Below are 56,874 nucleotides of genomic sequence, written 5' to 3' on the forward strand. Positions count from 1 at the left end.
GCACGGTGTAGGTCCGAACGGTCGGACGATGCGCGGTGGGCAACTCGGCGAAGCTGTCGAGGGTCAGCGGCTGCGGCAGTGCACCGACGTCCACACCGTTGGGCACGATGACGAGTTTGACGTAGGCGTCGGTGTATTCGTTCGGCGAAAAAGTATCGAACCCGGTGCCCGGGCCCGCATCACCGAGTATCACCCTGACCATGTGCGGCGTCACCTGCTCACGACGCACCACCGCAAACGTGTGGACCGGACGTCCCGCCATACCGCCTCCAAAAACTCGATCGTCGGCCGTTGATTAGCCGACCTCATCGACTATACGGAGCCCTGAGCATCCGTTGGGGTGTACGGGTCGGGGCCAGATCCGTCGACATATGACCAGATGCCTGGTTCTCCGGATCGTAGACAGTGCCCAATCCCGGCGTCCGCGAAGGACTTCCGGACGTTCTCCGGGCCTTCGCTGTACAGCGACCAGCCCTGGCAATGTGCCGGTATCACCGCTGACAAGCCGAGCATGACAGCGACGTCGGAGGCCCGGTCCGAGGTGAGGGTCAACGGACGCCCGGAAAACTTGGCGGGGACGCGCGCCGCACCGATGTGCAGTACCCCGACGCTGATGTCCGGGAACCGGGTGGCGATTTCCATCACCGGGGCGAGCGACGCGTTGTCCCCGCTGATGTAGACGGTCGGCAATTCAGGGCTGCGCAGGACGAAACCGGTGACCTCGGTATTGATGTTGCCGTATTCGTCATGCTCGCCGTCGCTGGGACCGTGCTGCGCCGGCACCGCGAACACCGTCACCGCGCGATCTGTTGATTCGATGGCGGTCGACTCATACGGGTCGAGGCCGCGAGCGTTGCCCCCGAGCCGGCCGGCGGCTTGGCCACCGGTCAGCAAGAGCGGAGCCGCGGCGGCGAAATCCCTACCGGCGTAATCGAAGTTGTCCATGTGCAGGTCATGACTGAGCAACACCACATCGACGGGACCGAGCTGTTCGGGTTGCACCGCGGGACCCTCGACCTTGGAATACGGGCCGAACGGACCCGGCGGGTCGAACGTCGGATCGGACACGAACCGCAACCCGCCGTAGTCGATCACCGTCGTCGCCCCGCCGATGACACCGATCGCGAACGCGTGCCGGTCTGCAGTGATGGCAGCCACCATGGCAGCGACGATATCCGCGATTGCCCGAGCGTGGGAACTCATCATTCACCGCCTCACTTCCGCCGTTTGCGCCGCCGCCAACACCCGGCCTCGACCGACGCCAACCCGGCGATCTCGAGGACCGCCAGCGGGCCCAGCACCGCGTGGGCCGGAACGCCCGCGGCGACCGCGATCTCGTCGACGGTGTGGCCACCGCGCGAGGGCAGTGCGTCGTAGACCCGCTTCTCGTCCGGGCCGAATGCGTCAAGCGGGCCGATCGGGTGCGGCTCATCGGCGGCGAGTTCACCGATCCGGCCTGCCAATTCGGCAACCTCGGTTGCCCGGGTCACCAGTTTGGCCCCGCCCCGCAGCAGCGCATGACAACCCGCGGAGGCCGCGGACGTCACCGGGCCAGGCACCGCACACACCGGCCTGCCGAGTCTTGCGGCCCACGACGCGGTACTGGCAGCGCCGCTGCGCAGTCCCGCCTCCACGACGACCGTCGCAGCCGACAGCGCAGCCACCAGCCGGTTGCGGGTGAGGAACCGCAGCCGGCCCGGCGCTGTACCCGGCGGGTACTCGCTGACGAGTAAGCAATCGTCGCGGATTCGGCGGAACAAGGCACTGTGGCCCGACGGGTACGGGTTGTCGATGCCGCCCGCCACCACGGCCACGGTGATGCCTTCACAGGCCAGCGCGGCGCGATGTGCTGCGCCGTCGATGCCATAGGCACCGCCCGACACCACGGTGAAGTCCCGGCGGGCCAGACCCGCTGCGAACTCAGCCGATACGTGTTCGCCGTACGCGGTGGCCGCGCGGGTGCCGACGATGGCCACAGCCCGCGCGGCCGCGTCGGCCAGGCGTACGGGCCCGGCCGCCCACAACACCAACGGCGGATGCCCGTTAGACCGATTGTTGATCCCGTTGAATGCCATGAACGACAGCAGCGGCCATTCTTCGTCATCAGGGGTGATCAAACGGCCACCCATCCGGTCGAGGATATCGAGATCTGCCTGGGCACAATCCATCTCGCGGCGCGCCTCGACCCGATGGGCCCACTTCTGATCGATCTTGCCGGTCTTCACGTGCTCGGCCGCCTCGACCGCGCCGCACCGTGCCACCAGGGCAGCCAGCTCTGGGCATGGCGGTTCGGCGACACGCGACAGGTACGCCCACGCCCGTCGCTCATCATCGGTCATGACATCACCCCGGCCTGACGAAAGCTCAACGCGGTGGCCACATCTGCTACCGCCGGTGACGTTCGCCCAGCCAAATCCGCCAAGGTCCACGCGACCCGCAAACAGCGGTCCGCTCCCCGCATGCTGATGAGGCCACGGTCCAGAGCATCCTGCAGCGGCGCCATGGTGGCCCGGGACAACCTGAACTCGCGACGCAGGAGTGGTCCGCTCACCTCGGCGTTGGTGCGGATCCCGTGAGGCCGCCATCGTTCCTCCGCGGCGAACCTGGCGACCGCCACCCGTTCACGGACCGCGGCGCTCGACTCCCCCGTGTCCGGCACAAACACGCCCGCGCTGACCGGGTTGAGCTCGACGCGCAGATCCACCCGATCCACCAGGGGCCCTGACAGCTTGCCGCGGTACCGCAGCTTGGCCTGCGCCGAGCACATGCAGTCGGCAGGGTTCGGTGGCGCACATGGGCAGGGATTGGCCGCAAGAACCAGTTGGAAACGGGCTGGATAACAGGCCACGCCGTCGCGGCGGGCCAGCCGGATCTCACCGTCCTCCAGAGGTGTTCGCAACGCCTCCAGCGCACTGGTGCCCATCTCGGCGAACTCGTCGAGGAACAGCACTCCGCGATGTGCGCGGCTGACCGCCCCGGGCCGTGCCATACCGCTGCCTCCCCCGACCAGCGACGCGACGCTCGACGTATGGTGCGGCGCGACGAACGGCGGCCGCGTGATCAGCGGAGTGTCACTCGCCAGCAGGCCCACGACCGAATGAACCGCCGTCACCTCCAGCGACTCACTGTGCGACAACGGCGGCAGCAGCCCCGGAAGACGCTGCGCGAGCATGGTTTTGCCGGTGCCAGGCGGTCCCGTGAGCATCAGATGGTGCGCTCCGGCCGCGGCGACCTCGACCGCGTAGCGAGCTTGCGTCTGGCCGACCACGTCGGCGAGGTCAGCGGTCGGTTCGGCAACGCGTTCTCCCGCCGTGATCCGCGCCGCCAGCTCAGCCTTGTTGTCGAACCATGCCATCAGCTGCCCCAGGCTGTGCACGCCCCACACCTCGATGCCATCGATCAAGCTCGCCTCGGCGAGGTTGTCGACCGGCACCACCGCTGTCGGCCACCCCTCCTGCTTGGCCGCCAGCACCGCGGGCAACACCCCGTGCACCGGCCGCACCCGACCGTCCAACGACAGTTCGCCCAACAACACCGTCTTCTCCAGCCGTGCCCACGCGGTCTTGGTGTGCGCCGACAACACTGCGCTGGCCAGGGCCAGGTCGTACGCCGAGCCGACCTTGCGCAACGTCGCAGGCGACAACGCCAACGTGAGGCGTGACATAGGCCAGCTGGCACCGCAATTGGTGATCGCCGCCCGCACCCGATCCCGGGATTCCTGCAACGCGGCATCGGGCAGCCCTACCAGATGCACGCCGGGAAGGCCGGAGGTGATGTCGGCCTCGATCTCCACGATCACGCCGTCGAGGCCCCGTACGGCCACCGAATACGCTCTGCCCAAACTCATTTCAACCCACCCCCTGCAGGTGAACGATCTCGGGCTCACGTCGCCGGCCGATACGCACGCCGATCACATCGATGCGGACGTCGGACCATCTGCGGTCCTGCTCGGCCAGCCACAACGCTGCCAACCGGCGCAGCCGGCGCACTTTCTGCGCGGGCACCGCCTCAGCCAGCCCGCCGTAACCATCGCCTGTGCGGGTCTTCACCTCGACGAACACCACCGTGGCGCTGGCCGCATCCTCGGCGATCACGTCCAGTTCGCCGTAGCGACACCGCCAGTTGCGAGCCAACGCCCGCAGCCCGACGGCCGCCAGATGCTCCACCGCCAGTTGCTCGCCCAGCGCGCCGATCTCGGCCCGAGTCATTGAAGTCATGTCGACAGCGTGCGACCACGGTCCGACAGATTCCGTCTAGAGCCGGTCAGTTATCCCCAAGTTGTACTTCATCCACAGGCGGATTGCGTCAACCGTGCAGATGGTCGCCGATCAAGTCGGCCACCGAGCCGGGAGCGTCGGTAACCAGACCGTGTCCCACGCCCGGCACCACCGCGGTTCGCGCCCCGGCCTCCTGCGCTGCCTGTGCCGCGGCTTCCGGATCGTGCACGGCGCTGCCTCCCGCCAGCACGACCAGGGTAGGAACCGGCAGAGCCGGCAGCGCATCGGGCAATTCGGGCGTCGGGACGGGCGAGGCCGGGAAGTGCGCCGCCCCGTGCGCGAGCAGGTCCAGATATGCCTCGCGCGCCGGCCCGCTACCCGAAACGCCCGGTGCAAACATCGCCCGCGCATTCTCGAAAGTCGGATGGACGTCGCGGTTTTGGGCGAACTCGGCGAACTCGGCAGGCAACGGAGCGAACGCGAGAACCGGATCGAGAAGGACCAGCCGCCGCACCCGGGTTGGATGCGCGAGAGTGAATCTCAGCGCGAGGTGCCCGCCGAACGAGTGGCCGCACAGGTCGGCTGGTGGAAGGTCCAGCAGGTCGAAAGTCTCTGCGAGCCAAGCCACCATCTCGTCGACGGTGTCGATCGGAGCGCCGGTGTGCCGACTGCGGCCCGGTTCACCCATGATGTCCACAGCTCGCACCCGGGAATCGCCTGCCAATGCCCCCACGATCGAATACCACATCGCAGATGTGGCGCCGAGGCCGTGCAGCAGCACCAGCGGGGGTGCCGATGCCGGTCCGGCCGATGTGATCCGAGTGGTGCCGTACCGTCCGGACACATCGACGGTCTCGACCGGAACCCGCCATTGCGCCATGACCGCGTCGTAGTTCTGAAAGTAGGCGTTCTCCAGATCCAGGTCGGCGAAGGCAGGCATCGGTGCCGACTCTACGCCGGATCCGCTTCAGGAGCCCTACGCCGTTTAGGCGTGGTCGATCGCCAGTATCAGCAGGCCGGTGATCCCGACGAGAAGCACCGCTGACACCGCGAAACCGCGCCACCACAGTCGTTTTGGCAGCGCTAGGGGCAGCAACACCGCGCAGACAACGCTCAGTGGCAGGTACGCGAGGAACCCGAAGATCATGCCGTAACCGTGTGGGTCCCGCGCCGGGTTCGTGGCGAATGCCGACGAGAGGACCATCCACACCATCAGTAGCCATGGCACTGCGGCAATCCCACCGAACACCGCCGCGACGATCCGCACCGCGAGCACACCTTGGCTCTGCCCGGGCACGGGCTTCGGCGGGTGTTGCCGCCAGTGGTATGGATGCTGTTCCTGCCAGTCGTAGGGGTATGGGACAGCGGGCGGTTCGACGGGCCCGGCCATGCCGGCCCGAGGGTCATCGGGTCCGGTCACAGCACACGCCCTGCAGAATCCACCCGTCAAGCATCGCACCGGACGGGCGGTGCCCGACACGGCAATGTGTGCACCGGCTCATCCCAGCGGCATGTTCATGAAGATGTCCAGTGCTGACTGGTCAATACCCGACACGTGCGGTCCTATTCGTCAGATCCGAACGGCGCCAACAAGAACTCGTCGACGAAGCGCACGAACGTGTCATCGACGTATGCGGTGTCGTCGGCCGTGAAGTACTCGATGATCAACCCCTGAAAAGCGGCCAACGCGATGCGTGACCGGGTTTCGGCGATGTGTGTGGGCATACCGAGCGCCTCCAGCCGGGCCTGAGAGTTCCGCGTGAGCAGTGACAGTGTCTCCCAGGTGTATTCGCGGTACGGGCTGTCCCGTCCGCACGCGGCGCCGAAAACCTGGAGGACGACCCGCAAGGTGTCGCTGCGCTCGCCGCGCGTGCACGCGTGCCAGTCCTTCATGCACCACTGCCGGTGTGCCGCGACCGAGACGGGTAGATCCACATCGTGGGTCTCGGGTATCGCAGCCCGTTGCTGGCGATTGAGCACTTCGAGAGTCAATTGCTCTTTGCTGCCGAAGTAGTACACCAGCATGCGGGCACTGGTGCCCATCTCCGTGGCGAGCGATCGGAGCGAGGTCTCGGTCAACCCCGTGCGGGCGAGCACGGCGCCGGCAGAGGCGAGCAATTCCTCCCGCTTCGCATGGTCGATCGATCGAGCCATGCCTCACTGTAATGGTTGCTTCAAGTATTGATGATGACCGGAGCGAGTACGGCAATATCGCACCGTGAAAGAAATCGTCATTGCCTTCGATTGCGATGGAACGCTTCTCAAGAGCACCGACCAGCGGACCATCGCGCCGGCCGACCACATCAGGACGCTGTTGATCACGCTGTCGCAGTTCAAGAACACCAAGATCGTCGTGTGGAGCGGCGGAGGCCCCGCCTACGCCCAGCGGGTGGCACAGGCACTCGGTGTCGCCGAATACGTCGACGACTACGCCGGCAAAAACCCTCAGCGGCCGGTCGGCATCACCGAGACGGCCAGAAGAGGCGTATTCCTTCCCGACATCGAGCCCGACATCGCCATCGACGACCTCGAGGATTGCGACCTCGGTGTACTGAACCTGATCGTCGGCTGATCCGCGAGCCCATCACTGCGCCGGGCGGTCGGCGGCCAGCCCCTCCTGCACGAGTGTGGCGGCCACTGAACCGTCCGACCCGATGAGGCTTGCGGTGGCGATACCGCGACCACGCGCGGCGGCCGGTGAGCGTGCCTCGAGCAGGTTCCACCGATCGGCACGCACCGGGCGATGAAACCAGATCGAGGAATCCGTGGTGCCGCTGCGGAACGCGCGCGACCGCATGCTGTGTCCGTGGACGGCCAACACCGGGTCGATGCCGTACAGGTCGGTGATGTAGACCGCGACGAGCGCGTGCAGTCGGGGATCCGCGGGCAGCTCGGTGGTGACGCGCCACCAGAACCTGCGCACGAACGCGTCGCCCGCACCGGTGTCGTCGACACGGATATCGAACTCCCCCAACGGCAGTGACGGAGCGGGCCCGGGCGGTCCGGTGTGTTCCAACGCCTCCGGATCGCCCGGCAGCGACGTGTGACCGTGTTCCGGCCCCGCGAGCTCGGTCGCGAAGGACACCGTCGCCGCCGTCAGGAGCCGGTCGTTCTGATAGGACTCGACCCGACGAGCGGCCGCCGTCCGGCCGTCGTACAGCCGCTGCACCCGGTAGTGCACGGGTGCTCCCGCATCGCCTGCCCGCAGGAACTGCACGTGCATGTTGGTCGGCGACCGGTCGGCCTCGACGCTCCAGCAGGCCGCGGCCAGACTCTGGGCGGCCAGTTGCCCGCCATACGCGCGTTTGCCGTCCGGCCCGATGCTCTCGCCGAGGTATCCGTCGCCGTCGGCGCGCACGTCGAGCAACTTCAGCAGTGTGCTCACTTGATCGAACCCGTTGCGACAGTTCCTGATTCAGCCAGCGCCGCGATCTCGCCAGCATCGAGACCGAGGTGTTCGGCCAGCACTGCTGCGGTGTCGTCGCCGACGGCGGGCGCGGGCGCCGCGGGCGAGTACGCTCCGTCGATCGCCATCGGCAGCCCCGGCGCCAGGTATTGCCCGACCCGCGGTTGGTCCAGCGGTGTGAACAGCGGGTTGGCCGTCACGCGGGGATCGGTGGCGACCTCGGCGAAGCTACGGTAGCGCTCCCACAGCACCGAGGTCGACGACAAAGCCGCGGCGATCTCCTCGGCCGTGCGCTGGCTGAACCACAGGGTGAACAGCCCTGTCAACGCGTTGCGGTGGGTGTAGCGCTGGCCCTCGTCGGAGAAGTCGGCGCCCAACGCTTCAGCCAGTGCCGCAACGGCTTTCGTGGTGCCCGTGACCTCGGTGAGGTCGCGGAAGTGCCGGCCGGTGAGTGCGACGAGCATGAATGCCACCCCGTCGCTGCTGGTGAAGTTCTGCCCATAGGTGCCGTAAAGGCTGTTGCCGAGCCGCGCGCGTTCGGTCCCGTTGATCATCACCTCGGTGAGAAACCCCAGGTTGCCCGCCGTTGCCAGCGCGACATTCTCCAACGGGATGCTGATCCGGGCGCCCTCGCCGGTGGCGTCGCGGTGACGCAGCGCAACACTGACGGCCAGCGCGACGTAGAGCCCGCAGCTGATGTCCCACGCGGGCAGGACGTGATTGACCGGTTCCGCGAGTTGCGCCGGCCCGGTCACCAACGGGAACCCGACCCCCGCGTTGACGGTGTAATCCACGGCGGTGCCACCGTCGGTCTGCCCTGACACCTCGACGTGGATCAGGTCGGGCCGGGCCGCCACCAGCTCGTTGTACGAATGCCATTGCCGTCCAGTCACATTGGTGATCAGCACACCGGCCTCGATGATCAGTTGCTGCACGAGCCGTTGCCCTTCGGCTGAGCGCATGTCCGCGGCCACCGAACGCTTGCTCTTGTTCAGCCCGGCCCAGTAGATGCTCTCACCGCCTTCGGTGACGGGCCAGCGGTGATAGTCGGCTGCACCGCCGATCGGGTCGACCCGGACCACCTCGGCGCCCAGTTGCGCAAGCGTCATACCGGCCAGCGGCACCGCGACGAAACTCGAGATCTCGATGACCCGAACTCCGGCCAGCATGCCCGGCGCACGCGAGGAGCCAATAAGATCCGGCGTTGCAGGTTCGACCATCCGGTCAAGCTATCAAGCGCGGTGGCCCACGAGCTTCAGCGCTGCCGCCTCGATGGTGTCCTCGGAGAGCAGCACCCGCAGCGCGGCGTCACCCAGCGGGATGAAGCTGTCAATGCTGGCCACCCGCGCCACTTTTCCGGAGTACCCGTGCGCGAGCAGCTCGGCCAGCACGCCTTCGCCGACTCCCCCGGTTTCGCGGGTCTCGTCGACGATGAGCACATGGCCCGTCGCCTCGGCCTCCCGCAGCATGTCGTCGACGGGCAGCGGCGCCAGCCAGCGCAGGTCGACCACGCGCACGGTGATGTCATGATCGGCGAGCCGACGGGCCACCCGCAGGCTCATCCACAGGCCGTTGCCGAAGGTGAGGACCGTGAGGTCGCGGCCGTCGCCGTAGGTGCGGGCGCGCCCGACCGGTACGGCCTCGGTCGGATAGGATGCGAGCCATTCCCCGTCGCCGTCGGCATACAGATCTTTGGTGTGATACAGCGCGATCGGTTCGAGGTAAAGGCACACCGCGCCTGCCGTTTTCGCCGCCGCCACGCACGTGTGCAGCATGGCGGCCGCATCGTCGGGGCGGGCAGGGGTCGCGATGACCACCCCGGGGATGTCCCGGATGGCCGCGATCGAATTGTCGTTGTGGAAGTGCCCGCCGAAGCCCTTCTGGTAGCCGTAGCCCGCGATGCGCACGACCATCGGGTTGCGGTACTGCCGGTCGGAGAAGAACTGCAGGGTGGCACCCTCACCGCGGATCTGGTCGGCCGCGTTGTGCAGGTAGGCCAGGTACTGGATTTCGGGGATGGGCAGCAGACCCGACACCCCGGCGCCGAGCGCCAGGCCCAGGATGGTCTGTTCGTCGAGCAGTGTGTCGAACACCCGCGCGGGGCCCGCGCTGCCCTGCAGGCCGCGGGTCACGCCGTAGACGCCCCCCTTGCGCGCGACGTCCTCGCCGAACACCATCGCTTCCGGGTATCGGGCCAGCACATCCTTGAGGGCGCGGTTGATCGCCAACGCCAGGGTCAGCCCGTCGGCCGCCGGTCCGGGCGCGACGACCGAGACGGCCTTGGCTTCGTCGAGAGTGTCGCGCAGCGGCCGCGCCACCGCCGCGGCACTGTCGAGTTGCGGCGATTCGCTGACCTCGCGGGCCAGGTCGATCACCTCGGCACGCACGGCCTCGTAGCGCTCGATCACCTGCTGCGGACTCAGGACACCGTGTCGGACAAGGAGTTTCGCGGTGGCCAGCACGGGGTCCCGATCGAAATCGGCGGTGATCTCGTCGGGTTTGCGGTAGGCAGGCTCGTAGTCGGAACCGGCGTGACCCATCAGCCGCACGGTGCTCAGGTGCAGGAATGCGGGTTTGCGATGGCTGCGCACCCAGTCCGCCGCGGCCAGCGCGGTGTCGTAGGCATCGGCCAAGTCGCAGCCGTCACCGGCGAAGTACTGCAGACCCTCCCGGCCCGCGTAGCTGCGGGCCACCCAGCCGCGCGGTGTCTTGGTGCTGATACCGATGCCGTTGTCCTCGCATACGAACAGCAGCGGCATGGGCAGACCTTGGTACGAGGCATGCAGCGCGGCGTTGATGGCGCCGACTGCGGTCGAGTGGTTCGCCGACGCGTCGCCGAAACTGCACACGGTCACGGCGTCGTCGGGCCAGGCGCAGGGCACGTCGAGTTTGCGGGCCCGAGCGATCGAAAACGCCACGCCCACCGCGCGCGGCAGATGCGACGCGATGGTGGACGTCTGCGGGATGACGTTGAGGTCGCGGTGGCCGAACACCTTGTGCCGCCCACCCGATATGGGTTCCTCGGTGGCCGCGACCAGGCCCAACAGCACATCACGCACCGGATCGGACCCGTCCACCTGCGCAGCGCGGGCCAGGTAGAAGCCACCGGACCGGTAGTGCAGCAGGGCCGGGTCCGTGGGCCGAAGTGCGGCCGCGACGGCTGCGTTACCTTCGTGCCCCGACGAACCGATGGTGTAGAAGCCCTTGCCCTGCGACCGTAACCACCGCGCAGCCAGGTCGAGGTGACGGCTCGCGAGTTGGGCGTCGAAGAGCGCCAATGCCTTCGGCACGGTCAGCGCCGACGTATCGGGCCACGTCTCGGCGCCGGGCCCGGCCAGCGCCGAGACGGTCGTGGCGAAGTATGAATCGACGGCCTCTTGTTTGGAACTAGCCACCTGGCCTCCTAGCGCTCGCGGCGGGTCTCAGCGGAACGCGCCGACTCCGGTGAGTGCCTGCCCGACGATCAGACTATGCATCTCGCTGGTGCCCTCGTAGGTCAGTACCGATTCGAGGTTGTTGGCGTGCCGCATGACGGGGTACTCGCCAGTGATGCCGCTGGCCCCGAGGATGGTGCGCGACGTTCGGGCGATCTCGATTGCCTCGCGCACGTTGTTGAGCTTGCCGACGCTGACCTGCTCAGGGAGGAGGTCACCGGCGTCCTTGCGGCGGCCCAGGTGCAGCGCCAGCAGGAAGCCCTTGCCGTATTCGAGCGTCATGTCGGCGAGCTTCTGCTGCGTGAGCTGAAAACCGCCGATCGGGCGGCCGAACTGTTCGCGCGAGCGGGCGTACCCGAGTGCGGTCTGCAGGCAGTCCCTCGCGGCGCCGAGCGCGCCGAACACGATCCCGAACCGGGCCTCGCCCAGGCACCGCAACGGCGCGCCGAGACCCGTCGCGCCGGGCAGCCGGGCACTGTCGGGCAGCCGGACACCGTCGAGCACCAGTTCACTGGTCACCGAAGCGCGCAGGGACATCTTGGATTTGATGGTGTTGGCGGTGAATCCCGGTGTGTCGGTGGGCACGACGAAACCGCGGATGCCGTCGTCGGTCCGCGCCCACACGACAGCGACGTCGGCCACCGAGCCGTTGGTGATCCACATCTTGGTCCCGGTGAGGATCCAGTCGTCACCCGAACGCGTCGCCCGCGTCCGCATCCCCGACGGATTCGAGCCATGGTCGGGTTCGGTCAGGCCGAAGCAGCCGATGCGGTGGCCGGTCGCCATGTCGGGCAGCCACTGCTCTTTCTGGTCGTCGCTGCCGAACGCGTAGATCGCGTACATCGCCAAGGATCCCTGCACACTGACCAGTGAGCGGATCCCCGAATCGCCGGCTTCGAGTTCGAGGCAGGCCAGGCCGTAGGCCACGGCCGAGGTGCCCGCGCAGCCGTAGCCCTTGAGATGCATGCCGAGGAGCCCGAGTTCGCCGAGTTCGACGGCCAGCTCACGGGCGGGCAGGTCGCCATCCTCATACCAGGTGGCGATGTGCGGACTGATCCTGCGGTGCACCACGGAACGGACCGTGTCGCGGATCTCACGCTCCTCGGCACTGAGCAGGGCATCGATGCCGATGAGCGCATCGGCGCTCATCCCGGCCGAAAGGCCTTGGGAGACAGCGGTTTGTGCCATAGGTTTGGACTCCTTAACGGTTCAGCAGCATCCGGTGACGCGGGCAGGTGCAGCAGCCGGTGCCGCCGCTTCGCCGCGCCAGCTGACGGAGCGGCTCGGCGGTGGGGTCTGTTGACTACGGGTGGGCACCAGCGGTACGCCGTCGACGAGCACGGTCGCGATACCCGGCAGATCGCCGAGTGCGAAGCACTCCAGTGCGTCTCCCGCAGTCGAGCCGGTGACCGGGCCGAGCACCAGCAGGTCGGCGGGCGCCCCCTCGGCGACGACGCCGGTATCCAGGCCGTGCGCCTTGGCGGTCTGCCCGGTGGCCGCGGCCACGGCCGCCACGGGGTCGACACCGCACACCGACGCGAGGAAACAGATGTTGCGCAACATGCCCCGCGGTATGACGCCGGTGCCGCCGGGGGTGTCGGTGCCCAGCGTCAGCCGCCCAAGCTCGCCGCGGGCCGACAGTTGCTCGGCGACCAGCTTGGTGGCCCGGAAGTTCATCGAGCTGCACACCTCGATGTGGGCGGTGGGCACGTCGGCGATGATGGCCACGATGTCCTCGTCGGGCGGCGGGATGGGGCCGCCCGAGATGTGGCCGACGATGTCGGGGCGCACAGCGGCCACCACGTCGCGGCCTGCGACCCGGCTCGAACCCGACCGCGACACCCCGCCCGAATGCATCTTGACGGTCATACCGCGTTGGTGCGCCCACTCGACGTAGCGCTGGGCTTCACCGTCGCCCAACCGGTTCCAGTCGTAGAAGATGAACTTGAGCTGGTCGATACCTTCGCGGTGGGCCCGGTCGAAGTGTTCTTCGGTCATGCCCGGTACGAGCAGGACGGTTCCCGCGTTGATTTTGACGCCGGACGGCCGGGCCCGACCGGTGGTGTGCTTGGACGTGATCGCGATGCTCAGCACGAGTTCAGGTGTGAGCGCTCCGAAATCGAGTCCGGGGATGTGTAATTCGCCGGCCGACACCATCGAAGTGGTACCGCCGTGCAGGTAGTTGCCGATCCATCCGATCGAATTCTGCGCAGGCGTCCATTCGCCGAATGTCGGGTGCACGTGACCGTCGACCAGGCCGGGCATCACGGTCAGTCCGCCGGCCGAGAGCACGCGGTCGGCGCGGGGATGGTCGACACCGATACAGGCGATGCGTCCGTCCTCGATCAGCAGCGTGGTGTCCCGCAGCGGTTTCGTTGTGGCATCGCCGTGCACCAGGAGACCGATGTCCTCCACGAGCAGCGTGGTCACGCAACCTCCCGAATCAGTTTGGATTTTGTATACACTATCCGATAATCGAAGCTGGGTACAGGCCCGCTACCGTCGCCGGTAGACCCGAACCAGCGTCGGGATCGCGAAGACCACCACCGCGACGATCACCGCACCGGCGAGATTCATCGCGAGTCGGATGCCGCCCTCGTACCAGGGGAACAGTCGGGGGTACTCACTGACGACCAGCAATACGGGCGGTCCGGTGATCGCCCACCACGTGTAGTTGACCGGACGCAGAGCCATCGCCAGCATGAAGAGCACGACCGTCGCGCCGACCGTGACCGGCGCGGGTGCCTGGGCTCCGAGCAACAGCGCAGCGATCACCGCCCCCACCGCGTTGCCCGAAAGCCGTTGCGCCAGCCGCTTTCCGGTCTGCGATCGGGTTGGCTGAATGGTCAGCAGCACGCTGGTGACCAGCCAGTGCCCGCCCACCAGGTCGACGGGAAGAAGCGTGACGGCCGACGCCGCGACCCCGACGGCCACACCGACGCGCAGCGCGTGCTCCATGCTGGGAGCCGCTCGAGGAGCCTCGTGTTCATCAACGCGACGGCGCGCGAAGCCGAACCAGACCGCCCACGCCGCGAACACGACGGCCGCGCCCAGCGCATAGGGCCACAGCGCGCTGAGGCCACGGGCACCGTTCACATCGATCGCGAGCAGCACCACGGCCAATCCGGCGGTGGCGCCCACCCGGGCTACCAATGCGCCGAACATGGCCGCGGCGACGGTCACCGCCAGCAGAACCGCGGGGTACGGCGTGCTCAGCACGACGATCACGCCACAGAGCACCACGGTCGCGGCCCGCACACCCATCGTCTGTGCCGCCGCACGACATGTGGTGGGCAGCTCGGGCACTGCGGTCAGGACGAACCCGAGTGCCACGGCCGAACCCGATTCGGCGTGGCCGGCCATGGCCGGGACGAGGAGTATGGCGCCCAGCGCGAGCGCGAGGACCATCCCCATGCCCCACCGGCTGGAGCCAACCGGACGCAGCAGTTCCGGTGCGCGCAGACGACCGGCCGGCATCATCCCGACTGGTCTGCGGCGTCCAGCACCGCCTGCACGATGCCCTGATATCCGGTGCAGCGACAGATGTTGCCCGACAAGGCTTCCCGGACCGAGTCCTCGGTCACTGGCTTCTCGGTGTTCGGGTCGCGCAGCAGTTCCACCGCGGTGACCAGGAATCCGGGCGTGCAGAAACCGCACTGCAAACCGCCGCGTTCGGAGAACGCCTGCCGTAGCCGCCGGGTCTCCTCGAACTCGTCGAGGCCTTCCACGGTGGTCACCCGCAGCCCGTCGACCTGCACGGCCAACATGAGGCAGGTGCGCGCGCTGCGGCCGTCGACGAACACCGAGCAGGCGCCGCACACACCGTGTTCGCAGCCGAGATGCGTGCCGGTCAACCCCAACTCGTCGCGCAGGAAATCGGCCAGCGTCAACCGCGGCGGCACCGTGCGCTGTACGAGCCGCCCGTTGACCACCACTGAGATGGTCACGCCTGTAGCGGGTTTGACGGTGTCAGTGCTCTGCATCGGGATTGCCCTCCTGGTTGCCGGCCCGCTCGTGCGCGGCGGCAAGCGATTGGCGCACCGCGGCCTCACACAGCCTGCGGGCGTATTCGGGATCCTCAGCTGACGGCTCGGTCGCGCGGGCCCAGCGGGCCGCAAGGGCATCCCACATCCGGTCCGACGGTCGTTCACCGACAACGTCGTCCGCCGTGAACAGCAGTGGCCGGTCGGCGGCGCTGAGCACCGCGCACCGGACCGCCGCGATGCGCCCGTCAGCTCCGACATCGAGCACACAGCCGGCTCCCGCGAGTCCGTAATCGCCGTGCTGGTGGGCGTATTCGACGAAACCCCGGCCCTGACCGGCGCGGGTCGCGGGCACCGAGATCCAGGTGATGATCTCGTCGGGTTCCAGTGCGTTGGTGTAGAACGACACGAACATGTCCTCGGCCGGGATCTGCCGGCGCCCACGGGATGCGGAATCAATGTGAAACGTTGCTCCGAGAACCAATGTCGCGAGCGGCATTTCGGCTGCAGGGTCGGCGTGGGCCACCGATCCGCCGATGGTGCCGCGGTTACGGATGCCGACGTGGCCGATGTAGCGTGCGGCGTCGGCGAGCAGCGGGGCCCGCGCGGCGATCAGCGGGTCCACCTCGACGGTGCGGTGAGTGACCAGGGCACCGAGGATCAGATCGTCGGTGTCGTCGAAGATCCGGGTGAGCTCCGCAAGCCTGCCGATGTCCACGATGACGCTCGGCCGGGCCAGCCGCAGATTCATCAGCGCCATCAGCGACTGTCCACCCGCCATGAGCTTGGCGTCCGGGTGGGTGGCGAGCAGGTCCAGCGCCTCGCCGACCGTGTCGGGGCGAAAGTACTCGAACGCAGCGGGTTTCACGATGCCTCCAGGGCCCGGAACACCTCGTCTGTCGAGATCGGGGTGCAGTTGACGTGCAACCCGCCACCGACGGCGTCGTCGACCGCACAGGCCACCGCCGAGTAGACCGCGATGGTGCCGCTCTCCCCCGCACCCCGCACGCCGATCGGATTGCACGGGGTGTCGACGTGCAGGTGCCGTACCCGCACGCGCGGCATATCGGTGCTGAGCGGCAAATGGTAGGCGGCGAACGTGGTCGACTGCGGCTGGCCTGACGGCGAATACCGCCATTGCTCGAACAGCGCCCCACCCACACCCTGAGCGACCCCACCGATGATCTGTCCCTCGACGATCTTCGGGTTGATCTCGCGGCCGCCTTCGTGCGACACCGCATAGCGCAGCACCTTGACGATGCCGGTGCGCGGGTGCACTCCGACGATCACAGCGTGCGCACCCATAGTCCAGGTCACGGTCGGCACCCGGTACACGGCCGTCACGTCGAGTGCGCCACCACCCGGCGCGCCGCCGAGAGCAGCACGGGCCAGTTCGGACCAGCTCACGGAATGCTCTGCCGCCACATGGAATCGGCCGTCGGCGTATTGGACGTCGGATTCGTCGGCGCCGGCCAGCCGCGCAGCTCGCCCGGTGGCCAAAGCGCCGAGTTCGCCGGCGGCCTTGTGCACGGCCGAACCGGCCAGGATCGCCGAGCGGCTGGCGAACGTGCCGACCCCGTCGGGTAACCGCTCGGTATCGCCGGGGACGTAACAGACCTGCTCCATGGGCACCGCCAACGCTTCGGCGGCCACCTGGGCGAATACCGTTTCGTGGCCCTGGCCCGCGGACGCCGCACCGGCGGTCACCTCGAACCGCCCGTCGGGCAGCAGCCGGATCCGCGCCGTCTCGTGTGGGCCGCGACCCGTCGCCTCCAGGTAACAGGACAGCCCGTAACCGATGCGGTACTGCGGATGTGTTGCCGCACAACGGGTCATCTCATCCCGCGGCAGCGAATCGAGCACCGACTCCAGGCACGCACGGTAGTCGCGGCCGTCGTAGCTGATCGGCACGCCGTCCCGGTACGGGATGGGCCGCGCATAGGGCAGGTCCGCGTCGGTGAGCAGATTGCGCCGCCTGATCTCGTCGGTCGACAAGCCCAGTTGGGCAGCCGCGGCGTCGAGGCTGCGTTCGAGTGCGAACGTCGCCTCGGGGCGGCCCGCACCGCGGTACTGCGCCACCAAGGTCTTGTTGGTCAGCGCGGCTCTCCCGGAGATGTCGGCCGCCGGTATGCGGTACGGGCCGAGCAGGTGAATCGCCGTATTGGCGATGATGCCTGCGACCCAGAGACTTCCGGCGCCGATGTCCACGACGAAATCGTCGGCCCAGGCCAGGATGTGGCCTTCGGAGTCGAATGCCAGCCGGGTGCGGTGAATCTGATCGCGACCCTGCGCGCTGGCGACCAGATGCTCCTGACGGTCCTCGACCCAGATCACCCGGTGCCCCGTGCGTCGGGCCAGCAACGCGAGCAGAATCTCCTCGCCGTACACGTTGGCCTTGGTGCCGAAACCGCCACCGACGTCGGGCACCGACACCTTGATGTCCTGAGGGGACCAGCCGGTCACGGCGCAGATGGCATTGCGCACCATGTGCGGAACCTGGGTCGACGTGGTGAGCTCGACGCGCCGCCGCCGCGGGTCGAAATGCGCGAGCACGCCCCGGCATTCCAGCGGAACGGCCCCGTGCCGATTCATCCGGTAGGTGCCGGTGACCACGTGGGCGGCAGCGGCGAATGCGCGCTCGGGATCACCGAACGAGTACCGCAGCCGGGCCGCTTCGTTGCCGTCGAGGTGGTCGAACAACACCGGGCTTCCGGGCTCGAGCGCTGCCACCGGATCGGTGACCGCCGGCAGGGCCTCGTAGTCGACCTCGACGGCTTCCGATGCATCTTCGGCGCAGTACCGGTCCTCGGCGACCACGACGGCGATCGGCTGGCCGACATAGTGCACGCGATCGGACGCGAGAATCGGCAGCCGCTGTTCGGCCAGGACACACCCGGTGGCGGCAGTGAACTGAGGATCCGGCGTGGTCAGGCTCGGGATGGCCACGCCGCGCAGCCCCAGGTCGGCGGCGGTGAAAACGCCAACCACACCGGGCATCCGCGTCGCGGCGGCCGCGTCGATCCGGGTGATCGCGGCGTGCGGCTCGCTGGAGCGCACGAACACCACGTGGTGCGCGCCCGCGGCGTGATCGGCGACGAACTGCCCGTGTCCGCCCAGCAGCCGCTCGTCCTCGCGGCGCAGCACCGAACTGCCGATGTAGCCCGGCCTCAATGGAGTCGTTTCTCCCACTGCCACAACGCAATCGAGATGCCGAACGAGATCGTGATCAGCAGCATGATCGTGGCGACCATGGACGGGTAGTCACCGTGGCTGTAGGCCTGCAACACCACCCGGCCCAAGCCCCGCCGGGTGGCGAAGAACTCCGAGAGCACCACGCCGACCACCGCCAGGCTCACCGCGAGCCGAATGCCGGTCAGCAGGGGACGCCTGATCGCCGGAATGATGATGTGCACCAGCATCTGCCACGCGTTGGCACGTACCGACCGGCCGAGTTTCCAGTAGACCCGCGGGATCTGCTGAACACCGGTGGACACGTTGATAAGCACCGGGAACAACGCAAACAGCACACCCATGACGACCTTGGACCCGGTCAGGCTGAAGATCGGCAGCAGCACCGGGTACAGCACGATCTTCGGAATGCCGTTGAGCATGATCAGCATTGGTTCGAAGAGCACCCGCAGCCGCTCCGAAAGCCCCAACACCAGCCCCAGGCCCCCGCCGATCGCGGTTCCGATGACGAAAGCCAGGAACACCGATTGCGCGGTGACCCGCAGATCGAACAGGTACGCCGGGTCCGAGAGGTTGCCGATCAGCACGCCCATGGTCTGGACGGGTGACGGGATCACGAACGTGAGGTCGGAGAACACCTCCCACACGATCGCCACCACCACCGCGAGCAATGTGGCACCCAGCGCCTGGTTGCCCAACAGCGCACGCAATCGCCGCGTCGTCGACCCGGTCTTCGTTGGCGCCGTGGTCTTCTCCACGGTCGAGGTCATCGGTTCCTCCCCCGCAGCAGGATGCGTTCCACCAGGGCCAGCAGCACGGTGAGGATGCACGAGAGCACCAGCACCACGGCGATGTAGGCGAACATCTCGTTGTTGTCGAAGATCTCGTACAGGTAGCGGATGCGGTACCCCAGGCCGGCCTGCGCGGTGGTGAACTCCATCGCGATGGTGCCGATCAACGCGTAGACCACCGCGAGCCGCAGTCCTGCGACGATGAACGGCCCTGCCGCGGGAATCGCGATCGCGAACAGGGTCTGTCGTGGGGAAGCCTTGAGGGAACGGGCCAGTTTGAGGTACACCGGCGGCATCGAGTTGAGCCCGACCGCGGTGTTGAGTGCCATCGGAATCGCCGCCATGACGGTCGCCAGGATGATCACCGACGTGGCGTTGATGCCGACCAGGACGATCATCACCGGATAGAACAGCACGAGCGGCACCGCATAGAACGAGACCAGGTACGGCTCGAAGATCCGCCCCACCGCGGGCACTTTCCAGAAGACCAGGCCCGCCGCGAAACCCAACAGGCTGCCGAACACGATCGAGAACGCCACCTCGACACCGGTACGGGCGGCGTCGTCCCAGAACTGCGGTTGCCCCAGCAGCCGGCCCAACTCGGCCAGGATCACCGACGGTGCGGGCAGGACGCGATCGCTCCACCACCCGGCCTTGGCACCGATCTCGGCGAACACCAGGAACGCGACGATCAGCACGACGGTCGAGATGCCGCTCAACGCGAAGTTGCCCAGCCTGCGTCCGCGCCGCGCGGGATGCGGCCGGCCGGGATCGGGTGTCATCGTCTCGGTGGGCAGGTCGTCTTGTGCCACATAGGAAGTCGTCACGCGGTGGCGGCCTCCTGCTGCTTGAACCCGCGCATCGATTCGGCCTGCAGCGAAGTCCAGATCCGGTTCTGCAGCTTGTTGAACTCGGGCGTGGAGACCATGCCTGCGTCGCGTTCGTCGGGCAGGTCGATGTCGACGACGTCGATGATCGACCCCGGCCGGTACGACATCACCCACACCTGCTGGGACAGCAGGATGGCTTCGGAGATGTCGTGGGTCACGAACACGATGGTCTGGTGGGTGCGGGCCCAGATCTGGCGGACCTCGGCGCCGAGGAACAGCCGGGTCTGCTGGTCGAGCGCGGCGAACGGCTCGTCCATGAGCACCACTTCGGGCTGCACGGCGAGTGTGCGGGCCAGCGCGACCCGTTGCCGCATGCCGCCGGAAAGCATCGAAGGATAAGACTTTTCGAAGCCGCCCAGGCCCACGAGTTCGATGGCGTCCTTCGCGCGCTGACGACGGGCGGCCTTGTCGGTGCCGATCATCTCCATCGCGAAGGCCACGTTCTCCTCGACGGTGCGCCATGGCAGTGTCGAATCTTCTTGGAACACCACACCGATCGTGGGATCAGGCCCGGCCACCGGTTTACCGGCGACCCGCACCTGGCCCGTGGAGGCTTTCTGCAACCCCGAGATCACCGCCAGCAGCGTGGATTTACCGCATCCGCTCGGCCCGACGATGGACACGAAGCTGGAGTGCGGTACGTGCTGGGTGATGTCGGTTACCGCCGTGACTTTGCCTGCAGGGGCGTCGAAGACGACGGATACGTCCTCGATCCGGATGCCGTCATGATCCATGGGTGCGCCTCTTCCGCTAGCTGGCTGTCTGGTTCAGAACTTCGCCCGCGCGGCGTCGGGCAGGTACTGCTGGTCGAGCGTGGCGGCCCAGTCGATGGGCTGCGAGATCTGACCGGCACCCACCATCAACTCCGACAGGTTGGTCAGGCCTGCGGTGTCGACCGTCAGGGTGTATCCCTTGGCCAGGTCCGGGTTGCTCTTGAACGCCGACTTCATCACCTCGGGACTGACCCCGACGAGCGGTGCGATGGTCGCCGCGGCGTCGTCCGGGTTGGCGACCAGCCACTCGTTGAGTCGGTTGACGACAGTGAAGAAGTCGCGGATGTTGTCCGGGTTCTTCTCGGCATAATCGGTGTTGACCGCGACCAGGTCGGCGGGCAGGTCGCCGACGACGTCGCGCGAATTCACCAGTACCTCAGCGTGATCCGAGGCCTGCTTGGCCGCGATGAACGGCTGCATGGCCCACCCGGCCGTGATCTGGCCGGCCTTGGCCGCGGTCCAGTTGTCCCCCATCGGGCCGACCGCCTGCGACTTGACGTTGAGCTTGCGTTCCAGACCCTTGACGATCAGTTCGGTCGAGGATCCCGCCGAACTGAAGCCGAGGGTGGCCCCTTCGAGTTTCCGTCCGGGCGGGGAGATCCACGAGAAGTCGTTCATCTGGAACCACGGCGCAACGACCTTGAGCTTCGAATTCGGTTGCCGTGCAGCGAGAATGACCGAGCTGTTGCCCGCGATGGCCATATCCGCATCGCCGCTGGTGACGACCCGCAGGGTGTTCCCGCCGCCGCCGCCCGAGTAGAGATCGACGTTGAGGCCCTGTTCCTTGAACCAGCCCTTGTCGATCCCGACCTGCAGGATCGCCATGAACGGCAGGCTGTCGACGCCGGTGGCCGAGATGCTCAACGCGTCGGTGCCACCGCCTGCGGGACCGGCGGATTCGTCGGCGCAGGCCGTCATCCCGACGATTACGGCGGCAGCCGTACACGCAGCAAAAACCTTGGGAAACCACGCCATCCGACACAACCTCCGGCCGTTGAATATTGGATACACTATACGAATTACTGTGATCTAGGTCAATGTTTTCCGGTGTTCGCGCGCCCCGTGACCCTCGACAGCAACCCCGCCAGTTCGAGCCCTACCGCCACGCCTACGAGCGCCGCGGCCGCCGCGAATCGGCCACCGCCGACTGGCGCCGACGCGTCGGACGCCGTGGCGGGCAGAGCACTCGCCTGTTGCACACCCGTCTGTACGCCGTCGGCGGGAGTGAGTGCCCGCTTCAACGCGGGCGGTGCGCCCGGTACCGCGCTTCCCGGCGCGGGATACGTCCGTGCGGCGCGGGCCACGTCAGGCATGACCGCCGACGATCTCGGCGAAGGTGCGGATGGTCGGAGCCCGGCTCTCCCCCGGCCGCACGAACGGCACGATCGACACCTGGTCGACGCCGAGCACCTCGATCTCCTTGAGTCGCTGGGCACACTCGTCCGGCGTGCCGGCCAGTGCGAACAGATCCACCAACTCGTCGGGTACCAGATCTGCGTGCGACGCTTCGGTGTTCATGTGCTGGTAGTAATCGTAGGAGTCCCGGATCCGGTCGATCGCCTGCTCGAGCGACGGCTCGACCTTGGCGGGCAACGGGCGGATCGCGACGCGAGATACATGCGCGCGCACCAGATCTCGGGCCTTGGTGCGGTCTTCGTCGATCGCGGTCGGCGTCCACAGCACGATGTGGATGTCATCGAGCGTGCGACCGCTCTCGGCGGCACCCGCTTCGATGGTCGCCAGGGCGGCTTCGATGAAGCGCGGCGCGGTACCGACGAGGACGATCACGCCATCGGCAATGCGCCCGGACATCCGCAGGATCTTCGGTGCGGATGCCGCGATGTAGATCGGTATGTTCATCGGCTCGGTCACGTAGTTCAGGTGGTATTCGGCGCCGCTGGTCGGCTCCACCACCTTCTCACCTTTGAAGAGCGCACGGAGGTCGACGATCGACTGCTCCAGCTCAGCGAGCTTGAGCGGCGTGAGGCCCATGGTCCGCAAGGATGAATCGCCGGTCCCGATCCCCAGCGCCACGCGACCACCGGTGAACTCCGCGAGTGTCGCCCAGGTGGACGCGAGCAGCGACGGATGCCGGGTCACCGCGTTGGTCACGCCGGTGCCGAAGACGATGCGCTCGGTGCCGACCGCCGCGGCCCCCATGACGGTCGACGACTCTCGCCAGATGTTCTGCGAGTCACCGAACCACACGTTGTCGTAGCCGAGCGATTCGCTCAGCTTGACGTACTCGCACATGGCGCCCACCGGTTCGGTCGGGAACAGACCGACCCCTTTGCTCAGCACTATCGACCTCCTGGGCCTACGTTGGATATCGTATCCAATCGTAAGGGTGCGGTTCAGGTCACACAACCGCAACCAGATGCGCGGACCGGTCGAGGAGAGGACACAAATCGTCATGCAACTGGTCAACGAGTTCACCGTCGATGCGCCGCTCGATGTCGCGTGGGCAGCACTGACCGACATACCGCGCGTCGTCGGATGCATCCCCGGCGCCGAACTCGAAGGCCACGAGGGTGAGGACTACCGGGCGCGGGTCGCGGTCAAGGTCGGTCCGGTGGGCCTCACGCTGGCGGGCACGGCAACCGTGGTGAGCCGCGACGACACCGCACATCAGATGGTGGTGCGCGGCGCCGCCCGTGATCGCACGGGTAACGGCTCGGCAGAGGCGACCGTCACGATGTCGGTCCGCGACGGTGGCGGCCACGCCCAGGTCACGGTGCGGACCGACCTCGAACTCGGCGGCCGCATCGCCCAATTCGGCAGTGGCGTCATCTCGCAGGTCGCCAACCGCATCATCGGGCAATTCGTCCGTAGGCTCAACTCGCTGATCGCACCGGCGGAGCAACCGTCAGCCGTGCACCAGCCCGCTCAGCGGCGTACCGGTGAAAACGACTGGCTGACAATCGCATTGATGGCCCTGGCCGGCGTTGCCCTGGGGTTGGCCGTCGGGCGCACCGCCGAGCGGCTGGCCTGATCCGGGCCGGCTAGCGCACGCCGGCGACGAGTTCCAATTCCACGCACGCGCCACCGGGCAACGATGCCACCCCGATCGCCGTGCGGGCGTGCGCGCCGCAGTCCTCACCGAACACCTCGATCAAGAACTCGGAGGCACCGTCGATGACCGCCGGATGCGCGTCGAAATCGGGCCTCGCCCGGACGTAACCACGCAGGTGCACCAGCGCCGTCACCGCCTGCAGCCCGACCGCCGCGTCGATCGCGGCAATCAGATTCAGCGCCGCGTAACGGGCTTGGGCCCGAGCCTGTTCGAGCGTGACGTCGTCACCCACGACGCCCACAGCACCCGGATCTGCGGGGCGCCGCGCCGTCGAACCCGAGATCCAGAGTTGGTCACCGCAACGCCGGCTCGGGAAATACGCACCTTTGGGTTTCGGCGGCGACGGCATCTCGAAACCCAACGCCGCGAGGCGATCCCGCGGGCTCACGCGTCCGCTTCGGATTCCTCGCGACCGAACACGGTGTGCAGGTGATCGATCGCATGCAGACGGTGTTCGTGGTTCAGCGTGACCACCCGCTCAGCGTCGCGAGCCGCCATCGCTTCGACCAGGAGCACGTGTTCACTGTTGACCTTCGCCAGGTCCATGAGATGCGCATACAGCGGCCGATACGCGTCGGCAGTGTTCCAGAGCTGGGTCACGATGCGCTTGGTGCGCGCCATCCCACTGCCCTCGAACGTCAGGAAGTGAAACTGCCGGTTGGCCAAGCCAACTCCGATCAGATCGCCTGCCGCCGCGCACCGCTCCATCTCGGTCATCTGCTCGCGCATCTGGTCGACAACGTCGTCGGTCACGGCGGGGATGGCATCGCGGATGAGCTCGGCTTCGAGAATGTCGCGCAGCCGAAACACCTCGACCAGTTCATCGAGGCCCAGCTTGGCCACCCGGTAGCCGCTGTGCGGTACGTAGGTGATGTACTCCTCGGCCTCAAGCGTTTTCAGCGCTTCGCGAATAGGGATGCGCGACATACCGAACTGCTCGGCCAGGCTTTCCTGCACGATCCAGCTGCCGGGCGCGAGCTTGCCGCTGGTGATGTCCCGACGCAACGCCTCCGCGACCGCCTGCTGTGCCGTCTTGGGCCTGACGAAGTCCGAACGCGGCCCCTTGCCGCCGGGGGCGGTGTCACGGGCCGTGCGCGGGGTGGCAGTTCGGGGTGGCATCGGGTCTCGCTTTCGCTAATATTGGATACTCTATGCGATCACCCGATTGTGGGGCCATCCCCCACTCGGCGTTCAGATCAGCTCGATCGCCTGGGCGATCGACGGCAGCACACGGCTGGGACGGAACGGGTAGCGCTGGATGTCGTCGGCCTGGGTGGAACCCGTCAGCACCAGGATCGTGTCGAGCCCGGCCTCGATACCGGCCACCACGTCGGTGTCCATCCGGTCCCCCACCATCACGGTGTTCTCCGAATGGGCCTCGATCCGGTTGAGCGCGCTGCGGAACATCATCGGGTTCGGCTTGCCCACGAAGTAGGGTTCGCGGCCGGTGGCCTTGGTGATCATCGCCGCGACCGACCCGGTCGCAGGCAGCGGCCCCTCCGCCGACGGCCCGGTGACGTCAGGGTTGGTGGCGATGAACCGGGCACCGCCGATGATCAGGCGGATGGCCTTGGTGATGGCCTCGAACGAATAGGTGCGGGTTTCGCCCAGCACGACGAAGTCCGGCGCGGTGTCGGTGAGGGTGTAGCCGACCTCATGCAGCGCGGTGGTGAGGCCTGCCTCGCCGATGACGTAGGCCGAGCCGCCGGGCAACTGGCCGTCGAGAAACGCCGCGGTGGCCAGGGCCGAGGTCCAGATGGCCGACTCCGGCACCGACAGGCCCGACCGCAGCAACCGGGCCGCCAGGTCCCGCGGCGTGAAGATCGAATTGTTTGTCAGGACCAGAAACGGCCGTTCCTTGTCCACCAACGTCTGCAGGAACTCCGCAGCTCCGGGTATCGCGGAGTCCTCGTGCACGAGGACGCCATCCATATCTGTCAGCCAGCACTGGGCATGTGAACGCACGGGGTTCAGTCTGCCAAGTCGGCCACCGATTCACAGCACAGCGATGCCCGGCCGCGCGTCACACGCACGGCCGGGCATCGGTCGGAAAATCAGCGAGCGTGCTCGTCGGCGACGTCGAGCGCCTTGTCCAGGATCGCCAGACCCTCGCGCACCTCGTCGGCCGACACGTTGCAGGGCGGCACGACGTGGATCCGGTTGAAGTTGGCGAACGGAAGCAGGCCGTTGGCCTTGCACGCCGCGATGACCGCGTTCATCGCCGGGCTCGAGCCGCCGTACGGGGCCAGCGGTTCGCGGGTCTGCTGATCCGCGACGAGCTCGACGGCCCAGAACACGCCGGCACCGCGCACCTCGCCGACACTGCGATGCTTGGCGGCCAGCTCGGCCAGGCCGGGAGCGATCACCTCGGCGCCGACGCGAGCCGCGTTGTCGACCATGCCTTCGTCCTCCATCGCGTTGATGGTGGCGACGGCGGCCGCGGTGGCCAGCGGATGACCCGAGTAGGTCAGCCCGCCCGGGTAGGCACGGTGGGCGAAGGTCTCGGCGATGGCCGGGCTGATCGCGACACCGCCGAGCGGGACGTAGCCGGAGTTGACGCCCTTGGCGAAGGTCAGCAGGTCAGGCACCACGTCGAAGTGGTTGACGGAGAACCACTTTCCGCTGCGCCCGAAGCCCGCCATCACCTCGTCGGCGATGTACATGATGCCGTACCGGTCGCAGATCTCGCGCACGCCGGCGATGTATCCCCTCGGCGGGATCATGATGCCCGCGGTGCCCGGGATGGACTCCAGCACGATGGCGGCGATGGTCGACGGACCCTCCATGCGGATGGTCTCCTCGAGGTGCTCCAGCGCGCGCTCGGACTCCTCGGCCTCGGTGGTGGCGTGGAAGCGCGAGCGGTACAGGAACGGCCCGAAGAAGTGCACGATGCCTGCGTTGCCGTGGTCGTTGGGCCACCGGCGCGGGTCACCGGTCATGTTGATCGCGGTCTCGGTGCCACCGTGGTAGGAGCGGTACCGGGTGAGCACCTTGTACCGGCCGGTGTGCAGCCGGGCCATGCGCACCGCGTGCTCGATGGCGTCTGCGCCACCGTTGGTGAAGAAGATCTTGTTGAGCTCGCCCGGGGTGCGCTCGGCGATCAGCCGAGCGGCCTCCGAGCGTGCGTCGTTGGCATACTGCGGAGCCACGGTGCACAACTTGGCGGCCTGATCGGCAATGGCCGCAACCACTTTCGGGTGCTGATGACCGATGTTGGTGTTGACCAGCTGGCAGGAGAAATCCAGCAGGCGGTTACCGTCACCGTCCCAGACATACGATCCCTGCGATGCGGTGATCGTCATCGGGGAAATCTCGGCCTGCGCGGACCACGAATGGAACACGTGCGCACGGTCGAGCTCGTAGGTACGCGCCGCCTCGGCGCGCGCCGCCTCCACGGTCAATCCGTTGGGCAGCAGGGTGGACTCATCGGTCAAAGTCATGGTCAAGTCTCTCACTTGTGCTCGCAGCAGCGGGGGTCGATTACCGGTCCTTCGGAGTTGTGTGGCCCATCCGGCGAGGGGTTTGTCCGGATGGGCCACACAACAGTCCAGGTTTACCCGTTCTGAGGGAAGCCCAGGTTGATGCCACCGTGGCTGGGGTCGAGCCAGCGGGTGGTGATGGCCTTGGTGCGGGTGAAGAAGTGCACACCCTCGGTGCCGTGAGCGTGGCTGTCACCGAACAGCGAGGCTTTCCAGCCGCCGAAGCTGAAGTACGCCATGGGAACCGGGATCGGCACGTTGATGCCGACCATGCCCACCTCGACCTCGTTCTGGAAGCGCCGTGCGGCGCCGCCGTCGTTGGTGAAGATCGCGGTGCCGTTGCCGTAGGGGTTGCTGTTGATGAGTTCGAGTGCCTCGTCGTAGGTTTCGACCCGCACCACCGACAGGACGGGTCCGAAGATCTCGTCGGTGTAGACGCTCATCTCGGGGGTCACGTTGTCCAGCAGGGTCGGGCCCAGCCAGAACCCGTCGGCGCCACCGTTGGCGATCACCGTACGGCCGTCGACCACGACCTTGGCCCCGGCGGCCTCGCCGGCGTCGATGTAGGAGGCCACCTTGTCGCGGTGGGCCTTGGTGACCAGCGGGCCCATGTCCGAATCCTTGGTGCCGTCACCGGTCTTGATGGTGGCGGTGCGCTCGGCGATCTTGGCGACCAGGTCGTCGGCGATCGGGCCGACCGCGACGGCCGCGGAGATGGCCATGCAGCGCTCGCCTGCCGAACCGAAACCGGCGTTGACCATGGCGTCGGCGGCCAGGTCCAGATCGGCGTCGGGCAGGATGACCGCGTGGTTCTTGGCGCCGCCCAGGGCCTGCACGCGCTTGCCGGATGCGGTGGCGGTGGCGTAGACGTACTGCGCGATCGGCGTCGAGCCGACGAACGAGATGGCCTTGATCTTGGGGTTGGTCAGCAGCTCGTCGACCGCGGTCTTGTCACCCTGCAGAACGTTGAACACGCCGTCGGGCAGACCGGCTTCCTTCCACAGCTCGGCCATCCAGATCACGGCCGAGGGATCCTTCTCCGAAGGCTTGATGACCACGGTGTTGCCCGCGGCGATCGCGATGGGGAAGAACCACATCGGCACCATGGCGGGGAAGTTGAACGGCGAGATGACGCCGACCGCGCCCAGCGGCTGCAGAACCGAATGCACGTCGACCTTGGTCGAGGCGTTCTCGGTGTAGCCACCCTTGAGCAGATGCGGGATGCCGCAAGCGAATTCGACGACCTCGATACCGCGGGAGACCTCACCGAGGGCATCGGAGAGCACCTTGCCGTGCTCGGAGGTGATGATGGCCGCCAGCTCTTCCTTGCGGGCGTTGATCAGCTCACGGAACGTGAACAGCACCTGCGTGCGCTTGGCCAGTGAGGTGTCCCGCCATTCCGGGAACGCCGCGGCCGCCGCGTCGATCACCGCCTGCGCGTCCTCCACGCTGGCCAGCCGCAACTCACCGGTCACCTCGCCGGTAGCCGGGTTGGTCACCGGCGACGTGGCCGTCGACGAACCGGCGAACGTCTCGTTGTTGCGCCAGTGCTGGATGACGTTGGTCATATGCGGGGACCTCCTCGGGGGGTGGGGTGAACTGTGACTATTACTTTGCGGCACATGGCACCGCTCCGAGCCGGTCATTGTGTATCCGGACCGAGCCTTCTTATTACAATCTGTAAATGATCCCGACCGTTCGCGACGTCGTCGACCTGCCCGTCGTTCGCGCGGGCCTCCCGGAGGTCGTCAGCGCCGAGAACCTCGACCGCCCGGTGCGCTGGGTGCACGCCAGCGACATGCCCGATCTGTCCGGCCTGCTGCAGGGCGGCGAACTGGTCCTCACCACCGGGTCCGCACTGCGCGACGCCCCACACGATTACCTCGACAGCATGCGGCGCGCCGGGGCCGTCGGCGTGGTGGTCGAACTGGGCACCCGCATCGACGCCCTGCCCGAGGGCACCGCCGGCATCGCCGCGGCACTCGGCATGCCGCTTGTGGTGCTGCACCGCGAAACGAAATTCGTCGAGGTCACCGAGGCGGTGCACCGGCTCATCGTGGCCGACCAGTACGAGGAACTGGCGTTCGCCCACCGCACCCATCAGACCTTCACCGACCTCAGCATGAAGCGCGCCTCACTGGCCGACATCGTGCGAGCGGCTGCCGACATGGTCGACGAATCGGTGGTGCTGGAGGACCTGTCCCACCAGGTGCTGGCGGTATCCCCGCGCCACGAAGCGGCCACCGCGGTGCTCGACAACTGGCAACGCCGGTCGCGCGCGATGACCGAAGATTGGGCCACGACCACCGTCGGGCCGCGGGCCGAGGAGTGGGGACGGCTGATCATCCCGCACCCACCGGCGGCGCCGGCCCAGGCCAAGATGGTGCTCGAGCGCGCCGCGCAGGCGCTGGCCCTGCACCGGATGGCCGAACGCGGCCGCTCAGGGCTCGAGCACCAGGCCCAGAGCGGGTTGATCGACGACGTCCTCGGCGGTCGCATCGCCGAGGACCGCGACGCCGACGCCCGCGCCATCGCACTGGGACTGCGGGCGGGCGGGCCGTATCTGCCGGTCACCGTCCGGGTGGCTGCTCCGACCGACCGCCTCGATCCCGTCGCCGTGCAGCGCCGCAACCTGCGCATCCTCGACGCCGTGACCCACAGCGTGAAGTCCCAGGGCCACACCGCGATCTGTTCGGTCCGCCGGGACGGCGAGATCGGCCTGGTGCTGGCCGTGGCGACCCGACGCGGCAGCACCCCCGATGCCGCCCTCACCCGGCTGGCCGAGGGCCTGCGCGAGACCATCGGCCGCGGCGGGGACACCGACAAGGTCGTCGTCGCCGTGGGCGGCAGCGTCAACGGGTTCGCCGACGCCGTGCATGGGTTGCGTGAATCCGCACACGTCGCCGAGGTGGCGCTGTCGATGTCGAGAATGCAGCGACCGTTCGTGCGGGCCTCCGACGTCCGGCTGCGCGGGCTGCTCGCCTTGTTGCAGGACGATCCGCGAGTGCAAACCTTCGCCGAGACGGAACTCAAGAACCTGCTCATCCGTGATGCCGATCACGGCGAGAACGACCTTGCCGTGTTGCGGGGCTTCCTCGAACTGGCAGGCAACAAATCCGCGTTGGCCAAGCGCCTGCACATGAGCCGACCGGCCCTGTACAGCCGCTTGGCCGCCATCCAAAGGCGACTCGACATGGACCTCGAGGACGGCGAGTCGATGACGTCGCTGCACGTGGCACTGTTAATCCTCGATGCCCAGCGCAGCGCCGAAGCCCGCTGAGTTAGTGTCGTTCGTGGATATTGCTGGGCAACACCGGCACGGCATTGGGAGGCTGGAACACACATGCTGCTCGGCAACGAATCCGCTACTGAATCTGGCAACGTACCGGCAGAGTTGACGCTGCAGAACTGGCAGTCCGCCGAGCAGTTGCACTGGACCTTCCAGCACATCGCCGACTTCTTGCCGACGGCGTCGATCAGCCGGGGCTCCGGGCCTGTGGCCGACCTGCCCGCCGCGCCCGCTGACCTGTCGTCGATCCCGATGTACGACAGCACCAACGCCACCCAGACCACCGTCGGCGACGTGATGACCTCCACGGCCACCGACGGCTGGATCGTCACCCAGCGCGGGAAGGTGCTCGAGGAGCACTACTACAGCGGCATGACGCCCGAGTCCAGCCACATCCTGATGTCGGTCAGCAAGACCTTGGTCGGCATCGTGGCCGGCGCACTGACGGCCGAAGGCGCCCTCGACGTCGACGCCCCGCTCACCAAATACGTTCCCGCGCTGGAACAGTCGGGCTACGCCGGGGCCACCGTGCGCAATCTGCTCGACATGCGTTCGGGCATCGCCTTTTCCGAGGCCTATCTGGACCCGATGGCCGAGGTGCGGCTGCTGGAGCAGGCCATCGGCTGGGCTCCCCGCACCGTGCCCGACCTGCCTTCGACCATGTACGACTTCCTGCTGACCCTGCGGCAGAAGTCGGCCCACGGCGGCCCGTTCGAATACCGCTCGTGCGAAACCGATGTGCTGGGCTGGATCTGCGAGGCGGCTGGCGGGGCCAGGATGCCCGACCTCATGTCACAGCTGCTGTGGAGCAAGCTCGGCGCACAGCAGGACGCCACCATCGGCGTCGACTCCGTCGGAACCGGGATGTTCGACGGCGGCATCAATGCCTGCCTGCGGGATCTGGTGCGGTTCGGGTCGCTGTTCGTCAACGGCGGCACGTCGCTGACCGGCGAGCGGGTGGTACCGCTGTCGTGGATCGCCGACACCTTCGCCGGCGGTATCGACTCCCGGTCGGCATTCGCCGCCAGCCCGGACGACAACCGCATGCCCGGGGGCATGTACCGCAACCAGTGCTGGTTCCCCGGGCCGGGCAACACCGTGCTGCTCTGCCTGGGCATCCACGGCCAGATGATCTACGTGAACCGGGCGGCCAACATCGTCGCCGCCAAGCTCTCGAGCTGGCCATATCCCCAGGACGCAACCAAGCTGTTCCCCACCATCGCCGCGTTCAACGAGATCGCCGCGCAGCTTTCCTGAGCCCGCCACCATCGGAAATCGCGCCGACCGGCAATACTGGAGTGATGGCTGATCGCAACGTGCTGGGCGGTCCCTTGGACGAATGCGGTACCGATCCGCTGACCGGCTTCTACCGCGACGGCTGCTGCTCGACCGGTGACGGCGACCTCGGCAGGCACACCATCTGTGCGGTGGTGACCACCGAGTTCCTGGAGCATCAGAAGGTGATCGGCAACGACCTGTCGACGCCCGCACCACATTTCCGATTCCCCGGACTGAGGCCTGGGGATCGCTGGTGCGTCACGGCCACCAATTGGCTGCGCGCCCATCAGGACGGCTGCGCGGCTCCCGTCGTCCTGGCCGCCACCCACGAAAGCACCCTCGAGCTGGTGCCTCTCGACATCCTGCAGCGCTACGCCGTCGACGTCCCCGACGATCTGGGCAGCCTGTGACGGGCGTGAAACCGGCTGTCCTGCTCGACAACCGGTTCGCCAGGGAACTTCCCGAACTGGCCCTCGAGTGGCGGGCCGAAACCGCACCGTCCCCTCGGCTGCTGGTGCTCAACGACGCGCTGGCCCGCGAACTCGGCCTGGACCCCGCGTGGCTGCGCACGCCGGACGGTGTCGGCCTGCTGCTGGGCACCACGCTCCCCGACGCCGCGAAACCGGTGGCCCAGGCCTATGCCGGGCACCAGTTCGGCGGTTATGTGCCGCGGCTCGGGGACGGCCGCGCATTGCTGCTCGGCGAACTGGTCGACACCGGCGGACAGCTGCGCGACCTGCACCTCAAAGGCTCAGGACGCACTCCGTTCGCGCGCGGGGGCGACGGCCTGGCCGTCGTCGGGCCGATGCTGCGCGAGTACATCATCAGCGAAGCTATGCACGCCATGGGAATCCCGACCACGCGGGCGTTGGCCGTGACGGCGACCGGTCGCGGGGTGTTGCGTGAAACCCGTCAGCCAGGAGCGGTGCTGGCCCGCGTGGCAGCCAGCCACCTGCGGGTGGGCAGCTTTCAGTACGCCGCCGCCTACGATCGGGCCACCGCCGGCACGGACCCCCTGGGTCGGCTCGCCGACCACGGCCTGCTGCGGCGTCTGGCCGACCACGCCATCGACCGTCATCACCCCGACGCCGCCGCGGCCGACAACCCGTACCTGGCCTTGTTCGCGTCGGTCGTCACCGTCCAGGCCGAGCTGGTGGCCCGGTGGATGCTCGTCGGCTTCATCCACGGCGTGATGAACACCGACAACATGACCATCTCGGGCGAAACCATCGACTACGGACCGTGCGCGTTCATGGACACCTACGACCCGGCGACCGTGTTCAGTTCCATCGATCACGGCGGGCGCTACGCCTACGGCAACCAGCCCGCGGTGGCCGAATGGAACCTGGCCCGGTTCGCCGAAACCCTGCTGCCGTTGATCGCCGAGGACAGCGAACGGGCGGTCGCCTTGGCCACCGATGCGCTCGCCGGGTTCCGCACGCAATTCCAGGACGCGTGGTTGACCGGTATGCGCACCAAAATCGGCCTGCCCGAAGGTGTTTCGCATGAACAGGCCACTGGCCTGATCGAGGATCTGCTCAAGTTGCTGCTGGCCGGCCGCGTCGACTACACGTCGTTCTTCCGCGCCTTGGCGCAGGCCGGGCGCGGTGACGCCGGGCCGGTGCACAACCTGTTCGCCGAGCCCGCAGCCGTCGAGGACTGGTTGACGCGCTGGCGTGCCCTCGCCCCTGCGCCGGACGTGATGGACCGCGTCAATCCCGTCTACATCCCCCGCAACCACCTGGTCGAGGAGGCCTTGGCCGCGGCGAGCACCGGCGAGCTGGCACCACTCGACGACCTTCTTGAGGCGGTGACGGCACCGTATGACGTGCGACCCGGACGGCAGCGCTACGCCCAGCCCGCGCCGCCCGACTTCGGCGCCTACCGCACGTTCTGCGGGACCTGAACCGCGCGATTAGGTTGGCAAGGGTGACAACGATCAGTCTCGACACCCCCGACGGCCCCATCGACGCGCTGCTGGACAGGCCGGAAGGTGCGGGGCCATGGCCCGGTGTCGTGGTGGTTCACGACGCCATCGGCTACGCCCCCGACAACGAACTGGTGTCCGAGCGGATCGCCGGAGCCGGCTATCTGGCTCTCACGCCGAACCTCTACGCCCGCGGCGGCCGGGCCCGGTGTGTCACGCGGGTGATGCGTGAGCTGTTGACCCAACGCGGTCGCGCACTCGATGACATCTTGGCTGCCCGAGACCATCTGAAGTCCCTGCCGGAGTGCACCGGCACCGTCGGCATCGCCGGCTTCTGCATGGGCGGGCAATTCGCACTTGTCATGGGCCCCAAGGGGTTCGCCGCATCGGCACCGTTCTACGGCACTCCCCTGCCGCGACGGCTCGACGAGACCCTCGACGCGTCATGCCCGATCGTCGCCAGCTTCGGGCGCCGCGACCCGCTGGGCGTCGGTGCTCCGGCGCGGCTGCGCAAGATCGTCGACGCGAAGAACATCACGTCCGACATCAAGGTCTACCCCGACGCCGGTCACAGCTTCGCCAACCTGCTGCCCGCCCAACCGCTGCTGCGGATCACCGGGTTCGGCTACAACGAGGCCGCCACCGCCGACGCCTGGACCCGGGTCTTCGCGTTCTTCGGCAAGCACCTGCACGTCGCGGCGCAGTGAGGGCCGGTTACTCCGGCAGCCGCAGCTCGGGTTTCTCGACCTCTTCGATGTTCACGTCCTTGAAGGTGATGACCCGCACCTGCTTGACGAACCGCGCAGGCCGGTACATGTCCCACACCCACGCGTCAGCCAACCGCAACTCGAAGTAGACCTCACCGTCGGCGTTGCGCGGCACCAGTTCGACGCTGTTGGCGAGGTAGAACCGCCGTTCGGTCTCCACGACGTAGCTGAACTGCCCGACGATGTCCTTGTATTCGCGGTACAGCGAGAGCTCCATCTCGGTTTCGTACTTCTCGAGATCTTCGGCACTCATAAACTCTGCTGTCCTTCGTCTAGGTTGCGTTCCATCATTCCCCACCTGAGCCCATCACGTCGCACCGATGCCGCAACTGCACGGGCGGCACCATTCCGACAGTCTCCGCGGCCCGCCGCACGTTCACATACGAGTAGCGGTGTTGCGCACACGGCCCCAGTCTCGCCATCGCCGCGGTGTGTGCAGGCGTGCTGTAACCCTTGTGCTCGGCGAACCCGTAGCCCGGGTGCTCGCGTTCCATCTCCACCATCAGCCGGTCACGGCTGACCTTGGCCAGCACGCTGGCCGCGGCTATACATGCTGCAGCGGCATCACCACCGATCACCGGAAGGGACGGCACGGCAAGACCGGGTACCCGGAATCCGTCGGACAACACGTAACCAGGCCGCACCGACAAACCGGCCACCGCGCGTCGCATGCCCTCGATGTTGGCGACGTGTACGCCGCGACGGTCCACCTCGGCTGACGGGATCAACACCACGTGATAGGCCAGCGCGTAGCGGCGGATCAGCGGGAACAGCCGTTCGCGGTCCTTCTCGCCGAGCTTCTTGGAGTCGTCGAGGTCAGCCAGGCTCTCCAACCGGTTCGGGCCGAGCACGCATGCCGCCACGACCAGCGGCCCCGCGCACGCCCCCCGGCCCACCTCATCGACACCCGCGACGGGCCCGAGCCCGTTGCGGTACAGCGCGGATTCAAGGGTCCGTAGGCCCGAGGCCTTCCGGATCACCGTTCGAGGCGGCCACGACATCTTCACCTCTTGAGGCACTGGGGCCTGCGCTATGAACCGGTCTGCGGATTCACGCTGCTGACGCCGCCCCAGCGGCCCGGCGGCCAGGCGATGAATCGCGCCTTACCGATCACATTGTCCACCGGTACGGTGCCGGCCATCGGGTCCCCGGTGCAATGCACACCGCGCTGCACGTCGGCGGGCACATTGGTGCAGTGGATCCGCGAATCAGCCGAATGGGTGCGGTTGTCACCCATCACCCAGAGCCGGCCCTGCGGCACGGTGACGGGGCCGAACTCATTGCCGAGGCACGGGTAGATCTGTGGGTCGGCATTCATCGTGGCGGGGTCCAGGTAGGGCTCGTTGAGGCGTTTGCCGTCGACGGTCAAACCGGTGTCGGCGCGGCACTCGACCGTCTGACCGCCGACCGCGATCACGCGTTTGACCAGGTCATTTTCGTCGGGCGGAACAAAGCCGATGAACGACAGCGCGTTCTGCACCCACCGCACCGCGGTGTTGTCGGAGCGGATCGACTTGTAGCCGATGTTCCACGACGGCGGGCCCTTGAACACCACCACGTCACCCGGGCTCGGCTTGGTGAACCGGTAGGTCACCTTGTCGACCATGATCCGGTCCCCGACGCAGCCGCTGCAGCCGTGCAGCGTGGGCTCCATCGACTCCGACGGGATCAGATAGGGACGCGCGACGAACGTGAGCATCACGTAGTACAGAACGATCGCGATGGTCACCAGAATGGCGCCCTCACGCAGCGACGAACGCTTGCGTTTGGGCGCCTCTTCGGTGGCGTCTTCAGAGGCGGCGCCGGAATCCGGCTTGGACGTCTCGGAATCGGTGTTGACGATGTCTTCCGATGACGAGTCGGCAGAGTCGGCGGGTCCGGTCACGGCGTCCACAGTAGCGGCGTGTGCCGTCCGGACCGCGCCGGGCAGGACAACGCGCTCAGCGCTTTTCCTTGATCTTCGCCTTCTTGCCGCGCAGCTCGCGCAGGTAGTACAGCTTGGCGCGACGCACGTCACCGCGGGTCACGACATCGATGTGATCGATGTTGGGCGAATGCACCGGGAAGGTTCGCTCGACGCCGACGCCGTAGCTCTCCTTACGCACGGTGAAGGTCTCGCGGATGCCGCCGCCCTGGCGACGGATCACGACACCCTTGAAGACCTGGATGCGCTCCTTGGAGCCCTCGATGACCTTCACGTGCACGTTGACGGTGTCGCCGGGGCTGAAGGTCGGGATGTCGTCGCGCAGCGACGCCTGATCGACGAAGTCCAGCGTGTTCATCGGTGACACTTCCTTGTTGTTAGCGGCTCCGGGCCGATGCGCGGACGCGCAGCCGAAGCTAGTTTTCGGGTGTATCGGGGCGTATCTGACAGCGGCCGGGTAGCGATACCCAGCCCTGGGCTGCAGCAGACAACTGCTCAATTGTGCCAGACGAGCCCCGGTCCAGTGAAATCCGGGCAGATCCGGTGGTTCGGCCGTGCTTGCACGCTGCCCGCAACGCGGGAAACGCGGACCCCGACAAGCTACGCGATTTTTCCTGCAACCGGTTAGTCTGAACGTCCGAAATACGGTTGCTGACGACTGGGGCGCACGTGTCGATCGCTTCCGATATCCGGATTCCAGCTACCGGGTCTAAGGAGAGGCATGCGAGGGCGGCCGTCCAGGCTGATGACCGTGACAGCAGCAGGCGTGATCGGGATGATCACCGTAGCCGGCTGCGAAGCCAGGGTGTACGGAACACCGCCGCCGGTCCCCAATGCCCCGCAGTACACGGTGGTCGTGCCTCAGGGCACCGCGGCGCCGCTGCCTGACGCACCTCCCGACGAGCCGGCAGCAACGTTCGACGGCTTGCAGAGCCGGGCCAGCCTGGCGACCTCGACCGCGTCGAAGGCCGGGGCCGACATCACGGTGCTGGTCCTGGATCGCAGCACCGGCCAGCTGGTCTCCAACGGGAACTCGACGCCGATCCCGATCGCATCGGTGGCCAAGCTGTTCATCGCCGACGATCTGCTGCTGCAGGAGGCCAAGGGCCAGGCCACGATCACGGCCGACGACCGTCAGGCCCTCGACATCATGTTGCGGTCCTCCGATGACGGGGCCGCCGAGAATTTTTGGAACCGCAACGGCGGCAGCGCCATCATCACGCGGGTGACGGCACGCTACGGCCTGAAGTCCACCTCGACGCCGTATGACGGGCACTGGTGGAACACCATGAGCACGGCCGACGATCTGGCCCGCTACTACGACCTGCTCATGAACGGCGGCGGCGGGCTGCCCCAGGAGCAGGCCAACACCATCCTGGCCAACCTCGCCCAGTCCACCACGAACGGAATCGACGGCTACCCACAACGTTTCGGCATCCCCGACGGGCTGTACGCCGAGCCGGTGGCGGTCAAGCAGGGCTGGATGTGCTGCTGGAACGGCGGCAATTGGATGCACCTGTCCACCGGGGTGATCGGCGCCGACCGTCGCTTCATCATGGTCATCGGCTCGATGCAGCCCACCGACGACGCCACCGCCCGTAAGACCATCACCGACGCGGTCAAGACGATGTTCCCGGGCGGGCGGATCTGACGCACCTCCATGGCGCGAGCAGTCCCCCGCAAGCGGGAGGTCCTCCTGCGGGGGGTGCCGGAAAACTGCCGTGTCGCGTACCTAACTGTCTGGTCGCGAGGCGTTGTCCAGGAGATCCGGGCGGCGTTCCCGGGTGCGCTGCAACGCCTGGTCCCGGCGCCAGGCGGCCACCTTGGCATGATCGCCCGACAGCAGCACCGGGGGCACGTCCAAATCCCGCCAGCTCGGCGGCCGGGTGTAGCTGGGCCCTTCGAGCAGCCCATCTGAGTGCGAATCCTGTTGGTGCGACGCGGGATTGCCGAGCACCTCGGGCAGCAGGCGAACCACGGCCTCGATCATCACCAGCGCTGCCGACTCACCACCGGTGAGCACGTAGTCGCCGATCGACACCTCTTCCACCCGCATGCGCCGGGCCGCGTCGTCGGCCACCCGCTGGTCGATGCCCTCGTAGCGGCCGCACGCGAACACCAGGTGCTTTTCGCCGCTCCACCGCTCGGCCGTCGCCTGGTTGAACAGCCGACCCGCCGGGGTCGGGACCACCAAAAGCGTTTCGCCAGTGCATATTTCGTCGAGCGCCTGCCCCCACACCGGGGCTTTCATGACCATGCCGGGGCCCCCGCCGTACGGGGAATCGTCGACCGACCGGTGCACGTCGTGCGTCCACGCCCGCAGATCGTGCACGGCCAGCGTCACGATGCCGGCATCGATGGCCTTGCCGGGCAACGATTGCCGGATCGGATCCAGGTATGCCGGAAAGATGGTGACGACGTCAATGCGCACGGCGTCGCTCCGTCAGCTCAAGTCGAGAAGGCCGTCGGGCGGGTCGATGACGATCGTCGCGTCCTCCCGGGAGACCGAGGTGACGATGGCGCTGACGAACGGCACCAGCACCTCTCGCCCGTCGGCGTCGGCCTTCACCGCGAGCAACTCCCCTGCCGCGGTGTGCAGCACCTCTGCGACCTTGCCGACGGGCGTGCCGTCGGCGCACACCATCCGCAGCCCTTCGAGCTCATGGTCGTAGAACTCGTCGGGGTCGTCGATGGCGGGCAGCTCGGCGGCGTCGACCACGAAGAGGGTGCCGCGCAGTTCATCTGCGGCGTTGCGGTCGGCCACGCCGGTCAGCCGAACGAGCAGCCGGCCACCGTGTTCGCGCACCGATTCGACCGTAAAGGGACGTTCGGCACCGCCCTTGGCCCGGCCTCGCAGTGTCACACCCGGGCTGAAGCGGGCGTCCGGGTCGTCAGTACGCACCTCGACGACGACCTCGCCGGTGATTCCGTGCGCTTTGACGACCCGTCCGACAACCAGATCCATATGGAGCCGACGCTACTGGTCGGTGTCCACCACGTCGACGCGGATCCCGCGCCCACCGATACCGGCGACCAGGGTGCGCAGCGCGGTGGCGGTACGGCCGCCGCGGCCGATGACCTTACCCAGGTCGTCGGGGTGGACGTGCACCTCGACGGTGCGTCCACGCCGGCTGGTGACCATGTCGACCCGCACGTCGTCAGGGTTGTCCACGATGCCGCGGACCAGGTGCTCGACGGCGTCGACCACGACAGAACTCACTTCGGCGCTCAGCTCTCGCTGGGGGCGTCAGCGGCAGCCTCGTCGGCCGGAGCCTCGGCGGCCTCGTCCTTCTTGGACTTCTTCTTCTTCAGCGTGACGGCCTGGGCGGTGGTACCGCTCTCGGCCTCGGCGAGTGCGGCGTTGAAGAGGTCCAGCTTGGAGGGCTTGGGCTCCTTGACCTTCAGCGTGCCCTCGGCACCCGGCAGGCCCTTGAACTTCTGCCAGTCACCGGTGACCTTCAGCAGGGCCAGCACCGGCTCGGTGGGCTGGGCGCCGACACCCAGCCAGTACTGTGCGCGCTCCGAATCGATCTCGATCAGGCTCGGCTCTTCCTTGGGGTGGTAGCGGCCGATGATCTCGATGGCGCGGCCGTCGCGGCGGGTGCGCGCGTCGGCGACGGCGATGCGGTACTGGGGATTGCGGATCTTGCCAAGCCGGGTCAGCTTGATCTTGACAGCCACGAACAAACTCCTAAACAGTTGCCACGCTGCAATTCGGCGATCGGGGCGGGTTGCCCGGATCCGGTTTTGCCGTACGTGTGTGACCGCGGCGCAGCGCATCGAACGAGTCGCACGGCGGACAGCCGACCATTGTGCCAGAGGCCGTCCGGCCTGCCCAAATCCAGCCGGGGCCGGTTACCGGAGGCGACGACTCAAACGACTTTGTCGAAGCACTTGGTCTCCACCCGCCGGCTCATCCGCCAGCCGTCGGTGGTGCGGACGAATTCGTCTTCGTACCACAGGCCGCAGAACAGGACCTGCTGTGCTTCACCGGGCAGCACCATGGGGTTGAAGCAGATGGTGCGCGATGACGCCGTGTCACCGGTGATGCGCACGTCGAAGTTGCCGAGCATGTGGGCGTACGCCGGAAAGTTCGGCAACACCTCCGCCAGCCACCGCTTGACCTCCGGGAAGTGGCCGTCGATGCCGCCCATGGCCCGATAGTCGATGTAGGCGTCGGGCGTGAAGACCTGGTCGAGGTCATCGAACTGCCGACGGTCGATCGCCGACGAATAATCGATCAACAGTTGCTGAATCTCCAGTCGATCCGAAATCTCAGCCAGGCTCAACATGCCTCGATTCAACACGATTAGGCTGACCGGCCATGGGGAGGTTCGTCACCGCGCTTGCGGTCCTGTTCGTGGCTCTGAGCACGGGTGCGGTCGGTACGCCCGCCGCACGAGCCGATATGGCAGCAGTGCAGCAGATCGGCTCGGCGCCGATCCCCGACGGACCCGCCGAAGGCTGGGTAGTTGCCGACCTCGACACCGGGCAGGTGCTGGCGGCACGCAATGAGAACACCCGCTATGCGCCGGCAAGCACCATCAAGACCCTGCTCGCCCAGGTGGTGCTCGACGAGCTGCCGTTGGACAGCACCATCGTCGCCGACGAAGCGGATTCGAAGGCCGAGTGCACATGCGTCGGCGTCACCCCCGGTCAGACCTACACCGCACGCCAGCTGCTGGAGGCGGCGCTGCTGGACTCGGGCAACGATGCGGCGAACACCCTGGCCCACATGCTCGGCGGCCAGGGTGCCGCGGTGGCCAAGATGAACGCCAAGGCCGCCCAGCTCGGCGCGCACGACACCAACGTGGTGACGCCGTCGGGCCTGGATGCCCCGGGCATGCCGTTCTGGTCGACGCCGCACGATATGGCGGTGATCTTCCGCGCCGCGATGGCCAACCCCGTGTTCGCGCAGATCACCGCGATGCCGTCGACGGTGTTCCCGACCAGGTCCGGTGATCGGGTGCTGCAGAACCAGGACGAGTTGCTGCAGCGGTATCCCGGCGCCATCGGCGGCAAGACCGGATTCACCGACATCGCGCGGAAGACATTCGTCGCGGCGGCCCAGCGCGACGGCCGTCGTCTGGTGATCTCGATGATGCACGGGCTGGTCAAAGAGGGCGGTCCGACGTACTGGGATCAGGCCGCGGCGCTGCTGGATTGGGGATTCCTGCAGGACCGCTCGGCGAGCATCGGCACGCTGTAAGCGCTGTTCGCGTCGATATCCGACAGAGACCTGAACGCGCGCTGAACGAGTCCTGCAAACCGTAGCGTCGGCGCTCGTGCGCACACTGTTCGCGGCGGCCGCGCTCGCCCTCGGCACGGCGCTGACGGTGCCGGTCGCCGCTGCCGATCCCTCCGTGGAACCGGCTGGCGCACAAGCATTCGCAAACGGCCCTGCCAAGGCGTGGCTGGTCGCCGACCTCGACACGGGCCGGGTCCTGGCGGCCAAGGACCCCAACGGCTCGTACGCTCCGGCCAGCACCATCAAACCGCTGCTGGCCATGGTCGTCCTGGACAATCTGCGGCCGGACAACTTCGCGCGGGCCAACGACTCGCACACCAAGGTCGAGTGCTCGTGCGTCGGGCTCAAACCCGGCCAGGCGTACACCACCCAGCAACTGCTGGAGGGCCTGCTGATGGTGTCGGGCAACGATGCCGCCCACATGCTGGCCGATATGCTCGGCGGGCAGCGCGCCGCGGTGGCCGCGATGAACCGTAAGGCAGCAGCCCTGGGTGCCCGCAACACCCGCGCAGGCTCACCGTCGGGCCTCGACGGGCCCGGCTGGGAATCCCTGACCACCCCGCACGATCTGGCGGTGATCTACCGGGCCGCGCTGACCTATCCGCTGATCGCCCAGATCATGCGGCAGACGACGGCCCAGTTCCCGGGCCGGACGCTGACCAACCAGAACGAGTTGCTCACCCGCTATCCCGGCGACCTCGCAGGCAAGACCGGCTATACCGACCTGGCCCGCAAGACCTACGTCGGTGCCGCGCAACGCGGCAACCACCGGCTGATCGTCGTGCAGATGTACGGCACCGGCGACCTGTACGGCCAGGCGACCCAACTGCTGGACTGGGGTTTCAGCCAATACGGCTGATCGCTCAGTAGACGCGGCCGCGCAGGATCACCAGATCGGGGTGGTCGACGCCACCGCTGCGCGGATCCTCGGCGTAACAGACGAGGTCTGCCGGAGCTCCGTCGGCCAACCCGGGCCGGCCCAGCCACGCACGGGCATCCCAGCAGCCCGCGCCCAGAGCATCCGTCGGGCTCAGCCCCACGGTTTTGAGTGCCTCGATCTCGTCGCCGATCCGACCGTGCGCGATCATGCCGCCCGCGTCGGTACCGGCGAAGATGGGGATGCCCGCCTCGTGGGCGGCGCCGACGCGGGCCCGGCACGACGCGTAGAGCTCGCGCATGTGGGCCGCATAGACCGGATACTTGGCCGCGGCGTCGGCGATGCCGGGAAAGTTCTCGATGTTGATCAGGGTCGGCACCAACGCTGTGCCGTTGGCCAGCATCAACTCGATGATGTCGTCGGTGATCCCGGTGCCGTGCTCGATGCAGTCGATGCCTGCATTGATCAGCCCGGGCAACGCGTCCTCCCCGAACACGTGCGCCGTGACCCGTGCCCCGTTTGCGTGAGCGGCGTCGATGGCAGCCTTGAGGATCTCATCGGACCACAGCGGGGCCAGGTCGCCGACGCTGCGGTCGATCCAGTCGCCGACGAGTTTGACCCAGCCGTCGCCCCACCGCGCCTGCTCGGCCACCGCCTCCGGCAACTGCGATTCGTCCTCGATGTCGATCGGCAGCCCCGGCGAATACCGCTTGGGCCGCGCTAGGTGTCGACCGGCCCGGATGATCCTCGGCAGGTCCTCGCGGTCGTCCATGCTGCGGGTGTCCACCGGCGACCCGGCGTCGCGCAGCAGCAGGGCCCCGACCCCGCGTTCGGTCTCCGCCTGGGTGACCGCCTCGTCGAAATCGACCGGCCCGTGCGGCCCGAGGCCGACGTGGCAATGCGCGTCGACCAGGCCGGGCAGGATCCAGCCGCCGTCGAACACCGTCTCGGCCCCGGCGATCGGATCGGCATGCAGCACACCGCGATCGATCCACCACTGCACGGCTTCGCCGTCAGGCAGTCCCCGACCGCGAACGTGCAAGACCGTCACGGCGGCTACTTCTGGCCCGGGAACTTCAGCTTCGACAGATCGAAATCGGCCAGACCGGGCGGCAATTCGTCCAGCCCCTTGGGCATGTTGGACAGGTCGGGGAACCCGGCGGGCAAACCCGGCCCGGCCAGCGGGTTGCGCACCTTCGGCGGCGTCGGACCCTTGCCCGATTTGCGGCCCTTGCCGGCCTGCTTGTTCTTGCCCTTGGCGGCCTTGCGGGTCGCGCTCTTGCGGGCGAACGGCATGCCCATCTGGCCTGCCATCGACGACATCATCTTGCGGGCCTCGAAGAACCGGTCGACCAGCTGGTTGACCTCCGAAACGGTGACACCCGAACCGTTGGCGATGCGCAGCCGCCGTGAGGCGTTGATGATCTTCGGATCGCTGCGCTCGGCCGGGGTCATGCCGCGGATGATGGCCTGAACCCGGTCCAATTGCTTGTCGTCGACGGCGGCCAGCGCGTCCTTCATCTGGCCGGCACCCGGCAGCATGCCGAGCAGGTTGCCGATGGGGCCCATCTTGCGGATCGCGAGCATCTGCTCGAGGAAGTCCTCCAGCGTCAGCTCGCCCGAGCCGATCTTGGCAGCGGCCTCCTCGGCCTTCTGCTGATCGAAGACCTGTTCGGCCTGTTCGATCAGCGTGAGCACGTCACCCATGCCGAGGATGCGCGACGCCATCCGGTCGGGGTGGAAGACGTCGAAGTCCTCGAGCTTCTCGCCGGCCGATGCGAAGAGGATCGGCACGCCGGTGACCTCACGCACCGACAGCGCGGCGCCACCGCGGGCGTCGCCGTCGAGCTTGGTCAGCACGACACCGGTGAAACCGACCCCCTCGCGGAACGCGTCGGCCGTGGCGACAGCGTCCTGGCCGATCATGGCGTCGAGCACGAACAGGACTTCGTCGGGGTTGACGGCCTGGCGGATCGCGGCGGCCTGGCCCATCAGTTCCTCGTCGATACCGAGGCGACCGGCGGTGTCGACGATGACCACGTCGAAGTGCTTGGCCTTGGCCTCGGCCAGACCGGCAGCGGCGACTGCCACCGGGTCACCGTGGCCTGCGTTCTCCAGACCTTCCACCGACGTGCCCGGGTGCGGCGCGAACACGGCAACCCCGGCGCGCTCGCCGACGATCTGGAGCTGATGCACGGCGCCCGGCCGCTGCAGGTCACAGGCCACCAGCAGCGGCGTGTGGCCTTGCCCCTTGAGCCATTTCGCCAGCTTGCCGGCGAGGGTCGTCTTACCGGCACCCTGCAGACCGGCCAGCATGATCACCGTGGGCGGCGTCTTGGCGAACGCCAGCTGCCGGGTCTCCCCGCCGAGGATGCCGATCAGTTCCTCGTTGACGATCTTGACGACCTGCTGTGCCGGGTTCAGCGCAGCCGACACCTCGGCACCCTTGGCCCGGTCCTTGATGCGTGCGACGAAGGCGCGCACCACCGGCAGCGAGACGTCGGCCTCCAGCAGGGCCAACCGGATTTCCCGGCTGGTGGCATCGATATCGGCATCGGTCAACCGCCCCTTGCCGCGCAGCCCCTGCAGGGCACCGGTCAACCGGTCAGACAAGCTCTCAAACACGTCGTAAGCCTAACGGTCGGAGATCGGTGACGTAGTTGCGCGCCATGAGCCGGCCGCGACGACGTCGAGTACCCAGCGACGGGCGGACACCCCACGCCACCACATAGCCCACCGCGATCAAGACCTGGACCGCCGCGAAGACCCACACCAGCACACCGGTGTCGGAGGGCCTGAAGACGAACAGGCTCGCCGCCATCCCCCGAATTCGGTCATGCGCCCAATCATGGCCCATCCACCGGCGCGCCCCGGTGAACGGTTACGTGCCCTGGATCGTGAACAGAACGGGTCGACCCTCTGATCATCACTTCACACATTCAGGAGGTAGCGGCCATGAACACAACCAGTGGGATCACGCGGCTGCGGAAATCTGCCGGGTTGACCGTGTTGGCGCTGATGCTGGCCGGTGCGGGATTGGGGCTCGGTGCGGGGATCGCGCAGGCCCAGCCCACCCATCCACGGCCACATCCCGTCCTTGTTCGCCATGACCTCGACCGTTTTGTCGACCGTCATTTGCCGAACAGTCCGCTTGACCGGTTCCTCGACCGGCTCTTCCACGACTAACGGGGCGAACCGAGGGGTGGCCTGCGGCTTAGGGCTGGGCGAGCCTGAGCCGCAGGTGACGGGTCAACTGGCCTGCTCGGTGGGCTCGGCCGGCTTGGCCGGTTTGGCCGGGGGCGGCGCAGGCAGGATCGCGTACAGATCGCGTTCCAGCTCCTCGCGCAGTGCACCCCGGCCGGTGCCGGTGGAGTCGTCGTCCGGAACGGTGATGCCGAAAGCGTCGAGCACCGAGGATCCCAGCGTCGTCACCTTCGCCCACGCGATGTCGACACCGTCGCGCTCGAACACCGCAGTCAGTCGGGACAGCAGCCCGGCCCGGTCCGCGCTGCGGATCTGTACCACCAACTCCTGCGGGGCACCGCCGTCTGACCACAGGATGCGAGGTGGCGCCGGAACGTGATTGGCTGGCACCGCCGCCAGGATCTCGCCGGCCCGGGTGGTCGGATACTGAGCGGCCTCGCGCTCGCGCTCCAGCAGCGTGCCGAGCACGTCGAGCTCGCCGTCGAGGGCGAGGATGAACTGCTGCCGCAGGAGCCCGGCCTCCGGCGGCGAGCCGAACAGCGGTGACACCACGAACGTGTTGATCGCCGAGCCCTCGTGGCTGTTCACCGAAGCCGAGTGCACCCGTAGGGAATTCAGCGCGAGCACCCCGGCAGCCTTCGACAGCAGACCGCGCCGGTCGGGGGCGATCATCGTGACGTTGTAGATGTGCTGCCCGTCGCCCGCTGCCAGTTCGACGTGCACGCCGCCATCGGCGGCCAGCGCAACGAACCTCGGCTCGATCGGATCCGGTTGCGGCAGTGGCTCACCGACCATTACCAGCCGGCAGCGACGTACCAGATCGCCGATCAGTGAGGCCTTCCAATCGCCCCAGACTCCGGGGCCGGTGGCCAGCGAATCCGCCTCGGCCAGCGCGGCCAGCAGCTCCAACAGCACCAGGTCACCGCCGAGTGTCTCCGCGACGGCGTCAATTGTCTTGGGGTCCTGAAGATCTCGGCGAGTGGCGGTGTGCGGCAGCAGCAGGTGATGGCGCACCAGCTTGGACAGCACGTCGATATCGGATGGCCACAGGCCCAACCGCGTGCCGATCTGCGTGGCCAGTTCGGCGCCGATCACGCTGTGGTCCCCGCCGCGCCCCTTGCCGATGTCGTGGCACAACGCCCCGAGCAACAGCAGGTCGGGACGCGACACTCTGGTGGTGAAAGCGCTTGCCCGCGAAACGGTTTCGACGAGGTGCCGGTCGACGGTCCAGATGTGCACCACATCGCGGGGCGGCAGGTCGCGCACGGCGCCCCACTCGGGAAAGAGCCTGCCCCACAAACCGGTTCGGTCCAGCGCCTCGATGGTGGCCACCGCGGCGGGCCCCGACGCCAGGAGAACCAGCAGATCCTTGAGAGCCTGCCGGGGCCAGGGCGTGCGAAGTTCGGGCGCTCGCTCCCCCAGCCGCCCCAGAGTCGACACCGCCATCGGCAGCCCCGTGGTGGCCGAGGCCGCGGCGACGCGCAGGATCAGGCCGGGGTCACGTTCGGGCCGGGCGTCGCGGGCCAGGATCACCTCGCCGGCGTATTCGATGACGCCCTCGTCGAGCGGTCGGCGCACCGGCCGCCGCAACGCGGCAAAACCGCGGCGCGGTAATGCGTTGGCAGCAGTGCGAATACCCGCGTCCACGTAGTAGCTGACTGTGCGCGCCGCGTCGGAAAGCACCCGGGCCAGATCGAATCGGTCCCCGATGCGCAGCGCCGCAGCGATCTCGTCGGCATGCTGAGCCAGCAGCAGCTCCCGGCCACGACCGGACACCCTGTGCAATTCCGTGCGCACATTGAGCAGCGCCAGGTGGGCATCGCCCAGCGTTCCAATCGGCGACGCCAGCGCCCGGCTGGGGTACACATCGGCCAGCTGCGCGATGGCCAGGGCGTTGAGTAGCTGGACGTCGCGCAGCCCGCCGCGGCCGGACTTGAGATCAGGCTCGGCGCGGTGGGCGATCTGGCCGCTGCGCTCCCAACGCGCCTGGGCGTGCGCGACGAGTTCGTCGAACCGCGATGCGATGCCGATGCGCCATTGCCTGCGCGCGCCGCCGACCAGCAGCGAGGACAGATCCGCGTCACCGGCGATGTGGCGGACCTCCAGCATCGCCAGGCCCACCGAGATGTCGTCATTGGCGACGCGCAACGCCTCGGGCACCGTGCGCACGCTGTGGTCGAGACGAATGTTAGCGTCCCACAACGGATACCACAGCTTCTCGGCGACCTCGCCGACAACTTCGGTCGGCATGTTGTTGTGCAGCAGCATCAGATCAAGATCCGAGTACGGCAACATCTCGCCGCGCCCGAGCCCGCCGGAGGCCACGATGGCGAATCCGCTGTCGGGGGTGATACCGATCTCGGTTGCCTTTGTGACGAGCCAGAATTCGTGCAGATCGAGCAGGGCGTCACGCAATGCCGGCGCGTCGAGTTGATGCGCACCCGACAGCAGTTGCGCGGTGGCCACCGACAGATCGGTGGCCGGCCGCAACAAATCCGGTTCCTCGCGCGAGCGCCCGTAGGCGGACTCTGGTTGCTGCTCCGACATTTTCGACTCCCTCCCCCGGCCAATTACCTACCAGCGCTCAGACGGTGCCTGGCCGGGAGAGTCGGTCGATTACGCCCTCGACCGCCCGCGGCTACAGGGCGTCGGCGCCTCGTTCCCCGGTACGCACGCGGACAACGGTGTCCACAGGGCTGACCCACACTTTGCCGTCGCCGATCTTGCCCGTGCGGGCGGCCTGCACGATGACGTCGACGACCTTGTCCACCGCGGAGTCCTCGACGACCACCTCGACGCGCACCTTGGGCACGAAGTCGACCGAGTATTCAGCGCCCCGGTAGACCTCGGTGTGCCCCTTCTGCCTGCCGTACCCCTGGACCTCGCTGACCGTCATCCCGAGGATTCCCGTCTGCTCCAGACCGGTCTTGACGTCTTCCAGAGTGAACGGTTTGACGATCGCAGTGATCAGCTTCATATTTCCTTATTCCTCCCCGCCGCGACGACCAAGAACAGATCCGGTTCCGACAGCGACGAAGTCGTACGCGCTTTCCGCATGTTCGGCCTCGTCAATGCCGGACGCCTCCTCTTCTTTGTCCAGGCGCAGGCCCACGGTGTATTTGACAATCAACGCCAAGATAGCGGTACCCACCGCCGAATAGAGTAGAACCGCACCGGCCCCGACCGCCTGTCGCCACAGCTGGTCGAACCCGCCGCCGTAAAACAGGCCGGCAACTCCGGCGGGTGCTTCCTTGGTGGCCACCAGGCCGACCAGAAGCGTGCCGACGATGCCACCCACCAGGTGCACACCCACGACGTCGAGTGAATCGTCGAAACCGAACTTGAATTTCAGCCCAACCGCCAGCGCGCACAGCACGCCCGCGGCCACGCCGATGACGAGTGCACCCACGACGTTCACCGAGGAGCACGACGGCGTGATGGCGACCAACCCGGCCACGATGCCCGAGGCCGCACCCAGCGAGGTCGCGTGACCGTCCCGGATGCGTTCGGTGAGCAGCCACGCCAGCATGGCCGCCGCAGTCGCCACCGTGGTGGTGATGAAGGTCGCGCCCGCAGCCCCGTTGGCGGACACCGCGGACCCGGCGTTGAACCCGTACCAGCCGAACCACAGCAGGCCGGCGCCGAGCATCACGAACGGCAGGTTGTGCGGACGCATCGGGGTAACCGGCCAGCCGAGCCGCTTGCCCAGGATGATGGCCAGGACCAGGCCTGCGGTTCCGGCGTTGATGTGCACCGCGGTGCCACCGGCGAAGTCAATTGCCTTGAGCTGGTTGGCTATCCAGCCGCCGTGGTGAACGATGGCGTCGGTCTTGGGATCCTTGACATCGAAATCGAAGACCCAGTGCGCGACCGGGAAATACACGACCGTCGCCCAGAGTGCGGCGAACAGCAGCCAGCCGCCGAACTTGAGCCGGTCGGCGACCGCGCCGGAGATCAGCGCGACGGTGATGATCGCGAACATCAACTGGAAGCCGACGAACACGGTGGCGGGAATGGTGCCGGCGAGCGCTATGGGCGCGTCGGCCGATCCGTTCGTGCCGATGAGCCCCTTGAGGCCGAAGAATTGGGCCGGGCTGCCGATCACCCCGGCGGTGTTGTTGCCGAAGGCAACTGAGTAGCCGTACAGCACCCACAGCACGGTCACCACGCCCATGGCGCTCACGCTCATCATGATCATGTTGAGCACACCTTTGGCGCGCACCATGCCGCCGTAGAAGAAGGCCAGGCCCGGCGTCATCAACAGCACAAGCGCCGCACTGGCCAGCATCCACGCCGTGTCACCGGTATCCGGTGCGCCCATCAACGGGAATTGCTCCACTCGCAGTTTCCTCCTTCACCACGCCACGGCCGCAAGGATTTACGAACCGTTGACCTGGTTCAAGACAATGCTGAGTGGATGTTTCGGCGACGACGCCGTCGTGTTTCGCTCGCGTGAACGGATACCCGGGTCGCGTTTCGCCGGTGTTACACCGTGCGCTTTTGCCGCCGAGGGCTCAGCCGAGGAGGGCGTCGACGAACGCGCCGGGCTCGAACGGGGCCAGATCGTCGGGCCCTTCGCCGAGACCGACGAGCTTGACGGGTACGCCGAGTTCCTGCTGTACGCGGAACACGATGCCGCCCTTGGCCGTGCCGTCGAGTTTGGTCAGGACCACACCGGTGATGTCGACCACTTCGGCGAACACCTTGGCCTGCGGCAGGCTGTTCTGCCCGATGGTGGCGTCCAGGACGAGCAGCACCTCGTCGACGGCAGCGCGCTTCTCGACCACCCGCTTGACCTTGCCGAGCTCGTCCATCAGACCGGTCTTGGTGTGCAGCCGGCCTGCGGTGTCGACGACCACGACATCGGCACCGGTGGAGATGCCCTCGTCGACCGCGTCAAATGCGACCGATGCGGGATCGGCCCCCTCCGCACCGCGCACCACGTCGGCGCCCACGCGCGCCGCCCAGGTCTGGAGTTGGTCCGCGGCCGCCGCCCGGAAGGTGTCGGCCGCGCCCAGCACCACGCGACGGCCGTCGGCCACCAGGACCCGCGCCAGCTTCCCCACGGTGGTGGTCTTGCCGGTGCCGTTGACACCGACCACGAGCAACACCGACGGCTTGTCGGCGTGCGGCAGGGCCCGAATCGAGCGGTCCAGCTCGGGCCGCAGTTCGGAGATGAGGACGTCGCGCAGCACCGCACGCGCCTGGGCCTCGGTCCGCACACCCTTACTGGCCATCTGCGAACGCAGCGCGGCGACAACGGACTCGGTGACGACCGGTCCGAGGTCGGCGATCAGCAGCGTGTCCTCTACCTCCTCCCAGGAGTCCTCGTCGAGGTCACCGCCGCCCAAAAGGCCCAGCATGCTGCGGCCGAGCGCGTTCTGCGACTTCGACAGCCGGCCACGCAGCCGGTCCAGGCGACCTTCGGTCGGTGCGATCTCCTCCAGCGCAGGTGCGGCGGGGGCAGGGGCTTCCGGCTCGACAGGTGCGGCGGGCGCCTCCGGTTCCGCGGGAGCAGGCGCCTCTTCCACGGCCGGTTCGGCCTCGGCCGCCGGGGTCTCTTCGACAGGACGTTCCAGTGGCGGCGCGGCTTCCTCGACGGGAGGTGCTGCCTCCTCGACGGGAGGTTCGGGCAACCGCACGTCGGCGATGGGACGCTTCGGCGCGTCGCGCGGGATCGTCGCATCGTCGCCGACCGCGGGCAGCCCGCTGGTGTCGATGCGCTCCACCTTCGGAGGCGCTGCCTTGGGAGGAGCCGGCGGGGCTGTGGTCGATTGACTGAACGTGATGCCCGAGGATGCCGTGTACCCGCCTGAGCGATCGATGGGCTTCGCGGCGGTGTCCGGGCCCGACAGGCTGATCCGCCGCCGTCGGTAGCGAACCAGTCCGACTACGAGCGCAGTAACCAGCAGAACAGCAATGACCGCTATCGCGATCCACAGACCTTCCGACACGGCAGCCATTGTCTCAGGGGTGCCGCCGGCCGACGATCTGCCCCGCAGCAGCGGCGGTTATCCGCCCACGAACCGGTCGGTCACGACCCGGCGCTGGACACCAACTCCTGGCCACGCATGCGCTGGGAGATCACCGTGGTGATGCCGTCGCCGCGCATGGTCACGCCGTAGAGCGCGTCGGCCACCTCCATGGTCGGCTTCTGGTGCGTGATCACGATCAGCTGCGACTTCTCGCGAAGCTGCTCGAACAGGCTGATGAGCCTGCGCAGGTTGACGTCGTCGAGGGCGGCCTCGACCTCGTCCATCACGTAGAACGGCGACGGCCGGGCCCGGAAGATCGCGACCAGCATCGCCACGGCGGTCAGCGATTTCTCGCCGCCGGAGAGCAGCGAGAGCCGTTTGATCTTCTTTCCGGGCGGCCGGGCCTCGACCTCGATGCCGGTGGTGAGCATGTCGTCGGGGTTGGTCAGCAGCAGCCTGCCCTCACCGCCCGGGAACAGCGTGGAGAACACCTGCTCGAACTCGCGCTCGACGTCGGTGTAGGCCTCGGTGAACACCTGCAGGATGCGCGTGTCGACGTCGGCGATGACGTCGAGTAGATCCTGACGGGCCGCCTTGACGTCTTCGAGCTGGGTCGACAGGAAGTTGTAGCGCTCCTCGAGCGCGGCGAACTCCTCCAGCGCCAGCGGGTTGACGCGGCCCAGCTCGTTGAGTTCGCGTTCGGCCTTCTTGGCGCGGCGTTCCTGCGTGGGACGGTCGAAGGGCATGGGTGCCGGTGCGGTGACCTGCTCACCGCGCTCCCGAGCCTGCTCGTATTCGGCCATCTCCAGCTCGGTGGGCGGCAGCGGCACCTGCGGGCCGTACTCGGCGATCAGGTCGGCTGTCGGCATCCCGAACTGGTCGAGGACCTGAGCCTCCAGCTGCTCGATGCGAAGGGAGGCTTGCGCTTTGGCCACTTCGTCGCGGTGCAGCGCGTCGGTCAACTGGTTGATCTTGGCGCCGAGCTCGTTGACCTCGTCGCGGGATTTCGCCAGAGCGGTAGCGCGCATCTGACGCTCGGTGGCCAGCCCGTCACGAGCGCGGCCAGCCGCTGCCACCACAGTGCTCAAACGTTGCGCCACAAGGCGTCCCGACTCGGCGACGGCCGCAGCAACCTTGGCGGCGTGCTCGCGGGCCTCGCGGGCGCGCAGTGCCCGCACCCTGGCCTCGCGTTCGGCCGCGGCCGCCCGGCGCAGTGAATCCGCCCGTCCGCGAACGGCATTCGCGCGTTCCTCGGCGGTGCGGACCGCCAGTCTGGCCTCCACCTCGACCGAGCGGGCGGCGTCGGCCGCGGCCACCGACTCCTGCCGGTCGACCGGTTCGGCCTCGAACATCGGGGCCTGCTCGGCCCCGTGCAACCGCGCCTCGAGTTCGACGAGTTCTTCGACGGTCTTGGTGCGGCCGGCTTCGAGTTCGTCGCGCTGTTTGATCAACCGCTTCCACTCGTCCTCGGCGACGCGGGCGTCCTGACCGAGGCGGCCCAACTGCTCGTAGATCGACGAGATCGCGGCGTCGGATTCGTTGAGGGCGGCCAGGGCCTGCTCGGCGGCGATCTGGCGCGCGGACTGCTCGGCCAGCGCCCCGGACAGGGCTGCGGCCAATTCCCCCGTCTGCTTCTCGGCGGCTTCGAGTTCACTGCGGGCCTTGTCGATCTCGGCGGCGATCTCCAGCGTGCTGGGCTTGCGGTCGGATCCGCCGCTGACCCAGCCTGCGCCGACCAGGTCGCCGTCGGCGGTGACTGCGCGCAGCTCGGGACGCTGTGACACCAACCGCAGTCCGGCTGCCATGTCGGAGACCACCGCAACCCCGGACAGCATCGCCGCGATCGCGCCGCGAAGCCGGTCCGGGACCGTGACGACGTCGGCCGCCCAGATCGCGCCGTCGGGCAGCGCCACGGCCGGCGACGACCCGTTGACGGGCCAGTCGCCGAGCAGGATCGCGGCCCGGCCGCCGTCGGACTCCTTGAGGGCGGCGACGGCTGACGCCGCGGCACCGAAGTCCTCGGCGGCCAGCGCGTCGGCAGCCGCTCCGAGGACTGCCGCGACCGCGACCTCGTAGCCGCCGCGGACCTTGAGGAAATCCCCGATCGAGCCGAAAAGGCCTGAGCCGCTGCGGTTTTTCTGCAACCAGGCAGCCCCGTCACGGCGGTCGAGGCCGACCGAGAGAGCTTCGATGCGGGCTCGCAGCGACGCGACCTGACGCTCTGCGCTGCGCTCGGCGGCCTGCAGTTCGGCGACGCGTTCGTCGGCCAACCGCAGGGCGGTCACGGTGCGATCGTGGTGGTCGTCGAGGCCCACTTCCCCGGCGTCGAGTTCGCCGACGCGGCCCTGCACGGTCTCGAACTCCGCCTTGGTCTGCTGGACCCGGGTGGCGGCTTCCTCGATGTTGACCGAGATCCGCATCACGCTTTCGTCGATCGACTCGACCCGGGTGCGCATGGTGTCGACCTGCCCGGACAGCCGGGCCAGCCCTTCCCGACGGTCGGCCTCGGCGCGGGCCGCGGCCAGATGCGCGCGCTCGGCCTCGGCCGCGAGGCGTTCCCGCTCGGCCAGTTCGGCGCGCGCGGTCTCGAGCGCGATGCGCGACATCTCCAATTCGCCGAGCAATTCCATCTCGAGCTCGGCGACCTCTTCGGCCTCCGCCTCGAGTTCGTCGGGGTCGCGCCCCGACGAGGTTTCCGGCTCCGCCTCCAGCAGCTGGGCCCGATCGGTGGCGATCCGCACAGTGGCGCTGACCCGCTCGGCCAGCGCGGAGGCGCGGAACCAGGTCTGTTGTGCGGCCTCGGCGCGGCGCGTCAGTTCGGCGACCGCCGCCTCGTGGGTGTCGTGCTCGACGGTCGCGGCCTCCAGCCGAGCGGCGACCACCTCATGCTCGCGGCGCAGGGTGCTCTCTGCCTGGTTGGTGTTCTCGAACTCGGTGCGCCGGGTGACCAGATCGTCAGCCGCCAGCCGCAGCCGTGCGTCACGCAGGTCGGCCTGGATGGTCGCCGCGCGACGTGCCATCTCGGCCTGGCGGCCCAGGGGCTTGAGCTGACGGCGCAGTTCGGTGGTCAGGTCGGTGAGCCGGGCCAGGTTGGCAGCCATCGAGTCGAGCTTGCGGACGGCCTTTTCCTTGCGTTTGCGGTGCTTGAGCACGCCCGCGGCTTCCTCGATGAACGCGCGGCGGTCCTCGGGGCGCGACTCCAGGATCTCGGCGAGCTTGCCCTGCCCCACGATGACGTGCATTTCCCGGCCGATGCCGGAGTCGCTGAGCAGCTCCTGCACGTCCATCAACCGGCAGCTGCTGCCGTTGATCTCGTATTCGCCCGCACCGTCGCGGAACATCCGGCGGGTGATCGACACCTCGGAGTACTCGATGGGCAGCGCGTTGTCAGAGTTGTCGATGGTCAGGGTGACCTCGGCACGGCCCAGTGGCGCGCGAGAACTGGTGCCGGCGAAGATGACGTCTTCCATCTTGCCGCCGCGCAGCGTCTTGGCGCCCTGCTCACCCATCACCCAGGTCAGCGCGTCGACCACGTTGGATTTACCGGACCCGTTGGGGCCGACGACGCACGTGATGCCCGGTTCGAAGCGCAGAGTCGTCGGCGAGGCGAAGGACTTGAAGCCCTTCAGCGTCAGACTCTTGAGGTGCACGGCGACTTACCCTACCGCCGAGTCGGCTACCGCTCGTGAAAGCCCGTCATCGGTGTGGCCGCCTCGGACCAATCGACGACGACGTTGTCCACCGCACCTGGGGTTTTACCGCTCTGCAGCAGGTCGAGCAGACGCTCACACGCGGCCCGCGGACCTTGCGCCACGACGTGGACGCGGCCGTCTGGGCGGTTGGAGGCAAACCCGGTCAAACCCAGTTCCAGTGCCCGAGCCCGGGTCCACCAGCGGAACCCCACGCCCTGGACGTGCCCGTGCACCCAGGCACTGAGCCGCACCTGGTGCTGCGGGGGTTCCTGATCGGTCACGCGCTCGTGACCTTGTCCACAACCTCGAACGTCACCTCGGTGCCCGATTTCAGCGTCCGCCCGACGGTGCAGACCTGGTCGATCGCGCGTTCGACAACCGTCAGCAACCTGGCCCTGTCGTCCTCGGACAGCCCGGACAGGTCGACCTCGAGTTTCTCGGCCAGCAGCGGATACCGCTCCTGTTCGCGGTCGGGCGGCCCGGTGACCCGGATGGTGGTGGCGTAGTCGTCGCCGAGACGACGCCGCAGCGGGGCGTCGCTGCTCATCCCACTGCACGCCGCCAACGCGATCTTCATCAGCTCGCCGGGGGTGAACACGCCCTCGACGTCTTCACTTCCGACCAGCACCTCTGCGCCCCGGGAGCTGCGCCCGGTGTAGCGACGTACGCCGGTGCGCTCGACCCACAGTTCCGTCATGCGGTATTTCTACACGCCGCGACGACCGGCTATTCCCCCAGGGAAGGCCCGCCACCGTTCGTGGTTCTCACATAAGCCAGGCGGCCCGGCTCTGCGGCCGTGTGGTAGGCCGGACGGGCGATAAACTCGACGCACCGCCGTTTTGTTGAGGAGCACGATGACATATCCGTCCGGACCGCACGACCCGTGGGCGCAGCACCAGCCGCCCCAGCCGTACGGGCCGCCGCAACAGTACGGAGGTCCCCAGCAGTATCCCGGGCTGCCGCAGTTCGGTGCACCTCAGTACGGCGGTCAGCAGTTCGGCGCTCCGCAGTACGGCCAGCCTCCCTACGGCTACGGCATGCCGCCGCAGCACCCCGGCGGCAGCCGCAAAGGGCTGATCATCGGTGGCGCCGTCGCGGCGGTGGTGGCTGTCGCGGCGATCATCGGCATCGTGATCGTCATGATGATGCCGTCCGGCGACGAGCGCGCAATCGGCCAGCTGCTCAAGAACATCGGAAATTCCGGCGGCAGCATCTCGGACATGAAGAAATACGTGTGCGCCGGCGACCGCAAGATTCTCGACGCCCTGGACACCAGCGGCCTGCAGAAGTACGGCATCAACGTGCCCACGCCCACCATCAAGGCGCCGTCAGGGTCAGCCAAGATCAGCGATATCAAGGTCAACGGCGACCGGGCCACGGCCAAGGTGGAAGCCGGCGGCCAAACCAACACCATCTATTTCCGCAAGGAGAGCGGCGACTGGAAGCTGTGCACCACCG

Annotated in this window: 58 protein-coding genes (1 of these 58 only partly in view); 12 read left to right on the plus strand and 46 right to left on the minus strand. The window is 67.7% G+C overall.

Features of this window, described 5'->3' with window-relative positions:
• The 8 genes from RMCB_RS26455 to RMCB_RS26490 form a co-directional block, all read right to left on the minus strand.
• Positions 1-262, minus strand: a 262-nt coding sequence (locus tag RMCB_RS26455) for a siderophore-interacting protein (RefSeq protein WP_201028356.1), incomplete at its 3' end; no start/stop codon positions are given.
• A gap of 50 nt (positions 263-312) precedes the next feature.
• Positions 313-1,203, minus strand: coding sequence for an MBL fold metallo-hydrolase (locus RMCB_RS26460; protein WP_234792254.1), 891 nt, complete (start codon positions 1,201-1,203; stop codon positions 313-315).
• 11 nt (positions 1,204-1,214) lie between these two features.
• Positions 1,215-2,339 carry a DNA-processing protein DprA gene (gene dprA, locus RMCB_RS26465; RefSeq protein WP_062831137.1) on the minus strand — a complete coding sequence of 375 codons (1,125 nt, stop codon included), beginning with the start codon at positions 2,337-2,339 and terminating at the stop codon, positions 1,215-1,217.
• Entirely contained in the window at positions 2,336-3,847 is a 1,512-nt protein-coding gene (locus RMCB_RS26470) for a YifB family Mg chelatase-like AAA ATPase (RefSeq protein ID WP_062831138.1), read from the minus strand. The genes dprA and RMCB_RS26470 overlap by 4 nt, the downstream gene beginning before the upstream one ends.
• Before the next feature lies 1 nt (position 3,848).
• Positions 3,849-4,217: a YraN family protein gene (locus RMCB_RS26475; protein WP_062831139.1), complete on the minus strand. Its 369-nt coding sequence runs from the start codon at positions 4,215-4,217 to the stop codon at positions 3,849-3,851.
• 88 nt (positions 4,218-4,305) lie between these two features.
• The gene (locus tag RMCB_RS26480; RefSeq protein ID WP_062831140.1) at positions 4,306-5,157 is read right to left on the minus strand and encodes an alpha/beta fold hydrolase; all 852 of its coding nucleotides are present in this window, start codon (positions 5,155-5,157) and stop codon (positions 4,306-4,308) included.
• A gap of 45 nt (positions 5,158-5,202) precedes the next feature.
• Positions 5,203-5,637: a hypothetical protein gene (locus tag RMCB_RS26485; protein ID WP_062831141.1), complete on the minus strand. Its 435-nt coding sequence runs from the start codon at positions 5,635-5,637 to the stop codon at positions 5,203-5,205.
• Between the two features lie 143 nt (positions 5,638-5,780).
• Positions 5,781-6,371 carry a TetR/AcrR family transcriptional regulator gene (locus RMCB_RS26490; RefSeq protein WP_062831142.1) on the minus strand — a complete coding sequence of 197 codons (591 nt, stop codon included), beginning with the start codon at positions 6,369-6,371 and terminating at the stop codon, positions 5,781-5,783.
• A gap of 64 nt (positions 6,372-6,435) precedes the next feature.
• Here RMCB_RS26490 and RMCB_RS26495 point away from each other — a divergent pair, with 64 nt between their 5' ends.
• Positions 6,436-6,789 carry an HAD family hydrolase gene (locus RMCB_RS26495; RefSeq protein ID WP_029372057.1) on the plus strand — a complete coding sequence of 118 codons (354 nt, stop codon included), beginning with the start codon at positions 6,436-6,438 and terminating at the stop codon, positions 6,787-6,789.
• A gap of 12 nt (positions 6,790-6,801) precedes the next feature.
• Here RMCB_RS26495 and RMCB_RS26500 read toward each other — a convergent pair whose 3' ends face one another.
• The 15 genes from RMCB_RS26500 to RMCB_RS26570 form a co-directional block, all read right to left on the minus strand.
• Positions 6,802-7,602: an acyl-CoA thioesterase gene (locus RMCB_RS26500; protein ID WP_062831143.1), complete on the minus strand. Its 801-nt coding sequence runs from the start codon at positions 7,600-7,602 to the stop codon at positions 6,802-6,804.
• The gene (locus tag RMCB_RS26505; protein ID WP_062831144.1) at positions 7,599-8,843 is read right to left on the minus strand and encodes a CoA transferase; all 1,245 of its coding nucleotides are present in this window, start codon (positions 8,841-8,843) and stop codon (positions 7,599-7,601) included. The genes RMCB_RS26500 and RMCB_RS26505 overlap by 4 nt, the downstream gene beginning before the upstream one ends.
• 12 nt (positions 8,844-8,855) lie before the next feature.
• Positions 8,856-11,018, minus strand: coding sequence for a dehydrogenase E1 component subunit alpha/beta (locus tag RMCB_RS26510; protein WP_062831145.1), 2,163 nt, complete (start codon positions 11,016-11,018; stop codon positions 8,856-8,858).
• 27 nt (positions 11,019-11,045) lie between these two features.
• Positions 11,046-12,245: an acyl-CoA dehydrogenase family protein gene (locus RMCB_RS26515; protein WP_062831146.1), complete on the minus strand. Its 1,200-nt coding sequence runs from the start codon at positions 12,243-12,245 to the stop codon at positions 11,046-11,048.
• Between the two features lie 21 nt (positions 12,246-12,266).
• Complete coding sequence (locus RMCB_RS26520) at positions 12,267-13,487, minus strand: amidohydrolase family protein (protein WP_062831147.1); 1,221 nt, start codon at positions 13,485-13,487, stop codon at positions 12,267-12,269.
• 66 nt (positions 13,488-13,553) lie between these two features.
• Positions 13,554-14,534, minus strand: coding sequence for an FUSC family protein (locus RMCB_RS26525; protein WP_165606331.1), 981 nt, complete (start codon positions 14,532-14,534; stop codon positions 13,554-13,556).
• Positions 14,534-15,040, minus strand: a complete 507-nt coding sequence (locus RMCB_RS26530) for a (2Fe-2S)-binding protein (RefSeq protein ID WP_062831149.1) — start codon at positions 15,038-15,040, stop codon at positions 14,534-14,536. Before RMCB_RS26530 ends, RMCB_RS26525 begins: the two co-directional genes overlap by 1 nt.
• The gene (locus RMCB_RS26535) at positions 15,027-15,908 is read right to left on the minus strand and encodes an FAD binding domain-containing protein (RefSeq protein ID WP_062831150.1); all 882 of its coding nucleotides are present in this window, start codon (positions 15,906-15,908) and stop codon (positions 15,027-15,029) included. Before RMCB_RS26535 ends, RMCB_RS26530 begins: the two co-directional genes overlap by 14 nt.
• Positions 15,905-18,229, minus strand: a complete 2,325-nt coding sequence (locus RMCB_RS26540; protein WP_063979677.1) for a xanthine dehydrogenase family protein molybdopterin-binding subunit — start codon at positions 18,227-18,229, stop codon at positions 15,905-15,907. The genes RMCB_RS26535 and RMCB_RS26540 overlap by 4 nt, the downstream gene beginning before the upstream one ends.
• Entirely contained in the window at positions 18,208-18,999 is a 792-nt protein-coding gene (locus RMCB_RS26545) for an ABC transporter permease (RefSeq protein WP_062831151.1), read from the minus strand. Before RMCB_RS26545 ends, RMCB_RS26540 begins: the two co-directional genes overlap by 22 nt.
• Positions 18,996-19,847, minus strand: coding sequence for an ABC transporter permease (locus tag RMCB_RS26550; protein ID WP_029372074.1), 852 nt, complete (start codon positions 19,845-19,847; stop codon positions 18,996-18,998). Before RMCB_RS26550 ends, RMCB_RS26545 begins: the two co-directional genes overlap by 4 nt.
• A complete protein-coding gene (locus RMCB_RS26555; protein ID WP_062831152.1) occupies positions 19,844-20,644 on the minus strand; it encodes an ABC transporter ATP-binding protein in 801 nt (266 codons plus the stop codon). The genes RMCB_RS26550 and RMCB_RS26555 overlap by 4 nt, the downstream gene beginning before the upstream one ends.
• Positions 20,645-20,677: 33 nt before the next feature.
• Positions 20,678-21,658 (minus strand): ABC transporter substrate-binding protein, encoded by a 981-nt coding sequence (locus tag RMCB_RS26560; RefSeq protein ID WP_062831153.1) that lies wholly within the window; start codon positions 21,656-21,658, stop codon positions 20,678-20,680.
• A 59-nt stretch (positions 21,659-21,717) separates the two neighbouring features.
• Entirely contained in the window at positions 21,718-21,996 is a 279-nt protein-coding gene (locus RMCB_RS26565) for a hypothetical protein (RefSeq protein WP_062831154.1), read from the minus strand.
• Positions 21,989-22,984: an LLM class flavin-dependent oxidoreductase gene (locus RMCB_RS26570; protein WP_234792255.1), complete on the minus strand. Its 996-nt coding sequence runs from the start codon at positions 22,982-22,984 to the stop codon at positions 21,989-21,991. Before RMCB_RS26570 ends, RMCB_RS26565 begins: the two co-directional genes overlap by 8 nt.
• 46 nt (positions 22,985-23,030) lie before the next feature.
• Between RMCB_RS26570 and RMCB_RS26575 the strand changes: the two genes are divergently transcribed.
• Positions 23,031-23,675 carry an SRPBCC family protein gene (locus RMCB_RS26575; protein ID WP_234792256.1) on the plus strand — a complete coding sequence of 215 codons (645 nt, stop codon included), beginning with the start codon at positions 23,031-23,033 and terminating at the stop codon, positions 23,673-23,675.
• A 10-nt stretch (positions 23,676-23,685) separates the two neighbouring features.
• Here the strand turns inward: RMCB_RS26575 and RMCB_RS26580 are convergent, their stop codons facing one another.
• The 5 genes from RMCB_RS26580 to RMCB_RS26600 form a co-directional block, all read right to left on the minus strand.
• Positions 23,686-24,144, minus strand: a complete 459-nt coding sequence (locus RMCB_RS26580; protein WP_062831156.1) for a RidA family protein — start codon at positions 24,142-24,144, stop codon at positions 23,686-23,688.
• Positions 24,141-24,875 (minus strand): GntR family transcriptional regulator, encoded by a 735-nt coding sequence (locus tag RMCB_RS26585; protein WP_062831157.1) that lies wholly within the window; start codon positions 24,873-24,875, stop codon positions 24,141-24,143. The genes RMCB_RS26580 and RMCB_RS26585 overlap by 4 nt, the downstream gene beginning before the upstream one ends.
• 72 nt (positions 24,876-24,947) lie before the next feature.
• Positions 24,948-25,721 (minus strand): HAD-IIA family hydrolase, encoded by a 774-nt coding sequence (locus RMCB_RS26590; protein WP_029372085.1) that lies wholly within the window; start codon positions 25,719-25,721, stop codon positions 24,948-24,950.
• An 89-nt stretch (positions 25,722-25,810) separates the two neighbouring features.
• On the minus strand, positions 25,811-27,196 hold the full coding sequence (locus tag RMCB_RS26595) for an aspartate aminotransferase family protein (RefSeq protein ID WP_062831158.1): 1,386 nt from the start codon (positions 27,194-27,196) through the stop codon (positions 25,811-25,813).
• A 113-nt stretch (positions 27,197-27,309) separates the two neighbouring features.
• On the minus strand, positions 27,310-28,803 hold the full coding sequence (locus tag RMCB_RS26600; RefSeq protein ID WP_029372088.1) for a CoA-acylating methylmalonate-semialdehyde dehydrogenase: 1,494 nt from the start codon (positions 28,801-28,803) through the stop codon (positions 27,310-27,312).
• A 116-nt stretch (positions 28,804-28,919) separates the two neighbouring features.
• Here RMCB_RS26600 and RMCB_RS26605 point away from each other — a divergent pair, with 116 nt between their 5' ends.
• From RMCB_RS26605 to RMCB_RS26625, 5 genes are all read left to right on the plus strand, one after another.
• On the plus strand, positions 28,920-30,515 hold the full coding sequence (locus RMCB_RS26605) for a PucR family transcriptional regulator (RefSeq protein WP_062831159.1): 1,596 nt from the start codon (positions 28,920-28,922) through the stop codon (positions 30,513-30,515).
• 63 nt (positions 30,516-30,578) lie between these two features.
• Positions 30,579-31,781, plus strand: coding sequence for a serine hydrolase domain-containing protein (locus RMCB_RS26610; RefSeq protein WP_062831160.1), 1,203 nt, complete (start codon positions 30,579-30,581; stop codon positions 31,779-31,781).
• A gap of 44 nt (positions 31,782-31,825) precedes the next feature.
• The gene (locus RMCB_RS26615; protein ID WP_029372093.1) at positions 31,826-32,212 is read left to right on the plus strand and encodes a DUF2237 family protein; all 387 of its coding nucleotides are present in this window, start codon (positions 31,826-31,828) and stop codon (positions 32,210-32,212) included.
• Positions 32,209-33,708 (plus strand): protein adenylyltransferase SelO, encoded by a 1,500-nt coding sequence (locus tag RMCB_RS26620; protein ID WP_062831161.1) that lies wholly within the window; start codon positions 32,209-32,211, stop codon positions 33,706-33,708. Before RMCB_RS26615 ends, RMCB_RS26620 begins: the two co-directional genes overlap by 4 nt.
• Positions 33,709-33,731: 23 nt before the next feature.
• Positions 33,732-34,436: a dienelactone hydrolase family protein gene (locus tag RMCB_RS26625; protein ID WP_062831162.1), complete on the plus strand. Its 705-nt coding sequence runs from the start codon at positions 33,732-33,734 to the stop codon at positions 34,434-34,436.
• A gap of 7 nt (positions 34,437-34,443) precedes the next feature.
• Here RMCB_RS26625 and RMCB_RS26630 read toward each other — a convergent pair whose 3' ends face one another.
• The 4 genes from RMCB_RS26630 to rplS are packed head-to-tail and all read right to left on the minus strand — an operon-like array spanning position 34,444 to position 36,778.
• A complete protein-coding gene (locus RMCB_RS26630) occupies positions 34,444-34,749 on the minus strand; it encodes a DUF2469 domain-containing protein (RefSeq protein WP_018600763.1) in 306 nt (101 codons plus the stop codon).
• Between the two features lie 34 nt (positions 34,750-34,783).
• A complete protein-coding gene (locus tag RMCB_RS26635) occupies positions 34,784-35,503 on the minus strand; it encodes a ribonuclease HII (RefSeq protein WP_029372096.1) in 720 nt (239 codons plus the stop codon).
• Between the two features lie 23 nt (positions 35,504-35,526).
• A complete protein-coding gene (gene lepB / locus RMCB_RS26640; RefSeq protein ID WP_029372098.1) occupies positions 35,527-36,381 on the minus strand; it encodes a signal peptidase I in 855 nt (284 codons plus the stop codon).
• A 55-nt stretch (positions 36,382-36,436) separates the two neighbouring features.
• Entirely contained in the window at positions 36,437-36,778 is a 342-nt protein-coding gene (rplS, locus tag RMCB_RS26645; protein ID WP_029372100.1) for a 50S ribosomal protein L19, read from the minus strand.
• A gap of 363 nt (positions 36,779-37,141) precedes the next feature.
• Here rplS and RMCB_RS26650 point away from each other — a divergent pair, with 363 nt between their 5' ends.
• The gene (locus tag RMCB_RS26650; protein ID WP_029372102.1) at positions 37,142-38,071 is read left to right on the plus strand and encodes a serine hydrolase; all 930 of its coding nucleotides are present in this window, start codon (positions 37,142-37,144) and stop codon (positions 38,069-38,071) included.
• Positions 38,072-38,152: 81 nt separating this feature from the next.
• Here the strand turns inward: RMCB_RS26650 and trmD are convergent, their stop codons facing one another.
• The 5 genes from trmD to RMCB_RS26675 all read right to left on the minus strand — a co-directional run bounded on the left by trmD (position 38,153) and on the right by RMCB_RS26675 (position 40,712).
• On the minus strand, positions 38,153-38,851 hold the full coding sequence (gene trmD / locus RMCB_RS26655; RefSeq protein ID WP_062831163.1) for a tRNA (guanosine(37)-N1)-methyltransferase TrmD: 699 nt from the start codon (positions 38,849-38,851) through the stop codon (positions 38,153-38,155).
• A gap of 12 nt (positions 38,852-38,863) precedes the next feature.
• Complete coding sequence (gene rimM, locus RMCB_RS26660) at positions 38,864-39,385, minus strand: ribosome maturation factor RimM (protein WP_062831164.1); 522 nt, start codon at positions 39,383-39,385, stop codon at positions 38,864-38,866.
• Between the two features lie 12 nt (positions 39,386-39,397).
• Positions 39,398-39,640 (minus strand): RNA-binding protein, encoded by a 243-nt coding sequence (locus RMCB_RS26665; RefSeq protein ID WP_003881089.1) that lies wholly within the window; start codon positions 39,638-39,640, stop codon positions 39,398-39,400.
• An 8-nt stretch (positions 39,641-39,648) separates the two neighbouring features.
• Positions 39,649-40,101 (minus strand): 30S ribosomal protein S16, encoded by a 453-nt coding sequence (gene rpsP / locus RMCB_RS26670; protein WP_029372107.1) that lies wholly within the window; start codon positions 40,099-40,101, stop codon positions 39,649-39,651.
• Between the two features lie 191 nt (positions 40,102-40,292).
• Positions 40,293-40,712, minus strand: coding sequence for a nuclear transport factor 2 family protein (locus RMCB_RS26675; RefSeq protein ID WP_029372108.1), 420 nt, complete (start codon positions 40,710-40,712; stop codon positions 40,293-40,295).
• 32 nt (positions 40,713-40,744) lie between these two features.
• Between RMCB_RS26675 and RMCB_RS26680 the strand changes: the two genes are divergently transcribed.
• Together RMCB_RS26680 and RMCB_RS26685 are read left to right on the plus strand one after the other, a co-directional pair.
• Entirely contained in the window at positions 40,745-41,629 is an 885-nt protein-coding gene (locus RMCB_RS26680; protein ID WP_062831165.1) for a D-alanyl-D-alanine carboxypeptidase family protein, read from the plus strand.
• A 76-nt stretch (positions 41,630-41,705) separates the two neighbouring features.
• The gene (locus RMCB_RS26685) at positions 41,706-42,527 is read left to right on the plus strand and encodes a D-alanyl-D-alanine carboxypeptidase (protein ID WP_062831166.1); all 822 of its coding nucleotides are present in this window, start codon (positions 41,706-41,708) and stop codon (positions 42,525-42,527) included.
• 4 nt (positions 42,528-42,531) lie between these two features.
• Here RMCB_RS26685 and RMCB_RS26690 read toward each other — a convergent pair whose 3' ends face one another.
• Together RMCB_RS26690 and ffh are read right to left on the minus strand one after the other, a co-directional pair.
• Positions 42,532-43,596 carry an amidohydrolase family protein gene (locus RMCB_RS26690; protein ID WP_062831167.1) on the minus strand — a complete coding sequence of 355 codons (1,065 nt, stop codon included), beginning with the start codon at positions 43,594-43,596 and terminating at the stop codon, positions 42,532-42,534.
• Between the two features lie 5 nt (positions 43,597-43,601).
• Positions 43,602-45,170, minus strand: a complete 1,569-nt coding sequence (gene ffh / locus RMCB_RS26695) for a signal recognition particle protein (RefSeq protein WP_029372116.1) — start codon at positions 45,168-45,170, stop codon at positions 43,602-43,604.
• A 330-nt stretch (positions 45,171-45,500) separates the two neighbouring features.
• On the opposite strand from ffh, the gene RMCB_RS26705 reads away from it, so the two are divergent.
• Positions 45,501-45,731, plus strand: a complete 231-nt coding sequence (locus RMCB_RS26705; RefSeq protein ID WP_062831169.1) for a hypothetical protein — start codon at positions 45,501-45,503, stop codon at positions 45,729-45,731.
• A gap of 63 nt (positions 45,732-45,794) precedes the next feature.
• Here the strand turns inward: RMCB_RS26705 and RMCB_RS26710 are convergent, their stop codons facing one another.
• From RMCB_RS26710 to RMCB_RS26740, 7 genes are all read right to left on the minus strand, one after another.
• Positions 45,795-48,296, minus strand: a complete 2,502-nt coding sequence (locus tag RMCB_RS26710; protein ID WP_062831170.1) for a [protein-PII] uridylyltransferase — start codon at positions 48,294-48,296, stop codon at positions 45,795-45,797.
• A gap of 91 nt (positions 48,297-48,387) precedes the next feature.
• Positions 48,388-48,726: a P-II family nitrogen regulator gene (locus RMCB_RS26715; protein WP_018600748.1), complete on the minus strand. Its 339-nt coding sequence runs from the start codon at positions 48,724-48,726 to the stop codon at positions 48,388-48,390.
• A gap of 6 nt (positions 48,727-48,732) precedes the next feature.
• Positions 48,733-50,070, minus strand: a complete 1,338-nt coding sequence (locus tag RMCB_RS26720; RefSeq protein WP_109784440.1) for an ammonium transporter — start codon at positions 50,068-50,070, stop codon at positions 48,733-48,735.
• Between the two features lie 193 nt (positions 50,071-50,263).
• Positions 50,264-51,712 carry a signal recognition particle-docking protein FtsY gene (gene ftsY, locus RMCB_RS26725; RefSeq protein WP_062831171.1) on the minus strand — a complete coding sequence of 483 codons (1,449 nt, stop codon included), beginning with the start codon at positions 51,710-51,712 and terminating at the stop codon, positions 50,264-50,266.
• Between the two features lie 71 nt (positions 51,713-51,783).
• Entirely contained in the window at positions 51,784-55,374 is a 3,591-nt protein-coding gene (smc, locus tag RMCB_RS26730) for a chromosome segregation protein SMC (protein WP_062831172.1), read from the minus strand.
• A gap of 26 nt (positions 55,375-55,400) precedes the next feature.
• Positions 55,401-55,697, minus strand: a complete 297-nt coding sequence (locus RMCB_RS26735) for an acylphosphatase (protein WP_062831173.1) — start codon at positions 55,695-55,697, stop codon at positions 55,401-55,403.
• On the minus strand, positions 55,694-56,113 hold the full coding sequence (locus RMCB_RS26740) for an OsmC family protein (RefSeq protein ID WP_029372128.1): 420 nt from the start codon (positions 56,111-56,113) through the stop codon (positions 55,694-55,696). The genes RMCB_RS26735 and RMCB_RS26740 overlap by 4 nt, the downstream gene beginning before the upstream one ends.
• A gap of 157 nt (positions 56,114-56,270) precedes the next feature.
• Between RMCB_RS26740 and RMCB_RS26745 the strand changes: the two genes are divergently transcribed.
• Positions 56,271-56,874, plus strand: partial view of an Rv0361 family membrane protein gene (locus RMCB_RS26745; RefSeq protein WP_029372130.1) — the 5' portion only. 38 nt of this gene lie beyond the right edge of the window; 604 of the gene's 642 nt are visible here — the first part of the coding sequence; its start codon is at positions 56,271-56,273; its stop codon lies beyond the right edge, outside the window.

Source organism: Mycolicibacterium brisbanense (assembly GCF_001570425.1).
Lineage (GTDB): Bacteria > Actinomycetota > Actinomycetes > Mycobacteriales > Mycobacteriaceae > Mycobacterium > Mycobacterium brisbanense.

Coding starts and splice junctions, on each gene's coding strand:
- dprA (WP_062831137.1), bottom strand. CDS start 2,339: ATGACCGATGATGAGCGACGGGCGTGGGCGTACCTGTCGCGTGTCGCC.
- RMCB_RS26525 (WP_165606331.1), bottom strand. CDS start 14,534: ATGCCGGCCGGTCGTCTGCGCGCACCGGAACTGCTGCGTCCGGTTGGC.
- RMCB_RS26650 (WP_029372102.1), top strand. CDS start 37,142: ATGCGAGGGCGGCCGTCCAGGCTGATGACCGTGACAGCAGCAGGCGTG.
- RMCB_RS26600 (WP_029372088.1), bottom strand. CDS start 28,803: ATGACCAACGTCATCCAGCACTGGCGCAACAACGAGACGTTCGCCGGT.
- RMCB_RS26595 (WP_062831158.1), bottom strand. CDS start 27,196: ATGACTTTGACCGATGAGTCCACCCTGCTGCCCAACGGATTGACCGTG.
- RMCB_RS26605 (WP_062831159.1), top strand. CDS start 28,920: ATGATCCCGACCGTTCGCGACGTCGTCGACCTGCCCGTCGTTCGCGCG.
- RMCB_RS26720 (WP_109784440.1), bottom strand. CDS start 50,070: ATGGGCGCACCGGATACCGGTGACACGGCGTGGATGCTGGCCAGTGCG.
- RMCB_RS26560 (WP_062831153.1), bottom strand. CDS start 21,658: ATGGCGTGGTTTCCCAAGGTTTTTGCTGCGTGTACGGCTGCCGCCGTA.
- RMCB_RS26480 (WP_062831140.1), bottom strand. CDS start 5,157: ATGCCTGCCTTCGCCGACCTGGATCTGGAGAACGCCTACTTTCAGAAC.
- RMCB_RS26675 (WP_029372108.1), bottom strand. CDS start 40,712: ATGTTGAGCCTGGCTGAGATTTCGGATCGACTGGAGATTCAGCAACTG.
- RMCB_RS26705 (WP_062831169.1), top strand. CDS start 45,501: ATGAACACAACCAGTGGGATCACGCGGCTGCGGAAATCTGCCGGGTTG.
- RMCB_RS26615 (WP_029372093.1), top strand. CDS start 31,826: ATGGCTGATCGCAACGTGCTGGGCGGTCCCTTGGACGAATGCGGTACC.
- RMCB_RS26630 (WP_018600763.1), bottom strand. CDS start 34,749: ATGAGTGCCGAAGATCTCGAGAAGTACGAAACCGAGATGGAGCTCTCG.
- ftsY (WP_062831171.1), bottom strand. CDS start 51,712: ATGGCTGCCGTGTCGGAAGGTCTGTGGATCGCGATAGCGGTCATTGCT.
- RMCB_RS26505 (WP_062831144.1), bottom strand. CDS start 8,843: ATGGTCGAACCTGCAACGCCGGATCTTATTGGCTCCTCGCGTGCGCCG.
- RMCB_RS26515 (WP_062831146.1), bottom strand. CDS start 12,245: ATGGCACAAACCGCTGTCTCCCAAGGCCTTTCGGCCGGGATGAGCGCC.
- rimM (WP_062831164.1), bottom strand. CDS start 39,385: ATGGATCTGGTTGTCGGACGGGTCGTCAAAGCGCACGGAATCACCGGC.
- rplS (WP_029372100.1), bottom strand. CDS start 36,778: ATGAACACGCTGGACTTCGTCGATCAGGCGTCGCTGCGCGACGACATC.
- RMCB_RS26545 (WP_062831151.1), bottom strand. CDS start 18,999: ATGACCTCGACCGTGGAGAAGACCACGGCGCCAACGAAGACCGGGTCG.
- RMCB_RS26470 (WP_062831138.1), bottom strand. CDS start 3,847: ATGAGTTTGGGCAGAGCGTATTCGGTGGCCGTACGGGGCCTCGACGGC.
- RMCB_RS26740 (WP_029372128.1), bottom strand. CDS start 56,113: ATGACGGAACTGTGGGTCGAGCGCACCGGCGTACGTCGCTACACCGGG.
- RMCB_RS26530 (WP_062831149.1), bottom strand. CDS start 15,040: ATGCAGAGCACTGACACCGTCAAACCCGCTACAGGCGTGACCATCTCA.
- RMCB_RS26680 (WP_062831165.1), top strand. CDS start 40,745: ATGGGGAGGTTCGTCACCGCGCTTGCGGTCCTGTTCGTGGCTCTGAGC.
- RMCB_RS26460 (WP_234792254.1), bottom strand. CDS start 1,203: ATGAGTTCCCACGCTCGGGCAATCGCGGATATCGTCGCTGCCATGGTG.
- RMCB_RS26475 (WP_062831139.1), bottom strand. CDS start 4,217: ATGACTTCAATGACTCGGGCCGAGATCGGCGCGCTGGGCGAGCAACTG.
- RMCB_RS26710 (WP_062831170.1), bottom strand. CDS start 48,296: ATGTCGGAGCAGCAACCAGAGTCCGCCTACGGGCGCTCGCGCGAGGAA.
- RMCB_RS26585 (WP_062831157.1), bottom strand. CDS start 24,875: ATGCCACCCCGAACTGCCACCCCGCGCACGGCCCGTGACACCGCCCCC.
- RMCB_RS26610 (WP_062831160.1), top strand. CDS start 30,579: ATGCTGCTCGGCAACGAATCCGCTACTGAATCTGGCAACGTACCGGCA.
- RMCB_RS26490 (WP_062831142.1), bottom strand. CDS start 6,371: ATGGCTCGATCGATCGACCATGCGAAGCGGGAGGAATTGCTCGCCTCT.
- RMCB_RS26555 (WP_062831152.1), bottom strand. CDS start 20,644: ATGGATCATGACGGCATCCGGATCGAGGACGTATCCGTCGTCTTCGAC.
- RMCB_RS26715 (WP_018600748.1), bottom strand. CDS start 48,726: ATGAAGCTGATCACTGCGATCGTCAAACCGTTCACTCTGGAAGACGTC.
- RMCB_RS26565 (WP_062831154.1), bottom strand. CDS start 21,996: ATGCCTGACGTGGCCCGCGCCGCACGGACGTATCCCGCGCCGGGAAGC.